The following is a 56,366-nucleotide window of genomic DNA, read 5'->3' on the forward strand; positions in this document are numbered from 1 at the left end:
CTTTAAGTAATCGGCCTTCTACATAGCTTCGGCGATCGGGTCGGGCGGCGGCGCCTCGGCGGGCTTGGCCGCCTGCGGCTCGACCTTCTTCTCGGGCTCGGCCTTGGCCTTGTCGGGCTTGGGATCGGGCTTCTTCGGCTCGGGGATCGGCATCGGCTCGGCCGAGGCCATCTGGACCTCGGGCTTCTTCTCGACCTTCGGGGTCAATTCCTCGACCGGCTTCGCCTCGCCGACCTTCTCGACCAGCGGCTTGGGCGTCTCGACCTTCTTGGCCGTCTTGATGCCGGCGGTGATCTGCGAGAACTCGCTGGCCGAGATGACGTCGACGGGCAGCGACTCGGCCGGGTTGGCCTCGAGCGGCTTCACCACGAACGTCACCACGCCCCACAGGAGCAGGGTGGCGTGGCCGATCGCCGATATGGTCAGCGCCTTGCGCAACCGCGTCACTGTCCCTGCTCGACCTCTGTGACCAGGGCGACCCGCTTGAAGCCGGCCGCCGAGAGGCGCCCCATCACCCGCATCACGGTGCCGTAGTCGACCTTGCGGTCGCCGCGCACATAGATGCGCTCGTCCATGCCGCCGCGCGCCGACGTCACCGCGGTCAGCTTGGCGACCAGCTCTTCGATCGGAATCTCGCTGTTCTGCAGGAAGACCTTGCCCTGGGTGTCGACCGAGATGGTCAGGGGCTCCTTGTCCTGGTCGAGGCTCTTGGCCTGGCTCTGCGGCAAGTCGATCGGCACGCCGACGGTCAGGAGCGGCGCCGAGACCATGAAGATGATCAACAGGACGAGCATCACGTCGACCATCGGGGTGACGTTGATGGCGCTCATCACTTCGTTGCGGCGGCCCCGGCGCCTGCTCGCGCCTCCGGCCTGCATCATCCCCATCCCGTACCCGTCCCCGTGCCAAGACGACCGCCCGGATCAACCATCCCCGTCCCGGGCGACGCCAGAAAACCACCGTTCTTTCAGCGCCTTGTCACACCGAACGGTCGCCCGCCCGGCGGCGGCGCCTCAGGCCCGCTCGTCGATCTGCCGCGACAGGATCGCGGAAAACTCGTCGGCGAAGCCCTCCAGCCGCGAGGCCTGCTTGTTCACCTCGGAGGAGAACTTATTGTAGAAAATGGTCGCCGGTATGGCAGCCACGAGCCCGATTGCGGTGGCGAACAAGGCCTCGGCGATGCCGGGCGCCACCACGGCCAATGACGTGTTCTTGGACGCGGCGATCGACTGGAACGAGTTCATGATGCCCCAGACGGTGCCGAACAGGCCGACGAAGGGGCTCGCCGAGCCGACCGTCGCCAGCACCAGGAGGCGGCGCTCCAGCCGCTCCACCTCGCGCGAGATGGTGACGTCCATCACCTTGTCGATGCGCATCTGCAGCCCCGCGAAGGAGCGGGTCGACCCCTCGAAGCTGCGTTTCCACTCCCGCATGGCGGCGACGAACAGAGCCGCCATGGAGTGGTTGGGCCGCTGGGCGAGCGAGCGATAGAGTTCCTCCAGCGACTGGCCGGACCAGAACGCCTGCTCGAAGCGGTTCATCGCCGTGCGGGTGCGGTGCAGCAGCAGGAACTTGTCGATGGCGATCGCCCAGACCCACACGGAGCAGGCGAGCAGCCCGGTCATCACCAGCTTGACGACCCAGTGGGCCTGCCAGAACAGCGTGAAGATCGACAGATCGGCAGACACGCCCGGTGCTTCAGGAATCATCGCTTTGTCCAACGCTCTCCAGCTCGGCGGCGGGGCGACGCCGGATGCCGGCCGCCGAACGGCGATGCCGGCCGGAGCGCGACCGTGCTCCTGCCGACCCTGTCCATACGGGCCTGGATGCGAGCCAACCCCATTCCCGGACGTCCGAATCCGGGTGAAACGTGACCAAAAGAGGGCACCGCACCGCCGTCCCGCCGGCCAGTACGACGCGCACGCGGTTAATGCTCGGTAAACGCAGCGAAGATTGGGCAGGTTCTAGAGAGGGACGCGGTCGGGTTACGGCCGAAGGCGCCGCCGATACGCTCGACATCCTTGTCGCCGATGCCGCGCGGCGGCGAAACGACTGGCCGGGTGGGCGTATCCGGGCCGCGACAACGACGAGGCCGCCGCCCCCTCGCGGGAGCGGCGGCCCGATGTCGTCGGCTGTCCGCAGCCGGCAGCGTCTCAGCCTGAACGCATCAGCCCTGCGGCTGGGCGACGTCGGCCGAGGAGTGGCCGCGGCGCTCGTTCATGAACTGGTCGAACTCGGCCTTGTCCTTGGCCATCCGCAGGCGCTGCAGGAAGTCCTTGAACTCGCGCTGCTCGTCCTCGAGCCGCCGCAGCGTCTCGGTGCGGTACTCGTCGAAGGCGCGGTTGCCGCTCGACGGGGCGCCGAACCAGTCGCCGCCCCGGCTCTCCATGCGGTCGCGCATGCGTTCCATCTTGCCCTGCCACCGCGACATGCCGCGGTTGTTCCAGCACATCATTCGTCCGCTCCAGAAGGTGAAGGCGAGCAGCGCCAGGCCGACCGGCCACCAGAACACGAATCCCAGGATGGTCAGTGCGATCCAGGCGCCTGAACCGAGATCGTCGAGTTTCGCTACGAAGGGCATCGGGGCCTCGCGGGTCCTCATGGTGAATGTTAATTACATTTACATAGATACGGCCGGGGCCTGGGCTTGTCAAGCGGCGGGCGGGATCGGAGGGCGCCGATTTGTTCACGAAGGCGCCAGCAGCACGCCGATCCAGGAGTCACAGGAAATGAGGTGGCCCCGCTAAAACGGCGCTGCAAGGGAGGGGGCCAGGACTCTTTGCGCGGCCGCCGTGCCGTGTCGCGTAGGGCGCAATGAGCGATAGCGAATTGCGCCGAAAAGGCACTGAATGCAGCCGCCGAATTGCCCAGCCAATTCCGCATCTCTCCTGTGCAATTCGCTGTCGCTCATTGCACCCTACAGGTTTCACCCCGGCCCGGCGGTACGCAGGCCGAGGCCCTGGAGGTAGACCAGCATGCCGGCCTCCAGCAGCTCCTCGGGGGTCATCGGCAGCGAGCGGCGGGCGTTGTCGCCCCGGCCGAACAGCGCCGCGATGCCGTGCGCCATCGACCAGATGTGCAGCGCCATCATCAAGGCGGGTGGGCGCGAGCCCGCCGGCAGCGTCGCCGTCAGCGCCTCGGCGGCATGACGCAGCACCGCGAACGCGCGGTCGCCGGCGGCGCGCAACTCCGGATTGGTGTCGGGCGGCACGCCGGCCTCGAACATCGCCGAGTAGTAGGCGGGCTCGCTGCGGGCAAACGCCAGATACGCCTTGCCGAGCCGGTCCATGGCGACGCCGGGATTGGGCCGGCCACTGTCCCAGGCGCGCGCCAGGGTCTGCTCGAAGACCTCGAAGCCGCGCCGCGCCACGTCGGCCATCAGCTCGTCGCGATCGCGAAAATGCCGGTAGGGCGCGGCCGGGCTGACGCCGGCCCAGCGCGCCGCCTCGGCGAACGTGAAGCCGGCCGGGCCCTTCTGGGCGATCAGCTCCAGTGCCGCGCGGATGAGCGCTTCCTTCAGGTTGCCATGGTGATAGCCGCGCGGGCCGTCGCGCCCGGCTCCTTCGCGATCGGTTCCGTCGCGATCGGATTTGGACCAGCTCATGCCTTCGACCCGCTCATGTGAAGGAGGCTTACATGAGGGGGCGGGCGGCGTCGATAGCGGCGCGGGCGGTGGGCGGGAGCGCGCGTGCGCGGCGCCGACGGATCGAACCCCGCGCCGTGCCGGACTCCCCAACCGACACGCCGGCGATCGATTCCGCATTCGACAGCCGTCGGCGGCGGCGCTTAGTCTGCAACGCCGACTTTGGGACCACGATTCTACAACCGAGACTCTGCGACGCAGAGACGCGACCGCAATCACCCGACTCGAATTGCCGAGATCGAACGAGGATTCCTCGATGAGAACGACCTTTTGGCAGGCCCTGGCCGTGGCGCTCGGCCTCGCCCTCGCGGGGACCGGCGCCGATGCGCAAGGTCTCGGCGACGCGGTTCGCGATGCCGGCTCGGCCGTGGCGCGGATGCGGGCCGGCAATATCGAGGTCAAGGATATCAGCCTCGGCGGCAAGGATGGCACGTCGATGGTCATCGGCCGCGCCGCCTTCGCCGGCTTCACCCGGGAGGGCGGCACCGTCGTCGCCAACCGCCTCGCCATCGAGAACGTCACGGCGACGGTCGCGTCGCAGACCTGGACGATCCCGCGCGTCACCCTCGACGAGGTCCGGATTCCCGAAGAGCTCTACCGCGCCCTCACCGAAGGCGCGGCGGCGACACGGCCGTGGGCCGACCTGTTCCGCGAGATCGCCGCCGACCAGGCGACAATCGAGACCATCACGGTCACGGACAAGGCGCTGAACAGCGAGCAGGTGCTGAGCGGCTTCGTGCTGACCCGGCTCGCCCGCGGCGTCATCGGCACGGCGCGCCTGACCTCCATCGCTCTGACCTCGGCGCCCGATCCGAAGCAGCCGGTGCGGATGAAGACCGGCGCGGTCCGCTATCAGGATCTCGATCTCGGCGAGGGGTTCCGGGTGCTCGCCGGCGGCGGCGACGGCACCGCGAAGCGCGTGATGACGTCCGCCTCGATCGAGGGCATGGAGATCACCGTCCCCACCGCGACGGTTCGTCTCGGCGCCTACGAGATCGGCGCCGTCACGCTGGCGGTGCCGGCCGAGCCGATGCCGGCCGACCTGAGCGTGCTGGCCGCACGCCTGCAGGCCGGCGAGCAGCCCGATCAGGCGGTCGTCGCCAAGCTCGTGCGGTGGTACCGCGGCCTGCTGCGCGGCCTGCGGGTGGAGACCGTCGCCTTCCGGGACATCGTCGCGACCGGACCCGATGTCGACCTGAAGGTCGCCGGCGTGAGCCTCGCCGGCATCGTGCCGAGCGGCTTCGACCTGTTCGAGATCAAGGGCATCGATTTCAAAACGCCGGACGGCCCGGTCCGGCTCGGCCGCCTGGCGATCGAGAAGGCGAGCTTCGGCGCTCTGCTGGATCTCGGCCTCGACACGGCGGAGTCGGGGAAAGACCCCGAGATCGACCCGAGCAAGATCCTCGACCTGCTGCCGCATATCGGCGCCCTCCGGCTCGCCGGCTTCGACGCCGTGCTGCCGGACGGCCCGGTGACGCTGGGCGGCTTCGACATCGAGCTCGACCGGCCCGGCCGGCTTCCGGAGCGGCTCGCGCTCGCTGTCTCGCGGCTGGCCGTCCCGGTCGTTCCGGGCGACACGCCGGACGGACGCGAGCAGCTCGCCAAGCTCGGCTACAAGGTGCTGCGCGGCGACCTCAATGCGCGGCTGCGCTGGCTGCCGGCCGACAAGGCGCTGGTGCTGGACAACACCTTCCTGGCCATCGACGAGGCCGGCCGCGTCGACACCGCGGTGCGGCTCGACGGCGTCGACCTCACGGCCGCGCTGGCCGACCCGGACCACGCCGACGAGATCCTGGAGGGCCAGGCGAAGCTCGGCGGGATCGAGATCACGATCGCCGATCTCGGCTTTGCGGAACGCTTCTTTGCCGATCTCGCCAAGTCCTCGGGCGCCACCCCGCAGGCGGTCCGCGACCGTCTGGCCACCGAGATCCGGGCCCAGGCGGCCGAGGCGTTCGGCACCGCCGTATCGCCCGCCGCGCTCGACAAGCTCGCGGCGTTCATCCGCCGGCCGGGCAAGATCGTCGTCAAGGCGTCGCCGCGTCCCGGCCAGGTCGTCAAGATGGCGGACTTCGACGCGCTCGGCCCGAAAATCCTCGAGCGCATGCGGATCGACATCGAGATCACGCCGCCGCGCTGAAGCCGGCCCGGCGGGGCCGGAATACCCGGTCGCGGGTTCTGGATCATGCGCGTTCCGGCTGATCAGTTCGGCTGCTTCCCCCCACCCCCGACCCCTCCCCGCCACTCGCTGCGCGAGCGGGGGGAGGGGAGCGAGGCGCTGCGGCTCCCCTCCCCCCGCGAAGCGGCGGGGAGGGGTCGGGGGTGGGGGGAGCCCCGGACGCCGACGTCGATTGTCCTGGACCGAGCTGAACACCCAGGCCCGTATCAAGCCCCCGCCCCGCCCTCCTGGTCGGCCCTCATGGCGAGCCGCAGGGCCTTGGGGATCGGCCGGGCGCGACCGCCGGAGACGAAGGCGACCTTGACGGTCGCCTCGACCAGCACGACGTTTTCGCGCGACACCGTCTGCTTCAGCATGATCGAGGCGCCCTTCACCTCCACGGGCACGGTGGTGATGACAATGACGTCGTCCATGCGGGCGGGCTTCAGGTAGTCGACCTGGAGCGAGCGCACCACGAAGGCGAAGCCGGGCGCCTCGCGGGCCGTCTCCTCAAACAGCGCGCGCTGATCGGCGCCGAGCAGGCGCAGATAGTTGGTCCGCCCGCGCTCCATGAAGCGCAGATAGTTGGCGTAGTAGACGACGCCGGAGAAATCCGTGTCCTCGTAATAGACCCGCACCACCATCACGTGGCGGCCGTCGCGGATCGCGCCGTCGAGGCCCGCCGTCAGGCTGTCGCTCATGCCCAAAAATCCGTCCCTGCAGCGCCACGCGGCGGCGCCGTCCGGTTCGGTTTAGACGCTCGGAATGAAGGCGACAATGTCGGGTCCGGCTCGGGCCCGCGCGGCGCGGCGCCCGTCGAGCGATCGGTGCGAACCTAGGCCCGCGCCTCCTTGACGATGGCGTCGAGGCGGGCCCGCAGCTCGTCGGACTCGTTGTGATACCAGACGCCGCCGAGCAGGCTGCGGAAGCGTTGGTCGGCGACGGCCTCGCGCTCGATGCGGACGATGGTGTCGGGCCCGATGGCGTTCTCCAGGAGGCCGGCGGCGAGCAGCGCCAGCAGGTTCGCGTCGGTCTCGATCTCGAGCACGGCGAGCACCAGGTCGATGGCGCGGTCCGGATTCTGGTCCAGAAGCTGGCGCTCGAACTCGGCGAGCGCATGCCAGTTGGCGTCGCGGTCCTTCTCGGGCTTGCCGTGCTGCTCGACGAAGGCGCGGGCGAGGTCGGGCAGCGGCAGCGCCGAAAAGTCGATCCGCATGCCGGGCGTGTCGCGCGCCGCCTCGTCGGCCCGCCAGGCCCCCTCGTCGGCGATACGGGCGAGCCGGGCCTTCAGGTCGCGGCTCGGGGCCCACCAGTGGATGGCGCCGAGCAGCCAGCGCAGCCGGGCATTGCCGGCCGCCTCCGCCTCGATGCGGTCGATCAGCCGGCCGGCGTGGTTGTAGACCAGCGCGCTCATGAACTTTTCGCCGAGCTGCATCTTGACGCGCTTGTCGGCGTCGGAGGCCAGCACGTGCAGCGCCATGTCGAGGGCTCGGTCGGGCGCGTCATGCGGCAGATGGTCGAAATACAGCGTGGCGCCCCAAAACTCCTCGGTCTGGTCCTTGAGCCCGAGGGTCTGCAGGCGGCACCACAGCGCCGCGAGATCGGCAACCGACATGGCCTCGTAGAGGTCGTCCTGCGCCGCCGTGCGACCCGGTCCCGGCACCGGCATGGTGGCCCAGTGCTTGGCGTCGTCGATGAAGCTCATGACACCACCCCTGTCCGTCGGCGCACTGGTGGCGCCTTCCCGTCAGGGGTTAGTCGCAGCCCGCCGGAAAGGGGTTCGACAGGGTTCGATTTGAATCAAATTTTCCCGGGCGATCAGGGCCTTGGGGCCAACCCGGCGGCCCGGCCTCACTCCTCCGCGCCGGGAAACAGGCCGAACTGGCCGGGGTCGCGGCTGGGCTCGGCGAGGCCGAGATGGCGGAAGGCATGGCCGGTGAGCAGTCTTCCGCGCGGAGTCCGTTGAATGAACCCGCACTGGATCAGGAACGGCTCGATGATCTCCTCCAGCGCGTCGCGCGGCTCGGAGAGCGCCGCCGCCATGGTCTCGATCCCCACCGGGCCGCCGCCGTAGTTGAGCGCGATCACCGACAGATAGCGCCGATCCATGGCGTCGAGCCCGCTGGCGTCGACCTCCAGCGCCAGCAGGGCGCGGTCGGCGACGGCGCGGTCGACCGTGCTCGCCTCCTCGGCATGGGCGAAGTCGCGCACGCGGCGCAGCAGCCGGTTGGCAATGCGGGGCGTGCCACGGGCGCGCTGCGCGATCTCGTTGGCGCCGTCCTGGGTCATCGGCACGCCGAGCACCCGGGCGCCGCGGCTGACGATCAGCTCGAGCTCGGCCTCGGTGTAGAAGTTGAGCCGCACCGGGATGCCGAAGCGGTCGCGCAGCGGATTGGTCAACAGGCCGGCCCGCGTCGTCGCGCCGACCAGCGTGAACTTCGACAGGTCGATCTTCACCGAGCGTGCCGCCGGCCCCTCGCCGATGATCAGGTCGAGCTGGAAGTCCTCCATGGCCGGATAGAGGATCTCTTCCACGGCCGGGTTGAGCCGGTGGATCTCGTCGATGAACAGCACGTCGCGCTCTTCGAGATTGGTCAGCAAGGCGGCGAGGTCGCCCGCCTTGGCGATCACCGGCCCCGAGGTGGAGCGGAAGCCGACGCCGAGCTCGCGGGCGACGATCTGGGCCAGCGTCGTCTTGCCCAGGCCTGGCGGGCCGACGAACAGCACATGGTCGAGCGCCTCCTTGCGGGCACTCGCCGCCGCGATGAAGATCGCCAGGTTCTTGCGCGCCTGCTCCTGGCCGACGAACTCGGCGAGCTTCTGCGGCCGCAGCGTCGTCTCCGCGAGGTCTTCCTCGCGGCGCTCGGGCTGCACCAGGCGGCGGGGCGGGGTGGTCATGCCCGATTCCCCCCGCTTTGGGTCGTACCGCGCCGGCGCCTCTTGCGGTCCCTCCCCCCTTGTGGGGGAGGGACAGGGAGGGGGGTACGCCACGAATGCCGGAGCAAGCTCATAACCCCCCTCCCTGTCCCTCCCCCACAAGGGGGGAGGGAGCAGGCTGCATTCCATGGTCCCCGCATCATGCTTTCGCCAGTCCGCGCGAGCCGTGAGAGTAAGGCCGTCCTCACGTCTCCGTCCCACGATTGTATTTGTTGGGCAGGAGCGCGCCGATCGGCACCACGACGGGGCCGGTCTCGCCCATGATGATGACATGAGCGTCGGGATCGTAGTCGCAGATCAGCTCGCGGCAGCTCCCGCAGGGCGACACCACCCGGATCGTCTGGTCGGCCTCGTGTGGCCTGGGGTGGCGCACCGCCACGATGGTGTCGATGCCGGTCTCGCCCAGATCGGTGACCAGCTTGCCCAGCGCCACCGCCTCGGCGCACACGGCCATGCGGCCCAGATAGGCGTCGAGATTGACCCCGGTGACGATCTGGCCCGAGCGGCTGCGCAGCGCCGCCCCGACCTCCTGCCAGTCGTTGCGGTAGCGCCGCTTGATCGCCTCGGCGGCGGCCGCGATCAGGGCGCGGTCGGCCACCGTCAGCTCCGTCGCTCTCGCATCCATCACTTGGACAGCTCCTTCAGCCCGATCCGGATCAGCTTGGCCGTGTCGGCGCCCTCGCCGGCGCTGCGGACCGCGGCCGCGATGGCGGCGGCGGCCTGCGGCTGGCCGTAGCCGAGATTGACCAGCGCCGACACCGCGTCGGCGACCGGCTGCGGCGCCCGCTTGTCCTCCAGCGCGCCGGAGAGCGTCGCCACCGCCGGATCGATCGAGGCATAGGCCGGCGCCTTGTCCTTCAGCTCGGTGACGATTCGCTCGGCGACTTTTGGGCCGACGCCGGGCGTGCGTGCCACCATGGCCTTGTCGCGCATCGCCACCGCCGTGGCGAGGTCGGCCGGCGCCAGCGTCGAGAGCACCGCCAGTGCCACCTTGGTGCCGACCCCCTGGACGGTCTGCAAGAGGCGGAACCATTCGCGCTCGACGTCGGAGAGGAAGCCGAACAGGCGGATCTGGTCCTCCCGCACATGGGTCTCGATCGACAGGGTGGCAAGCTCGCCCGCCGCCGGCAGCGCCTGCAGGGTGCGGGCCGAGCAGTGCACCAGATAGCCGACCCCGTGCACGTCGAGGATCACCGAGTCCTCGCCGTAGGAGTCGATGACGCCCTTGAGCTTGCCGATCATGCCGAAGGTTCCGGCCGCCCGATGGCGGATACGCCCGCTCTCGGGGTTCCCTCCCCCCTTGTGGGGGAGGGACAGGGAGGGGGGTAAGCCCCACACGTCCGAGCAAGCGGCCACCCCCCTCCCCACCCCTCCCCCACAAGGGGGGAGGGAGCGGAGTGCGGCCGCCGCTCGTCCAAGCACGAACCGATGGTGTGACAGGAAAGCTGGCCCGGCATATGCCTCATGTCCGAATCATGCGCCGGCCGCCTTCAGCAGGGCCGCGCGGGCCACCGCGCTCTGGCGGTGGTGGGCGTGGCAGATGGCGATGGCGAGGGCATCGGCGGCGTCGTGGGTGTCGGGACTCGCCTTGGGCAGCAGCACGGCGATCATCATGCGGATCTGAGCCTTCTCGCCGTGCCCGGCCCCGACAATGGTCTTCTTGATCTGGTTGGGGGCGTATTCGGCGACCGGCAGACCGGCCTGGGCCGGCACCAGGAGGGCGACGCCGCGCGCCTGGCCGAGCTTCAGGGAAGCCGAGGCGTCCTTGTTGATGAAGGTGGCCTCGACGGCGGCCTCGGCCGGGGCAAAATCCTCGATCACCCGGCTGAGCCCGGCATGGATGGTCACCAGCCGCTCCCCCATGGACCCGCGATCGTCGGTCGCGACCGAGCCACAGCCGACGAAGACGAGGCGGTTGCCTTCCACGTCGATGACGCCCCAGCCGGTGCGGCGGAGCCCGGGGTCGATCCCCAGAATTCGAATCGCGGCGCGCATGCGGCAGTCTTACCCGCCGCGGCCCGGCGCGACCAGGGCGTAAACCCCGCGTAAACCGAACCAACAGCCTTTACGGAACTGTCACATGGGAGATTACCACCGCGGCTAGTCTTCCATCCGGAGCCGCCGGAGGATGACCGGGCCGGGCCGGCTCGCGTGAGGAGTTCCATGTCCGTGTCCGTTCAAGCCGCTGCGGCGGTGGCCGCTCCGGCCCTTCCGCGTATTGCGCGTGACCATATCGTTTCGCTCGCCAAGCTGGTTGTCGACTACGCGCTGCAGCCCATCGTCGAGATCAACACCGGATACGTGTACGGCTACGAGGCGCTGATGCGCGGCTTCGACCGCCTCGGCCTCGAGTCGCCGATCGCGCTCCTCGACCACGCCGCCGAGGCGGACGTTCTGGTTGCGCTCGAGCAGATGCTGCACGCCCGCGCCATCGCCAAGTTCGCCAGCCTGCCCGACGCCGCCGGCAAGAAGCTGTTCATCAATGTCGACGGCCGCACCCTGAGCTCCGGCCATCTGATCCTCGGCGCCGTCGCCAAGGTGCTGGAGAGCAAGCAGATCCCCGCCTCGACCCTGTGCTTCGAGCTGTCCGAGCGCTACGACAACGATGCCGAGCCGACCTTCGGGGCGGTGGTCGGCACGCTGCGCACCATGGGCGGCCGGCTCGCCATCGACGATTTCGGGCTCGGGGTCTCCGAGCTCAAGCTGCTCTGCGACTACGGCATCGACTACATCAAGATCGACGGCCACTTCATCCGCGGCATGGCGCAGAGCCAGCGCAAGCGGCTGCTCGTCACCACCATCTCCAACCTCGCCCATGTGCTCGGCATCAGGGTGATCGCCGAGGGGGTGGAGACCGAGGCCGAGTACCTGGCCTGCCGGGAGGCCGGCTGCGACCTCGTGCAGGGCTATTTCGTCGCCCGCCCGACCTGCGAGATGTCGGAAATTCTCGGCACCTATCCGCATGTCGTCACGGCGCGGGCCAAGCACCGGCGCGACCGCAAGACCGACGAGCTGTTGATCCGCAACCAGATGGCGGCCCTGCCGACGGTGGCGATCGACGCCGAGCTGCCGACCGTGTTCGACCTGTTCCGCCGCGCCCCGCAGGAGAGCTTCTTCCCCGTCGTCGACGACGCCGGCGAGCCGCGCGGCATCCTCCACGAGCGCGACCTCAAGCAATACATCTACATGCCGTTCGGGCGCGACCTCCTCAACAACCGCGCCTATCAGCGCCGCGTCTCCTCCTTCGTCACCGCCTGCCCGATCGTCGACATCGCCACCGATGCCGAGCACATCCTCGAGGTGTTCGCCAATGCGCGCAGCAGCGACGGCGTGATCGTCACCGAGAACCTCAAATACATCGGCGTGCTGTCGACGGCGGCGCTCCTGTCGGTGATCAACGACAAGAAGATCCAGCAGGCGCAGGACCAGAATCCGCTCACCGAGCTGCCCGGCAATCTCTCGATCACCGATTTCGTCGCCGTCAACGCCCTCGACGGCGATGCGCTGCGCCATTTCTGCTACTTCGATTTCGACGACTTCAAGCCGTTCAACGACCGCTACGGCTTTCCGCACGGAGACCGTGCCATCTCGCTGTTCGCAACCCTGATGCGGCGCTCGCTCGGCGGCCCCGGCACGCTGCTCGGCCATGTCGGCGGCGACGACTTCTTCGCCGGCTTCCGCAACCGCGCACCCGAGGAGCTGCGCCCCATCCTGACCCAGCTTCTCGACGAGTTCCGCCGCGAGGCGCGAAAGCTCTACGGCGCCGAGGACCAGCGGCTCGGCTTCACCACCGGGCGCGACCGTGACGGCCGCAGCCGGCGCTTCGACCTGCTCCGCTGCAGCGTCGCCGTGCTGGAGCTGCCGCCCGGCACCGTGACCAGCGATCTCGACAAGATCCACGCCGCCATGGCGCAGGCGAAGTCGCAGGCCAAGCACGAGCCGACCGGGGTCGCCTGGCGCGCTTTCACGGCCTGAGCACGATCGCCCCTGCCGTCGCGCCGGCGAATCGGTTACTCCCCGGGAAACCAATCGCGGGGGTATCGACCATGGCGCTGATCAGGACGGAACGTGACGGCTGGATCGGCACCATCGTGCTCGACCACGCGGCCAAGCGCAACGCGCTGTCGAGCGTGCTGATCGACGAGCTCTGCGCGGCGCTCGCGGGATTCCGGGACGACCACGTGCGGGCCGTGGTGCTCCGGGCCGAGCCCGGCGTGAAAGTGTGGTCGGCGGGCTTCAACATCGACGAGCTGCCCGAGGGCCATCGCGACCCGCTCGGCTGGGACGACCCGGTGCGCCATCTGGTACGCGAGATCGCCCGGTTTCCGATCCCGGTGATCGCCATGGTGGAGGGCGGCGTGTGGGGCGGCGCCTGCGAGGTGGTGCTCGCCTGCGACATCATCGTGATCGCCCCGACCGCCAGCTTCGCCATCACGCCGGCCAAGCTGAGCGTGCCCTACAACATTTCCGGCATGCTCACCTTCCTCAACGCGGCGCCCGCCTGCACGGTCCGCGAGATGGCGTTCACGGCGAAGCCGGTCGACGCGGCCCGCGCCTTCGATCTCGGCATGGTCAACCACATCGTGCCGATCGAGGAGCTGGAGACCGTCACGTACGGCATCGCCCGCGACATCGCCGCCAACGCGCCGCTCGCCGTGTCGGTGATGAAGGAGCAGCTCCGCATTCTGGAAGGTGCCCATCCGGTCAGCCCGGAAGGCTTCGAGCGCCTGCAGGGCCTGCGCCGCGTCGTCTACGACAGCAGCGACTACTCGGAGGGGCTGCGTGCCTTCAAGGAGAAGCGCAAGCCGGTATTCGAAGGGAAGTGAGCTTTGCAGGCTGTCGGGTGCGCAAAGGCGCAGAACGCGCCGTACCCACCGATCGGAACCACGTCATGCATTGAATGGTGGGTTACGCGCTGGCGCGCTGACCCACCCTACAGCGTCGGGATTTACGGCGCCTGCAGCACCGTGCGGCAGGCCGGCGGCAGGTCGGCCATGGTCGGGCCGGCGCGCGGCTTCGGCGGCTCCTTGGGCGGCGGCGGGTGCAGCACCGAGGCCTGGAACCACCAGTCGAGCTCCTTGCCGCAACCGTCGCCGGGCGGCACCGGCGGCTGCGGCGTGCAGCCGGCCTCGCCGGCCGGGCAGACGATGCGGACGTGGAAATGGTAGTCGTGCCCCCAATAGGGGCGGACCTTCTCGAGCCAGCCGCGGTCGCTGCCGGCCTCGCGGCACAGCGCCTTCTTGATCGCGGCATTGACGAAGATGCGCTCGACCTCCGGCCGTTTCGCCGCCGTGCGGATCACGCCGAGATGGCCAGGCGTCCACACCGCCGGATCGACGTCCTTGCGGTCGGGCGCGACCACCATGGTGGCCGACGTCTCCTCGCGCTCGCGGCGGGTCAGCTCTCGGTCCGGCATCGGGGTGAGCCAGATGTCGGCGTCGAGCCCGACCTGGTGGCTGGCATGGCCGGTCAGCATCGGGCCGCCACGCGGCTGCGACATGTCGCCGACCAGCAGGCCCGGCCAGCCGACCTTCCTGGCGTCGACCGCCAGCTTCTCCAGCATCGCGACCAGCTCCGGGTGGCCCCAGTTGCGGTTGCGGGAGAGCCGCATCACCTGCCAAGCCGACCCGTTGACGGGGAGCGCGATGCCGCCGGCGAGGCAGCCCTTGGAATAGAAGCCGATCGCGCGCGCCTCCATGGTGGCCGGCGTCGGCTTGCGGCCGAAGAGCTGCTTGGCCGGCGTTTTGGGATCGTCCGGATTGGCCAGCGGCGGCAGCGGCTTCGGATCGACGGTGCCGCGGTCCTGCGCCGTCGCCGAAGCGGCGAGCCCGAGCAGGAGAGCGAGCGTGAGGGCGAGGCGATTCGGCGTCATGCCGGCGAATCTAGCCGATCGCCGCCGCCGGCGGAACGTGCGACCGCGCCGCGAAGGCGGCTTGCAGCCCCTCCCGATAGGTCGGGTAGCGCAAGGTCACGCCGAGCTCGCCCTTGAGCTTGTCGTTCCTGGCGCGCTTGCATTCGGTATAAAAGCTCGCCGCCATCGGGGGCAGCGACTTCACGGCCTCCTCGAACGGCCATTCGGGCGGCGGCTCGCGGCCCAAAAGCGCGGCGGCGAAGACGATCGGGTCGCCCGGCGCGGTCGGCTCGTCGTCGGCGAGGTTGAAGGCGCCGCCGGCGCGCTTGGCAAAAGCCGCCTCGATCGCCTGGGCGATATCGGCGACATGGATGCGGTTGAACACCTGGCCCGGCTTGACGATGCGCCAGGCGCGCCCGCGCTCCAGATTGACGATGGCGTTCTGGCCCGGCCCGTAGATGCCGGCGAGCCGCAGCACCGCCACCGGCACGCCGGTGCGGGCGCCGAGCGCGGTCCAGGCGGCCTCGGCCTCGACCCGTTCGCGACTGCGCGGATTGATCGGTTTCAATTCGGCGGTCTCGTCGATCCAGGCGCCGCCATGGTCGCCATAGACGCCGAGCGTCGACAGCAGCACCACGCTCTTCAGGGCGACCGCCTTTCCGATCTCGTCGCCGAGCGCGAGGAGCACGGGGTCGCCCTGCTCGGACGGCGGCGTCGAGATCAGCAACGCCTCGGCCTCGCGCACCGCGTCGATCAGGTCCGCCGACGGCGCGCTGCCGTCGAACACCAGCATCTCGACCTCGCGGCCGCCATAGTGGCGCGCGGCGTGGTCGGCGGCGCTCTCCGCCGTGCGGGTCGTTCCGACGATACGGTCGAAGCGGGCGCCGAACTCCACCACGTAATCCTGCGCGCAATATCCGAAGCCGAAGCAGATCAGCGTGCTCATGTCGTTCTCACGTTGCAGTCGTCCATTCGTCCCGCACCTGCGGGTCGGTCTCGTCGTCGCGATGCCGGGCAGCGAGCGCGGCGAATTTTTGGGGCGGCAGTAGCCGCGCCAGAGCCCACACGGCGGCGCCGCGCACCAGCGGCGAGGCATCGGCGAGCCGCGCTCGCGCCGCTTCGGCCAGCGAGGCATCGCGGCTGTTGCCGATCGCGACCATGACGTTGCGGACGAACCGGTCGCGCCCGGTGCGCTTGATCGCGGTCTTGCGGAACAGATTTCGGAACGCCGCGTCGTCGAGTTCCGCCAGATCGCGGAGCGCGGTTGCCCTCAGCTCCTCGCGTGCAAAAAGCTTCGCCTCGCGGCCGGCCTGCGCAAACTTGTTCCACGGGCAGGCGGCGAGGCAGTCGTCGCAGCCATAGATGCGGTTGCCGATCAGGGGCCGCAGCTCGCGCGGGATCGGACCCCTGTGCTCGATGGTGAGATAAGAGATACACCGCCGCGCATCGAGCCGGTACGGAGCGACGAACGCTGCCGTGGGGCAGGCGTCGAGGCAGGCCCGGCAGGAGCCGCAGCGATCGGCGGCAGGCTGGTCCGGCGGCAGCGGCAGCGTGGTGAACAGCGCGCCGAGGAACAGCCAGGAGCCGAAGTCGCGCGAGACGAGATTGGTGTGCCGGCCCTGCCAGCCGAGGCCGGCCGCGGCCGCGAGTGGCTTCTCCATCACGGCGGCGGTGTCGACGAACACCTTGGCGTCGCCACTGGCGGCACCGATCAGCCAGCGCGCCAGCGCCTTCAGGCGCGGCTTGATCACCTCGTGGTAGTCGTCGCCCTGCGCATAGACTGAAATCGCACCGCGATCGGGCCGAGCCTGCAGGGTGCGCGGGTCGTGGTCGGGGCCGTAATTGACGCCGAGCATCACCACGGCGCGAACCTCCGGCCACAAGCTGCGCGGGCTTTTCCGCCGCTCCGGCCGGTCGGCGAGCCAGTCCATGTCGCCGTGAAAGCCATCGGCCAGGAATTGCTCGAAGCGCGCGCCGGCCTCGCCGATCCCGTCCGGCGCCGCGATCGCGACGGCATCGAAGCCGAGCTTTCGGGCCTCGGCGCGCAGGGCTGTCAGGAGAGCCGACGAGTCGGTCAAAAATCGAGGTCGGCGTAGGTCTTGGACGGCGCGATCCCGGCATGCATCTCGACCAGCAATGGCCGGAATGACGGGCGCGACTTCACCCGTGCGTACCAGGTCTTGGCCGATTCGTCCTCGTTCCACGGCACGTCGCCCAGATAGTCGACCGACGAGAGATGCGCGGCCGCCGCGATGTCCGCATAGGTCATGCGCGGGCCGGCCAGCCAATCGCGGGTGCGCACCAGCCAGCCGATATAGGCCAGATGATAGCGGATGTTGGAGAGCGCCGCACGAATGGCGTCGATGTCGGGCGAGCCGCCGCCCTGCTTCACGGTCATGTGACGCTTGAACACCCGCTCGGTGACCAGCGGGCCGCTCACCTCGGCGTGGAACTTTTCGAGGAACCACATGGTGAGGCGCCGCACCTCGATGCGGGCCGTCATCTCCTGCGGCAGCAGCCGGTGCTCGCCGAGATCGCCGCCGCGGGTCTCGTCGAGATATTCGGCGATCATGGCCGGATGGGTGATCGGCGGGCGCCCCTCCTCGACCAGCACCGGGGTTGTGGCGGCCGGGTTGAGCACCAGAAACTCCTGGCGGCGCTCCCACGGCTTTTCGTCGGCCAGATGCGGGATCACGCCGTATTCGCCGAGCGCGACGCGGACGAACCGGGACTGCGGGCAAAGCGGCTGGTGGAACAGCGTCGACATCATGGGTTGCGATAGCCACACAAGAAAACGGCGGCGGGCCCCCGGAGGACTTCCGGATCGCCCGGCCGCACCAGGGACGACCTTGCCGTCCGCACGGCGCGCCGGCAAGTCCCGAGGAACAAATCCAGAGTCGGGCGCCTGACGAAACCCATCACAAATGGTCCAGGCCGCCGGCCCGCGGGACGGCGACCGGACCGGTCCGACGCTGAGCCGAGTGTTCGCCCGCCAATGCGGTGAAATCCGGGCGGGGCCAAGTTCCCGCCGCCCCGGCCGTGCCCGAAAGCCGGCCCATGGTGACCGCGGCCCTTGCCGGCCAGCCCCCGTATCTGCGAAAAGCGCGCAGCCGTTCGCGGCGCTCGTCCGTCCCGCCCGTGTCCCGGAGCCGTGCATGCTGCTCGATCTGTTCAAGGCCGCCTTCCTCGGCTTCGTCGAGGGGCTGACCGAATACCTCCCGGTGTCCTCGACCGGACACCTCCTGCTGATCGAGCACTTCTTCGGCTTCGACGACGAGGATTTCGGCAAGACCTTCGCGGTGCTGATCCAGCTCGGCGCCATCGCGGCGCTGCTGTCGATCTATTTCCGCAAGCTGCTGCTGCTCGCCACCCACATGTTCACCGACGAGTATGCCCGGCGCTTCGTCATCTGCGTGCTGGTCGCCTTCCTGCCGGCCGCGATCGTCGGGGCGATCGCCCACGGCTTCATCAAGTCGGTGCTGTTCAATCCGTGGATCATCTGCTTCTCGCTGATCGCCGGCGGCGCCGTGCTGTATGTCGTCGACCAGCTCGACCTCAAGCCGCGCTACGACGAGGCGACCGAGTTTCCGGTGGGAATGTGCCTCGGCATCGGCCTGATCCAGTGCATATCGATGATCCCGGGCGTGTCGCGCGCCGGCGCCACCATCGTGGGCGCCATGCTGCTCGGCGCCGATCGCCGCTCGGCCGCCGAGTTTTCGTTCTGGCTGGCGATGCCGACCATGGTCGGCGCCTTCGCCTACGACCTCTACAAGAACGGCGGCCAGATGAGCACCAACAACATGATCCTGGTCGCGGTCGGCTTCGTCGCCTCGTTCGTGTTCGGCTGGATCGTGGTGAAGACGTTTCTCGGCTTCGTCGCCCGCCACGGCTTCGGCCTGTTCGTGTGGTGGCGCGTCGCCGTCGGCACGCTCGGCCTGATCGGGCTGGCGCTGCTCGGGTAGCGCGACTTTCTGTGATGATGAATTAATCGGACCCGATTTCCGTTCGTCCCCGCGACAGCGGGGACCCAGGGGCGGCTCGACGTGTGACTCCTGGATCCCCGCGTTCGCGGGAATGAGCGGAGAATGGGTCGAGGTCAGCGGAAAGGGCTCTAGGATCGCGCTTCCGTCCGCTTCCGGCAGCGGCGGGTGACGGAAAAAAAGCCGGCCGAGGAAACCCCATGGACGACACGACGGCAACGGCCGCCATCGCACAACGGTACCGGGTCGAGGACGCGCCGCTGTTGCGTGGCGAAGGCCGCTTCGTCGCCGACGCGGCCGCCGCCGACCAGGCCCATGGCGTGTTCGTGCGCTCGCCGCACGCCCATGCCCGGGTGACGGCGATCGACGCCGCGGCGGCGCTCGCCGTGCCGGGCGTGCTCGCCGTGCTCACGGCCGCCGACATGGCGAAGGCCGGGCTCGCCAGCGTCGCCTGGCATCCGCCGACCAACGGCCGCGACGGCACGCCGCTCGTGGTGCCGCACCGGCCTGTGTTGGCCGAGACCGTCATGCATGCCGGCGAGCCGGTGGCGCTGGTGGTGGCGGCGACGGCGCTCGCGGCTCAGGACGCGGCGGATCTGGTCGAGGTCTCCTATGCGGAGCGCACGCCGGTCGTCGACGTGCAGCGCGCCGTGCTGCCCGACGCGCCGTTGCTGTGGCCGGAGGCGCCCGGCAATCTGGCGCTCGACTGGCAGGTCCCGACGCCCGCCGAGGGCGGCGACCCGGCCGCCGTCGACGCGGCCATCGCCGCGGCCGCCCATGTGGCGCGGGTGTGCCACGTCAACCAGCGCATCATGGTCGCCAGCATGGAGCCGCGCGGCGCCACCGGGTCGTATGATCCGGCCACCGACAGCTACACGCTGCGCGCCTGCTCGCAGAGCGCCATCGCGCTGCGCGACCATGTCGCCCGCATCATGAGCGTCGACAAGAGCCGCGTGCGGGTGATCACCGAGGACGTCGGCGGCGCCTTCGGCATGAAGAGCTCGCCCTATCCGGAGTATCCGGCGCTGCTGGTCGCGGCGCGGCTGGTGGGGCGTCCCGTGCACTGGATGTCGACCCGCTCGGAGGCATTCCTCACCGACGCGCATGCCCGCGACTCGATCCTCGAGGGCGAGCTCGCGGTCGACCGGAAGGGCCGCTTCACGGCGCTGCGGCTGCGCACGCTGGTCAATCTCGGCGCCTATGTGGGCCAGTTCGGCGCCCGCCTCGCCACCATCAATTTCAGCCGCTGCGTCCCCGGCATGTATGCGATCCCGAGGATCGACATCGTCGTGCGCTGCGCCTTCACCCACACGACCCCGACGGCGCCCTATCGCGGCGCCGGCCGGCCGGAGGCGAACTACCTGATCGAGCGGCTGGTCGACGAGGCGGCACGCCTCACCGGCCTCGCGCCGGACGAGATCCGCCGGCGCAACCTGATCCCGGCGGCGGCGATCCCGCATCGCACCGCGGTCGGCGCCGTCTACGACAGCGGCAACTTCCCGGCCGTGCTGGAGAAGGCGCTGGCGCTCGCCGACTTTTCGGGCGCCAAAGCGCGAAAACGCGAGGCGCAGAAACGCGGCAAGCGGCGCGGCATCGGCCTGTCCTGCATGCTGGAGCATGCCGGCGGCGCGCCGACCGAAGGCGCCGGGCTGTCTTTCCCGGGCGACGGGACGATCGTGCTGGCGCTCGGCGCCCAGGCGACCGGCCAGGGCCACGCCACGGTGTTCCCGCGCGTCCTCGCCGAGCGGCTGGCGATTCCGCGTGAAAAAATCCGGTTCGTGCAGGGCGACAGTGCGACCGGGGTGGTGAGCAATGCGAGCGTCGCCTCGCGCACCACCACGACCGCGGGCGCCGCACTGGTGCGGGCCGTCGAGGTGCTGCTGGAGAAGGGCAAGAGGCTCGCCGCCGATGCGCTGGAGACGGCCGAGGCCGACATCGTCTACGCCGACGGCACTTTTTCGATTGCCGGCACGGACCGGCGCGTCACCCTGTTCGGGCTTGCCGAGACCGCCAAGGCGCGCAAGGCCAAGGGCGAGATCGAGGACGACCTCGACACCAAGGTCGTCACCGACACGCCGCAAAACTTTCCGAACGGCTGCCACATCGCCGAGGTGGAGATCGATCCTTCGACCGGCGCGGTCGAGATCGTGCGCTACACGGCGGTCGACGACTGCGGCAATGTGCTCGACCACACGCTGGTCGAGGGCCAGCTCCACGGCGCGCTGGCGCAGGGGCTCGGCCAGGCCCTGATGGAGCACGCCGTCTACGACATCGACTCGGGGCAGCTCGTCACCGGCTCGTTCCAGGACTATGCGATGCCGCGCGCCCACGACATGCCGCCGGTGGCCGCATCGGAAGAGAACACGCCCGCGACGACGAATCCGCTCGGCGTCAAGGGCGTCGGCGAGGCCGGCACCACCGGCTCGCTCGCCGCCGTGATGAACGCCATCGCCGACGCGATCCCGGGTCCGGCGGGTTACACGATGGACATGCCGGCCAGCCCCGAGAAGGTGTGGGCGGCGTGCAAGGGCTTGGCGATGACGGCTGGATAGTAAAGAATGCAATCGTGATGCCACTCAAACACAACACAACCTTAGGACCGCCATGTATGGCTGCCCTTGCGAGACTTGACCATGAGAAGGCCAAGACCTACTCCGAAGAAGGTGACACCCGCCACAGAACGGATGACCGCGACTGAACTTGAAAATTTAGCGGCCCGCGCGAAATATGTTGGAAGCAGCCACCATAAAGACGTCCCCGCGTTCGGTGTCGTGCCAAAACCACGACAGGGATCTGTTCGAATCGAAATCGCCCATGGCGAACAGATCGACAATCCAGACTGCACTCTTTGTCCAAGAAAATGGGCGCGAATGCAGATAGAATCTGCGACGGAGCTTTTACGTAAAGGGATCCACCTCGGTCAGGTAAGTCCAGACGCGGATCCAGCATCTCTTCCGGCCCGCGTCTGGGTGCGAGATCCAGATGACAAAAGTATTGTGTACGAGGCCAAGCGACTATCGAGTCCTGTAAATGGATACAAGGCATATCCTCTGACTAACAGACAAGCACGCCATCTCCCCCTCCTGGTTAAATAGATTCTATGACATTACATTGGAAATGGCTAAACGGCGACTTCGACGAAGAGATTGACGCGAAGTTGTTCGGCGCACTCAAGATCGACTTAAATGGTCGAGTCATTACGCGATCTTACGATCGCGTTACTGAAATGGTGCGCGACTCTGTAAACGTTGTGATCTTTCCACTAGCCTTAGCAATTATTAAGAACTGGTGGACATTACTATACGAACCTCGAAAATCCGATGATTATGAGGACAGTTCCGGACTTCGGCATTCACTTGATTGCTACATGAACGGCTTTTGTTTCCCGGCTGTGGCACTTTGGTCTGGGGGAGCCGATACAGTGACTATTGAGCATCCAAACGTTAGTCTTCAGCACTCAAGGTTAGAATTTCTGCCCACCGGATCCTCCTTCACCCATCTGCAGAGGCGCGAAGTCGAGGAAAACTTGTTCGAGTTGATCCAGGCGGTGATCGAACGTGCGCCGAGTGGACCTGCAAGCTGTGAATTATCCGAATTGTGGAATCGTGTACTGAAATCATTTGGAGATGACGAAGAGCGGCAGTATTGCGAGGCCGCTGGGCGACTGGGGGTGGACCCGTACGACCCAGATGCGGAGGACATTTCCGCATTAGCAAACGGACTCTCTGGTCGACTCTTTTCGGATATTTGCGAGGCCGCAACATTACCAGAACTACAAGCGGCGACAGACTGGGCTCGAGAGGGGACGCGTCACTTCGATATTGTCCCAAGTTTAGACGTCTCGCATTTCGGTGCTTTTCCCGAAAAAAACCCGCAGATGAGGATTTGGGAACAGGGCTATGAAGCCGCAAGAACGGCGCGCAAGAAATTAAACCTTGAAGGCGACAAACCTCGGCGCGTAGTCGACAGCATATTTGGCACGGCGGTGCGCGCGGATAGCGCGACGGTTGGTGGCAATCACACGAACGCATTAGAGGGAATAGTTGACCGAAATAATGGGAAAATGAGAATCGCCCTTCCAATGACTTCCGCTAGATTGCGTCGTTCCAGACTATGCCGGGCCTCTTATTTGGCTTGGAAAGCCGCGGAAGGCGATACAGCAGCGGTTACCACCGCAACAACCATAGATCAGCAAGCGAGCCGAGCATTTGCGGCAGAGTTGCTAGCCCCAAAGGACCTCCTTTGGGATCTTGCAGGTCAAGACGGTCTGACCCCCGAGTTGATCGAAACGTTTGCAGAAGAAAACGTGTGTCCAGAGCAAACAATTATTTGGCAGGCATATAATCACCAAATACCTCTTCGTGGTGTCTCTTTGCCCGCAAAAGGGTGAGACGCGGTTTTTCGCGCGCGCCCACGACATGCCGCCGGTCGCGGCCGCGGAAGAGAACACGCCGGCGACGACGAATCCGCTCGGCGTCAAGGGCGTCGGCGAGGCCGGCACCACCGGCTCGCTCGCCGCCGTGATGAACGCCATCGCCGACGCGATCCCGGGTCCGGCGGGTTACACGATGAACATGCCGGCCAGCCCCGAGAAGGTGTGGGCGGCGTGCCGGGGGGTGGCCAAATAGCCAACTGCGAGACGTTTCCTTTACCTCTCCCCGCTGCGCGGGGAGAGGTAAGCCATGCCCTCACGACGCTGCTCACGCCGCTTGCAGCAGCGCCTTCGTGTAGCCGAGGCAGAACGAGAAGAAGCGCTCGCGGCCGGGATCGATGTCGGACAGCGGCACGTGGTCGGGGCAGAGAATTCCGTCGTAGCCGACCTCGCGATAGGCGCGGATGCAGGCCGGCATGTCGACCGAGCCCTCGTCCGGCATCGCCTCGCGGAAATCGAGATAGCCGCCAAAAATGTTGCGGAAGTGGACCATGAAGATGCGCTTCTGGGCCCCGAACTCGCGGATCGCTTCCAGCACGGTCTCGGTCGGCCGCGTCGACATCTCGGCGATGGTGCCCTGGCAGAAGTTGAAGCCGTGATACGGACTCGCCGGCGCCAGCGCGGCGAAGCGGCGAAGGCCGTCCAGCGAGCCGAGCACATGGTGGACGCCGTTGAGGCCGCCGGGCGGATAGGCCGGGTCGTGCGGATGGCAGGCGAGCTTTACGCCCGCCTTCTCCGCGGTCGGCAGCAGCTCGGAGACCAGATACGCGATAGCCCGCCAGCCGTCGGCCTCGCTGATCGCGCCGGCCTCGCTCGCCATCACCTGGCCGCAGGTCTCGGGCGCGCCCTTGGCCTCGACCGGCGAGGCGCCGCCCTGCCCGTCCTCGGGCAGCACCGTGCCCCAGTAGGAGAACCGCGCGTCGGCCTCGGGCCGGTAGTCGGCGGCCCGGAAGGTGCTGCACTGCATGCCGCCGCGACCCTCGACCACGCCGGTGCGGGTGATGCCGACCATGGCGACCGTGTATTTGAGCATCGGCACGCCGCCTTCGGCAGCGGCCAGGATGTTTTGGCGCAACCGTTTCGCGGTTGCCGCGGCCCGCTCGGGCGCCCGCAAGCTGTCGAGCAGGATCGAGCCGACGTCGAGCGCCATGCCGTCGAGCCGCATGCCGAAGCTTTCGATGCGCCGCCGCAGCACCGCGACCTTGGTCGGGCTCCAGCGTCCATCGTCGTCCGCCACCTCGCGGGCGGGCCGCGAGTCGATGACGATGCCGCGACAGCCGAGCTGGGCCGAGAGGCGCAGCCGCGCGTCGGTCGGTTCGATCAGTTGCTCGCCGATATACATCGCCTGCCTCGTGTGGCTCGTGCCGGTCTCAGTCGCGGAAGAAATCGGGATGGGCGGCCCGCAGCGTCTGCACATAGGCGAGCGAGCGCGAGAGATGGTCGCGCAGCCGCGCCTGCGCCTTGCCGGCATTGCCGGCCGCGATCGCCTTGACGATGCGGGCATGGTCGCGGACCACCTCGCCCATCTTGCCGGCGACCGGCAGATGCAGATGGCGGATGCGATCGATATGGCCGCAGCGCGCCCGCACCAGCGCGAACAGGTCGGGGGCGCCGGCGAGCTCCAGCAAGCGGCGATGAAAGGCGCGGTCGAGCACGTCGAAACCGTCGATGTCGCCCGCCGCGGCCCGCACCGCCTGGGCGTCGAGGATCTCGCGCAGCTCCGGCAGAAACTCCTGGTCGGGCGACGCCGCCAGCAGGCGGACCGCCTCCTGCTCGACGGCGCGGCGCAGGAACTGGGTCTGGTGGGCCGCGGCGAGGTCGATCAGGCTGACCCTCGTGGCGCTCTGGGGGACAATGTCGACCAGGCCCTCCTGGGCGAGCCGGATCAGCGCGTCGCGCACCGGCGTCGAGCTCAGCCCGAAGGTGGCCTGCAGCGCCTGCCGGTTGATGGCCGCGCCGGGTTCGAGCTCGAGCGTGACGATCATGCGCCGCAACCGCTCGTAGACCGGCTCGCCCGCGGTCGCGCGGGGCGCGTCGGACTCCCGGATCCTCGAGAGGGGGACGATCGCCAATTCGGTCCTGCCTGCGTGTCCTGCCTGCGTGTTTTTTCTCGCGCGTCGCCGGACGAGCCGGTCGGCCTCCTATAGGCACTGATGCATCAGTTAGTCAATCTGATGCATTACTGATTGACCCGGCCCGGCCCTCGACCTACGAGGGTGGACCATGCCGCCCACCCGCCGGCGAGCCGCCGCCGGAGGGATGGACGGCCCTCGATCACGACGCCTCGACCACAAGCCACTCGACGAAAGACCCCGCCGGGAACAGGCTGCCCCGACAAATGCGCTGCCGACAAGAACCCGCTCCCTCGAAGACCGCTGCTCGAAGAAAACGCCCCCAGACGAACCATCCGGAACGTCCATGGAGATGACGCATGCGTAAGCTTCTCGCCGCCGTCGCCCTGGCCCTGCTGGCCGGGCTCGCGACCGCCGCCGCCCAGACGGGCGCCCAGCCCGTCGCTTGGCCGACCCGCCAGGTCACCATCGTGGTGCCGTTCACGGCCGGCGGCACCACCGACATGTTCGCCCGCATCTTCGCCAACGCCATGCAGCAGAAGACCGGCATGCCCTTCGTGGTGGAGAACCGCGCCGGCGCCGGCGGCAATATCGGCTCGACCGTGGTCGCCCGCGCCGCGAAGGACGGCTACACGCTCTTGGTCGGCACGGTGTCGAGCCATTCGATCAACCAGTTCGTCTACAAAAATATGCCGCACGACGTGGAGAAGGATTTTCAGCCGGTGTCGTTGTTCGCGACCCTGCCGAACCTCCTCGTCGTCAACCCCAAGCTGCCGGTCACCACGGTCGCCGAGCTCGCCGACTACCTGAAGAAGAACCCCGACAAGCTGGTGTTCGGCTCCTCGGGCGTCGGCGCCTCCAACCACCTCGCCGGCGAGCTGTTCAAGATCCGCACCGGCACGACGATGACCCACGTGCCCTATCGCAGCTCCAACGAGATCATGAACAACCTGATCGGCGGCCACATCGATCTCGCCTTCGACAACATGACGCTGGCCTGGCCGCAGGCGAAGTCCGGCTCGCTGCGCGCCATCGCGGTGACCAGCCTCGCGCGCAGCCCGATCGCGCCCGACGTGCCGACCATCGCCGAGACGCTGCCGGGCTTCGACGCCACCTCCTGGCACGGGCTGTTCGTCCCGACCGGCACGCCGCGTCCGATCGTCGACAAGCTCGCCGCCGACGTGAAGGCGATCTTCTCGACCCCGGAGGTGCAGAAGATGCTGGCCGAGGTCGGCGCCATCGCGGCGCCCAACACGCCCGAGGAGTTTTCCGCCTTCATCGCGGCCGAGCGCAAGAAGTGGCAGGAGGTCGTCAAGGCCGCCGGCGTCCAGCAGCCGTGAGGGACGCTCGGTTCACCACCGCTTCGTCACCTCTCCCCGCACGCGGGGAGAGATAAACAGCCTGCCCCTACTTCATCTCCGACACCTGGGCGCCGCGCAGGCCCGCCCGCTCGACGGCGCCGGCGACCAAGCCGCTCGCCTTCACCTCGGCCGTGAAGGTCCGGACGAAATGCAGGCCGGCGTCGCGGTTCTTGGGGATGGCGATGGCGTGGCGCTCCATGCCCCAGCGGCCGTCGAGCACCTTCGAGCCCGGCACCTTCTCGGCCATCTCGAACAAGGTCGCCTTGTTGGTGGCGAAGGCGTCGAGCTTTCCGGCCGCCATCATCTCGGCGGCGAGCAGCACGGTCTCGACCCGCACCACCTCGGCGTTCTTCAGCTCGCGCGACAGCACGCTGTCGGACGAGCTGCCCGTCGTCACGCCGACCCGCACGCCCTGGGCGTCGACCGTGTCGACGGCCGTCACGGGCGAACCCTTCGGCACCAGATAGCCGAGCTCGATGTCGAGATAGGCCGGGCCGAAATCCATCACCTTGGCGCGCGCCACCGAGGCGTTGGTAAAGGCGACGTCGACGGCGCCCGAGGTCACTGCCTCCAACACCTCGGCGTTCTTGGAGAACACCACCGGCTCGTAGGGCACGCCGAGCTTTTCGGCCATCGCCTTGCCGAGCTCGTAGCCGACGCCGCGCGGCGCACCGCCGTCCTTGCCGGCCAGATAGGAGGTCGGGGTACCGGGGTAGAGGCCGGCGCGCAGCTTGCCGGACGGCGCCAGGATAAGCTTCGCCTCGGGATCGGCGGCTGCGAGGCCGCCGGTCGCTGCGAGCATCGCGACGGCGACGAAGGATGCGAAGAGTCTGCGGCTGACGAGGGCCATGCTGCTCACCTGAGATCGGCTGCGAAAATCGGCACGCGGGGGGAATTCCGGCGCAGAGCTTCCGCGATCCTGAGCCGTTCCGCAAGCACCTGCGCCGACCATGCCGCGTCGCGCCGAGGAACCTGCCATGCGGCACGAAGCTGCAATTGGTGATCGCCATCACGGCGGGAAACTACATGCAAGCGGGTCAGTGGATGCCGCCGACCGGCGTGCTGCGCGAGTTCGCCCTGGCCAGCATCGCGGAGCGTTGAAACCGTCTCAATTCGAGCCGGTCAACTCCTGCGCGATCGCCTGTTGCACCTGGGCGCGCGCGGCCATCCGGGCGCGATGCGCGATCACGCCGGGGATGCGGGCCGGATCGACGCCGTCGTCCTCGAGCCATTGCGCCAGCGTGAACAGATACGGGTCGGCGATGCTGTAGCGCTCGCCCATCACCCACGGGCCTCGCAGCATGCGGGTCTCGATCAGCTCATAGCAGGCGCCGACCGAGTCCGGCACCTTGCGCTGCATGTCGGCGAAGGACGACTCTTCATAGGCCCAGCGATGGCCGCGCATCCGGTGCGCGTGGGCGACGTGCAGCGTCGAACACAGATAGCAGTTGAATGCCTGCAACTCGGCGAAGGCGAACGGGTCGTCGAGCGGCGCCAGTTGCGCCTGCGGAAAACTCTGCGCGATGAAGGCCAGCATCGCCGGGGTTTCGGTCAGCACGCCGCGCGGCGTCGCCAGCGCCGGCACCCGTGCTTTCGGGTTGATGGCGAGATAGTCGGCCGACTGCTGCTGGGTGGTGGCCAACGCGATGCGGTGCAGGTCGTAATCCGCCCCGGCATCTTCCAGCGCGATGTGCGAAGCCAGGGAACAGGTGTGCGCCGCGTAGTAGAGCGTGAACATCGGATGCATCTGGGGTTCGGTCGAGGGGCGTCGTCCGCCACCCTATCAGCGGTTTGCGCGACGACAAGCACTGGCTGGATCGCATGGTCGGGCTGGCGCGGGTCTATTCCGCGACCGCCACGGCAGGACTACGGCAGCGCCCGCCGCCGCCTGCAGCAGGGCAAACAGACCGATACGACGGGGCGCCGCACCTCCGTTGCCGGACCCGTGAATTGCGAGGCGGGGCCGAAGCGGTAACTTGGTACGCTGCCCCGGCCGACGGATCGGCGGCCGCACAGGGCCGGCACGGAGACGACGCATGCTGACGAAACGCGATCTTCTGTGAACCGCCGCGCTCGGCGCGCTCGCCGGGTCCACGCTGGCGGCCGGATCCGTGCAGGCGCGGCCGCCGGGCCGCTCGGGCTTCTTCAAGGCCAGGGACATCGCCGAGGCCGGCCTCATCTACGGCCTGCCGATCGTGATGAATTACGGCGTCATGCACGAGTTCGCGGTCGACACGGCGTCGCCGCAGTTCAAGGCGCCGTTCAACCAGCTCCACAACGAGGCGCGTCTTCACCTGGCAACACACGACCGTCGTCACGCCAAACAGCGACACGCCCAATTCCAGTGTCTGGATGGATCTGCGCGCCGAGCCGATGGTGCTGTCGGTGCCGGCCGTCGATCCCAGGCGCTGCTACGCGGTCCAGCTCTGCGACGGCAACACCTACAATTTCGGGTATGCCGGCACGCGGCCCGACGCCGATGCGGGCGAGCTGCTCGCGGACGCAGATCTCGTCCGGGCTCGCCGGCGCGAACTGCAAGGCGAAGTCGAGGAATTCGAAGAAATTCCGCTTCACCGGTCGCGCCCGCGCATGACGGTTCCTATGCATGGCAAGCGATGTGTGCATGCCGTAGCCCGCGCGCGGGGAGAGGCTTTTGGGACGGCGCCCCGAGCAAACCCGTCACGCCCCCGAAAAATCCGGCTTGCGCTTCTCCATGAAGGCGCGGCGGCCTTCGACATAGTCCTGGCTCTCGAAGCAGGCGTGCACCAGGGCGGCGCAGCGCCCGAGGTCCCGGGCCGACTCGTCCTTCAAAGCCTCGCCGATCGCCACCTTGGCGGCCGCGATGGTGAGTGGCGCGTTGTCGGCGATCATGCCGGCATAGTCGCGCACATAGGTGTCGAGATCGTCCTGCGGCACCGACCGGTTGACCAGGCCCATCTGGTGCGCCTCGGCGGCCGAGAACTGCCGGGCCGTGAAGAGGATCTCCTTGGCGAAGGCGGGGCCGACCAGGTCGACCAGCTTCTTCAGCCCCGCATAGGCGTAGCCGAGCCCGAGCTTGGCGGCCGGCACGGCGAAGCGGGAGTTGTCGGAGCAGATGCGCAGGTCGCAGCACACCGCCAGCGCGACGCCACCGCCCAGGCAGTAGCCGCGGATCATCGCCAGCGTCGGCTTGGGGAACTCGTAGAGCAGCGTCGAGGCGCGATCGACGGCGGCGTTGTAGCGTTCGTAGGCGTCGGTATTGGCGCGCTCGTCCTCGAACCTGGAGATGTCGGCGCCCGACACGAAGGCTTTTCCGCCGGCGCCGGTGAGCACCACGACCCGCACGGCGGGGTTGTGGGCGAAGCCCTCCAGGATGGTCCCGGCCGCCTCCCACATGTCGAGCGAGACGGCGTTGTGCCGCTCCGGATTGTTGAAGGTCAGCGTGCCGATGCCGTCCTCGATCGTGGCCAGCATCTTGTCGGTCTGCGTCATCGTCTCCCCCGTTCCGGCACCGGCCGGACTCCTGCAAAGCATTCATTCACCCTCCCCTGGAGGGGGAGGGTCGGGGCGCGCCACCGGCGCGCTCCGGGGTGGGGTGAAGCCGCAAGCTCGGCTTCGCCGATCACCCCCTCCCGACCGGCCTGCGGCCGGCCGACCTCCCCCCTCCAGGGGGAGGTGAAGAAGCGGATCGCCGGCGCCGTCCCTCTCAGATCGCCCGCGCGACGCGCAGGGCCGAAATCTCCTCGGCGCTGAAGCCGAACTCGTGAAGAATCTCGTCGTTGTGCTCGCCGCGCGCCGGCGGCGGGCTCGCCAGCCGGTTCGGCGTGCGCGACAGGGCGAAGGGCTGGTCGACCAGCGCGAGCGGCGACTCGGCGCCCTCGACCGGCCGGGCGATGCCGAGATGGCGCACCTGGGGGTCGCCGAACACCTTGTCGATGGTCAGGATCGGCCCGCACGGCACGCCGGCCTGGTTGAGCTTGTCCACCCAGTCGGCACTGGTCGCCTGCCGGGTGCGGGCCGTGATCGCGGCGTTGAGGGCGACCCGGTTCCTCGAGCGCGCCGCACCGCCGGCATAGTCCGGGTTGTCGAGGAGCTCCGGCGCACCCAGCGCGTGGCACAGCCGCTCCCAGGTGGCGTGCCCGGCGGTGGCGATGTTGATGTAGCCGTCGGCGGTCTGAAACACCCCGGTCGGGATCGAGGTCGGGTGGTCGTTGCCGGCCTGCCGGGCCACCTCGCCCTTGACCAGCCAGCGCGCCGCCTGGAAGTCGAGCATGAAGATCTGGGCCTGCAGCAGCGAGGTCTCGACGCCCTGGCCCTCGCCCGACACCTCGCGCTCCAGGAGCGCCACCAGGATGCCCATGGCGCAGAACAGCCCCGCCGTGAGGTCGGCGATCGGGATGCCGACCCGCACCGGCCCCTGCCCGGGCAGCCCGGTGATCGACATCAGGCCGCCCAGCCCCTGGGCGATCTGGTCGAAGCCCGGTCGCCCCGCATAGGGCCCGGTCTGGCCGAAGCCCGAGATGCTGGCATAGACCAACCGCCGGTTGACGGTTCGCAACGTCGGATAGTCGATCCCCAGCCGCTCCTTCACGTCGGGACGGAAGTTTTCCACCACCACGTCGGCCTTGGCGGCGAGGCGGCGGAACGCCGCGAGCCCCGCCTCCGATTTGAGGTCGAGGGTCAGTGCACGCTTGTTGCGGTGCAGGTTCTTGAAGTCCGGCCCGTCGCGCGGACCACCCATGTCCTCGCCGATGGCGAGATGGGCCGGGGTCTCGATCTTGACGACGTTGGCGCCCCAGTCGGCGAGCTGGCGCACCGCCGTCGGTCCCGCCCGCACCCGGGTCAGATCCAGCACCGTGAACCGGGACAGGGCCGTCGAGGCCTGCTGGTGCGGCATTCGCGAGCTCTCCGTCACGTGTCGCGGCGACCTGGAGCGTTCTCGAACGAAGAACGCGCCCTGGCCGCCGCGGCGCAGACCATCCCCGATGCCGCGGCCCTTGTCCACCGTCGCGCCGCGCCGGCGGGCGGCACGGCCGGGCGATACGGCCGCAGGCCGGGCGCTCGCCTTCGCGCCGGCGTTCTGTTAGAGGCGTGCGGTCGCGTCCGGGGCGCGGCGGCCCGTCCTCATCCTGCAGGAGTGCCAGGACCCAGCATGTACGATCGGCTGCGCGTGGCCTCGGAGGCCTTCGACCGAAAAATCGGCTGGCACCGTGTCGGCTTCCTGGTGAGCCTCGCCGTCATCGTCGCGGCCGCCGTGGTGCTCTGGCGGATGCTGCACGGCATCGACCTGCACGAGGTGATCGAGGCGCTGCGGGCCATCTCCTGGCGCGACATCCTGCTGGCAGCCGGCTTCGTCGCCGCCGGTTATTTCACCCTGACCTTCTACGACGTCTTCGCGCTGCACGCGATCGGCCGCGGCGACATCTCCTACCGGGTCGCCGCGCTCGCCGGGTTCACCAGCTACGCGGTCGGCCACAATGTCGGGGCGAGCGCCTTCACGGGCGGCGCGGTGCGCTACCGCATCTACTCGCTGCACGGGCTGTCGGCCATCGAGGTGGCCAAGGTGTGCTTCGTCGCCGGCTTCACCTTCTGGCTCGGCAACGCCACCGTGCTGGGGCTGGGCATCGCCCACGCTCCGGAGGCCGCCTCCGCCATCAACCAGGCGCCGACCTGGATCAACCGCGGCCTGGCGATCCTGACCCTGCTGGCGCTCGCCACCTATGTGGGCTGGGTGTGGCGGACCCCGCGGGTGATCGGGCGGAGCAACTGGGAGGTGACGCTGCCGGGCGGGCCGCTGACGCTCCTGCAGATCGGCATCGGAATCGTCGATCTCGCCTGCTGCGCCGCCGCCATGTACATGCTGGTGCCGCACGAGCCGTATATCGGATTCGTCACCGTGGCCGTGATCTTCGTCGCGGCCACCCTGCTCGGCTTCGCCAGCCATTCGCCGGGCGGGCTCGGGGTGTTCGACGCAGCCATGCTGGTGGCGCTCTGGCAGTACGACAAGGAGCAGCTCCTGGCCGGGCTGCTGCTGTTCCGGCTGCTGTACTATCTGGTCCCGTTCGCGCTGGCGCTCGGGATCCTCGGCGGCCGCGAGATCTGGCTCGGGGTCCAGCGCTCGCGCGCGGCGGCGGCTCACGCCCGGCCGGCCGGCGAGCGCAAGAAGCACCGCCCCGGCTGACCGCGACGACGGCCAGTCGCGGCAGACCGGCACGACGGCTTTCAGGAACGGCGGCGGCATGACGTTCGCGCAGGACGATCAGGGAGCTTGGGGGCAGGCACGCCGGCAGGTCGCAACGATCGCGGCCGGTCTCCGGCGCGTGCGGCTCGTGCTCCCGGCGGCGGCCATCGCACTCGCGACGGCCGTGCTGGCCGGCGAGATCCGCGTCGTCCCGGCCGTGATCGTCTTCGCAGCGATCACGCTCGGCGTGCTGCTCGACATTCGCCGCGCGGCGGCCGCCCGCGGGGCCGGGGCCGAGGTGCTCGGCCGACGCGGCGATGCCGACGACCTGGTGGTCGACGCCGCCATCGCGGGCGTGCCCGACCCGGTGATCGTGCTGGAGCGCGGCGGCCTGGTGCGGGCCTTCAACCGGCGCGCCGTCGAGGTGGCGCCGGCCCTCGCCACCGCCCGCCCGCTGTCCTTCGCGCTGCGCCATCCGGGCGTGCTGGAGGCGGTGCGCCGCGCCGCCGAGGAGGGCGGCACGGTGCGGACCGAGATGTTCCAGCGGGTGCCGGCGGAACGCTGGTGGGAAGCCGTGATCGCCCCGGTGCGGTTGCCGGCCGGGCCCGACCCGCGCAACGGCGAGCGCCTGCTGCTGGTCGCCTTCCACGACCTGACGCCGCTGCGCCGCTCCGAGCAGATGCGGGCCGATTTCATCGCCAATGCCAGTCACGAGCTGCGCACCCCGCTCGCCTCGCTGTCCGGCTTCATCGACACGCTGCAGGGCCCGGCCCGCGCCGACACGGCGGCGCGCGAAAAATTCCTCGGCATCATGCGGGCACAGGCGAGCCGCATGGCGCGGCTGATCGACGACCTCCTGTCGCTGTCGCGCATCGAGCTCAAGGCCCATGTCCGGCCGGAAAGCCCGGTCGACCTCGTGCTGCTGCTGCGCCAGGTGGCCGACGGGCTGCAGCCGATCGCCGGCGAGCGCGGCGTCGCCATCGCGTTCGACCCGCCGCCCGAGCCCGTCACCGTGGCGGGGGACCGGGACGAGCTTCTCCGCGCCTTCGAGAACCTGGTCGAGAACGCCCTGAAATACGGCGCCAGCGGCGGCCGGGTGGAGCTCGCCATCCTGCGCGAGCCGGGCCTGCAAGGCACCGAGGTCGCCGTCTCGGTGCGAGACTACGGTCCGGGCATCGCGCCGGAGCATCTGCCGCGCCTGACCGAGCGCTTCTACCGGGCCGACGTCGCCGAAAGCCGCGCCCAGGGTGGCACCGGGCTCGGCCTCGCGCTGGTCAAGCACATCCTGCAGCGCCATCGCGGCCGCCTCGGGATCGACAGCACGCCCGGCGCCGGGGCGACCTTCACGGTCCGCCTGCCGATTGTGACAGGATCGCCGTCTGCGACTAGAATTGACGGTATTTCAGCGTCTTAGACTGTCATCCAACTGTCATTAATTGCTCATAGAACAGTGACCGGCCCGGCGTAAGACAAGCCGTGCTGTCGACCGGTGGTCGTGCCCCCGCGTATGGCCGGCCGACAGTCGAGACCGTGTGGGCGGGACTGAGCCCGCCACCGACGATCCAGCGAACGGGCGGACCGGCGACGCAGGCGAGGCCTGCCCCGGACGGTTCGTTTTCGACAGGAGAGACCCCTTGAAGTTGTACCAAGCCCTCATCGCGGCCGGCGCGCTCGTCGCCGCGTCCGTCGCCCCCGCCGCGGCCGCCGACATCTCGGGCGCCGGCGCCACCTTCCCGTATCCGATCTACGCCAAGTGGGCGGATACGTATAAGAAGGAAACCAATATCGGCCTGAACTATCAGTCGATCGGCTCGGGCGGCGGCATCAAGCAGATCCAGGCAAAGACCGTCACGTTCGGCGCCACCGACGCGCCGCTCACGGGCGACCAGCTCGCCAAGGACGGCCTCGTCCAGTTCCCGATGGTGATGGGCGGCATCGTGCCGGTCATCAATCTCGACGGTGTCAGCCCCGGCGATCTGGTCATCGACGGCCCGACGCTCGCCAAGATCTTCCTCGGCCAGATCAAGACCTGGGACGACCCGGCGATCAAGAAGCTGAACCCGACCGCCAAGCTGACGAGCCAGGCGATCGCCGTCGTCCACCGCTCGGACGGCTCCGGCACCACCTTCAACTTCACCGACTATCTCGCCAAGGTCAGCCCGGACTGGAAGTCCAAGGTCGGCTCCGCGACCTCGGTCGAGTGGCCGGTCGGCATCGGCGCCAAGGGCAACGAGGGCGTCGCCAACAACGTCGCCCAGACCAAGGGCTCGATCGGCTATGTCGAGTACGCCTACGCCAAGCAGAACAAGCTGACCCACACCAAGATGATCAACAAGGACGGCAAGACGGTCGAGCCGGAGATGAAGTCGTTCCAGGCGGCCGCCGCCAGCGCCGACTGGAACTCGGTCCCGGGCTATGGCGTGATCATCACCGAGCAGGCCGGTGCCGGCACGTGGCCGATCACCACGGCGACCTGGATCCTGATGCACAAGCAGCCCACCGATCCGGTTGCCGCCGCCGCCGCCCTGAAGTTCTTCGCCTGGGCCTACGAGAAGGGCGACAAGATGGCGGAAGACCTCGACTACATCCCGATGCCGCATACCGTCGTGCAGAGCGTCGAGAAGACCTGGGCGGCCGAGATGAAGGACGCCGGCGGCAAGCCGTTGTTCGGCGCCTCGCACTGATCGCTCCAAGGCACCTCGGGAGGAGGCCTCCGGGCCTTCTCCCTCGCGCCCGACGGACCTCCACCTTAATATGACCGGCCGATCGCCGCATTGCGGTCGAGCTGCCGTGACGGGCTCCTCGGTGCCCGCCAGTCGTCGGGAGGCCCGCATCATGTCTCAGCGGAGATTGCCAGTGGTCGATATCGCAATGGGTGACGCACCGGCCGCCACGTCAGCCCCGCCCGACCGATCCGGAGTCCTGGTCCGACTCAGACTGACCAACGCGACGTTCCGGGGCCTGACCTTCGGCGCCTCCATCACGGTGCTGATCATTCTCAGCGGCGTCATCATCGCGCTGGTCGAAGGGTCCCTCCCGGCGCTTCGCCATTTCGGATTCGGCTTTCTGGTCAGCGAACGCTGGAACCCGGTCACCGAGAATTTCGGTGCGCTGGCGCCGATCTACGGGACGCTGGTGACCTCGATCATCGCGATGGTGATCGCGGTTCCGTTCGGGCTGCTGATCGCCGTGTTCCTGACCGAGCTGTGCCCGCCGTGGCTGCGGCGGCCGATCGGCATCGCGATCGAGCTGCTCGCCGGCATTCCGAGCATCATCTACGGCATCTGGGGCCTGTTCATCTTCGCGCCGTTCCTGCAGCGGACCCTGCAGCCGGCGCTGATCGATCTGTTCGGCCCGATCCCGGTGCTGTCGAACCTGTTCGCCGGGCCGCCCTACGGCATCGGCATCCTCACCGCCGGCCTGATCCTCGCCATCATGGTGCTGCCGTTCATCACCTCGATCTCGCGCGACGTGTTCGACGCGGTGCCGCCGGTGCTCAAGGAGGCCGCCTACGGGCTCGGCTGCACCACCTGGGAGGTGGTGCGCCACGTGGTGATCCCGTTCGCCCGCGTCGGCGTGACGGGCGGCGTGATGCTCGGCCTCGGCCGGGCGCTCGGCGAGACCATGGCGGTGACCTTCGTGATCGGTAACGCCCACCGCATCTCGGCGTCCGTGCTGGCGCCCGGAACCACCATCTCGGCCTCCATCGCCAACGAGTTCACTGAGGCGCTCGGCGACCTCTACACCTCGTCGCTGGTTTTGCTAGGCCTCATCCTGTTCGTGATCACCTTCATCGTGCTGGCGATCGCGCGCTACCTCCTGATGCGCATCGAGCGCCGGATCGGGTGACACCATGACCCTCTACGCACGACGACGCGCCGCCAACGGCATCGTCATGAGCCTGTCGCTCGGCGCCACGGTGGTCGGCCTCGGCTGGCTGGTGCTGGTGCTCGGGGCCCTGCTGTGGAACGGCTTCGGAAGCCTGTCGCTCGCGGTGTTCACCGAGATGACTCCGCCGCCGGGCGCCCAGGGCGGCCTGCTCAACCCGATCATCGGCAGCCTGATGATGTCGGCGGTGGCGGTCGCGATCGGCACGCCGATCGGGATTCTCGCCGGCACCTACATGGCAGAGTACGGGCGCTACTCGTACCTCACCAGCGTGGTGCGCTTCATCAACGACATCCTGCTGAGCGCCCCCTCGATCGTCATCGGCCTTTTCATCTACGAGGTGGTGGTCCGGCCGCTCGGGCACTTCTCCGGCATCGCCGGATCGCTCGCGCTCGCCGTGCTGGTGATCCCAGTCGTCGTCAGAACCACCGAGGACATGCTGCTGACCGTGCCGCGCGAGCTGCGCGAGGCGGCCACCGCGCTCGGCCTGCCGCGCTCGCACGTGATCGCCAACGTGTCGTACCGGGCGGCCCGCGCCGGGATCATCACCGGCATCCTGCTGGCGATCGCCCGCATCAGCGGCGAGACCGCGCCGCTGCTGTTCACGGCCCTCAACAACCAGTTCTTCTCGACGGACATGACCGCGCCGCTGTCGAGCCTTCCGGTGGTCATCTTCCAGTTCGCCATGAGCCCCTATCCCGACTGGCAGAAGCTCGCCTGGGCCGGAGCACTGATCATCACGTTCGCGGTGCTCGCTCTCAGCATTTCGGCGCGCGCCCTGGCGGCAACGAGGAACACGCAATGACGTCCATCGATGTCTCGAGCAGCATGAGGTCGACCACCCCGATCGTCGGAAGCCAAGCCGGCACGGCGGGAAACCTCGACGAGAAGGTCTCGGTGCGCGGGGTCGACTTCTACTACGGCGACAACCGGGCCCTCAAAAGCATCTCGGTGCCGCTCTACGACCGGCGGGTCACCGCCTTCATCGGCCCGTCCGGCTGCGGCAAGTCGACCCTGCTGCGCATTCTCAACCGCATCTACGATCTCTATCCGAACCAGCGCGCCGAGGGCGAGGTGCTGCTCGACGGCGAGAACATCCTCAATCCGGGGCAGGACCTCAACCTGCTGCGGGCGCGGGTCGGCATGGTGTTCCAGAAGCCGACGCCGTTCCCGATGTCGATCTACGAGAACATCGCGTTCGGCATCCGGCTCTACGAGTCGCTGTCCAAGGCCGATCTCGACGGCCGCGTCGAATCCGCCCTCAAGCGGGCGGCGCTGTGGAACGAGGTGAAGGACAAGCTCAGCCAGAACGGGCTCAGCCTGTCGGGCGGCCAGCAGCAGCGCCTCTGCATCGCCCGCACGGTCGCGGTGCGCCCCGAGGTGATCCTGCTCGACGAGCCGTGCTCGGCCCTCGACCCGATCTCGACCGCCAAGATCGAGGAGCTGATCGACGAGCTCAAGAGCGACTACACGATCGCCATCGTGACCCACAACATGCAGCAGGCCGCGCGGGTGTCCGACCGCACGGCGTTCATGTATCTCGGCGAGCTGGTGGAGTTCGACACGACCAGCAAGATGTTCACCTCGCCGGTCGACCAGCGGACGCAGGATTACATCACGGGACGGTTCGGCTGATCGCAGCCGCGACCGCCACCGTCCGGAGCCGGCGGCCCGCCGGGCTCTCCCACGAGAACAATCAAGGGTGACGTCCATGGTGGACCACACGCACAAGGCCTTCGACACCGACCTGCAGGATCTCGGCCGCATGGTCGCCGAGATGGGCGGTCTCGCCGAGCAACAGATCAGCGACGCGGCCGACGCGCTCGACCGGCGCGACCTCGCGGCCGCCCAGCGGGTGATCGCCGGCGACGCCCGGATCGACGCGCTGCAGCGCGAGGTCGAGGACAATGCGATCCTGACGATCGCGCGGCGCCAGCCGATGGCCGTCGATCTCCGCGAGGTGGTGGGGGCGCTGCGCATCTCCAACGACCTCGAGCGGATCGGCGACCTCGCCAAGAACATCGCCAAGCGGGTCGTCGTGCTCGACAGCGAGTTCCGCTCCCAGCAGGTGATGCGCGGCGTCCAGCACATGACCGAGCTGGTGCTGTCGCAGATCAAGGACGTGCTCGACGCCTATGCGCGGCGGGACCTGCAGAAGGCCGTGGCGGTGTGGCGGGCCGACGAGGAGGTCGACTCGGTCAACAACTCGCTGTTTCGCGAGCTCCTCACCTACATGATGGAGGACCCGCGCAACATCGGCATCTGCATCCATCTGCTGTTCTGCGCCAAGAACATCGAGCGGATGGGCGACCACGCCACCAACATCGCCGAGACCGTCTATTACATGATCGAGGGAAAGGCCCTCACCGACGAGCGCCCGAAGGGCGACACCACCTCGAGCACCATGGTTCCGTTCGACGCCTGACGACGGCGATGCGCGGTCGCCCTCGCGGCCGCGCCGGCTCCCTAATGGAAGAGACACCGGATGGCCGCGCGCATTCTGATCGTCGAGGACGAAGAGCCTTTGACGCTCCTCCTGCGCTACAATCTCGAAGCCGAAGGCTACGCGGTCGACGCGGCCGGCCGCGGCGACGACGCCGATCTGCGGCTCAAGGAGAGTCCGCCCGACCTCGCCATCGTCGACTGGATGCTGCCCGGCCTGTCCGGCATCGAGCTGATCCGGCGGCTGCGCGCCCGCACCGAGACACAAGCGCTTCCCGTCATCATGCTGACGGCGCGCGGCGAGGAGGGCGAGCGGGTGCGCGGCCTCGCCACCGGCGCCGACGACTACATCGTCAAGCCGTTCTCGGTGCCGGAGCTCTTGGCGCGCATCCGCGCCCTGCTCCGCCGCACCAAGCCCGAGCGGGTCGCCTCGGTCCTGACGGCCGGCGACATCGAGCTCAACCGCGAGAAGAAGCGGGTCGCCCGCAGCGGCCGCGACGTGCCGCTCGGCCCGACCGAGTTCCGCCTGCTCGAGTTCCTGATGGAAAATCCCGGCCGCGTTTTTTCACGCGAGCAGCTTCTGGATCGGGTGTGGGGCAGGGACGTCTACATCGACGAGCGCACTGTCGACGTGCATGTCGGCCGATTGCGCAAGGCGCTCAACCGCGGCCAGCGATCCGATCCGATCCGCACCGTGCGCGGCGCCGGCTACGCCCTCAACGACCGCTACGGCGCCGAGGCGTAGCGCCGCCTCGGCGGACGAGCCGGCCCGGCCCGGTGTGCGCGGACCCGCTCGGCTTTCAGCGGAACTCGTCGCCGGCCCACGCGGTGCGGCGGATCGCCCGCGGCGTATCGCCGTAGGCGTGGCGGAAATTCCGGTTGAAGGTCGTCAAATCGGCGAATCCCACCGCGAAGGCGATGTCGCCGACGCGCAGATGCGCGCAGCCCGGATCGCGCAGCATCGCCATCGCGCGTTCGAGCCGCGCCGCCGTGACGAAGCGGCTGAAGCTGGTTCCACTCTGCTCGAACAGAAGCTGCACGTAACGCTCCGACACGCCGTGGCGCCGCGCGACCTCTCGGGCCGACAGGGTCATCCGCGACAGGTTGGCGGCGACGTCGTCCCGCATCGCGGCGAGCCGCGCAGCCGGGATCGCACGCGCGGCCGCGCGGTCGCGGGTGTCGTCGTTCGGTCGCGCCGTGAACGCGATCAGGTCGATCAGATGCGCTTCGACAAGCCGCCCGAGCTCGGGATCGGCCGGCGGCCCCACTGTCCTCAATCTGTCGATATACGCGATCAACAGCCGCACGGCGTCGTTGGAACGCCGCAAATGGCAGAAGCGCTCGTCGAGCCCCGGCGCCGCCCGCCGCAACGTGTCGCCGTCGACGCGGAGCCCGATGATCCGTGCGCGGTCTTCGAAGTCGTAGCGCCCGGAGGCACCGTGGAACCCGATCGCGCCGCCGCCGCGTTCCTCGAGATCGATGAAGTCGCCGCCGGTTTCGTGCGGTGCGATACGCATCCTTCCACGCTCGGCGTAGAAGAACGTGAAATCGCCGTTGCCGTCGTTGGCGAGCGCGCGGGTCCGGCAATAGAGGCCCGGGGGCGAGCTGGTGCTCCCGATCTCCGCCCGGCCCAGCCGGACCACGTTGATCGCCGCCGCGACGGTGCACCGGTCGCGCAACTCGACGTTCAGCCGCATGAACTGACGGCCGATCACCTCGACCCAGACCGGCAGCCGGTCCTCGACGGACAGCTCGTCGGTGGAGAAGCTGAAAACCGCGGCTTCCGGCATGGGGCCTCGTCGCGTCTGATCTTTGATTACTAGTCATACTGTATCATCGCCCACGTGATTTGATAGCTCGGCATCCGCCGATGCGCATTGCGGTCTTTGCCCGATCCGACTGCGCAATTTGCCTGGTCGGCGCTGCGCGGCGCTTGTCGTTGTGACACCCGCGCAACAACGGTGATCGAAACGGTCGAGACTGCGGCACGCGCCCGAAACCCTTCGGCCCGCGCCGAGACGGCGCGGGGCCGGATCATCAGGATGCCTGCGAACAGGTCGCTCGGGCGGCCGGTCGCCGGATACGGAGCCGGCACGTTCACCGCAGGAGCCAGTTCCGATGAACCGACCCATGCCGAGCAGAGACCTTCGCACACTGACGACTGCGCTCCTGACCGCGTCGGCGCTGGTGCCGCTGGCGGGCGTGCCCGGCGGTCCGGCATTCGCGGTCTGCACGATCGTCGGTGGAGGATCGATCGGCAATCTCGCGTCGAACGCCACCGCGACCTGCACCGGCGCCGGCGACCCCAACGCCATCGCCACCGCGGCGGGGAGCAGCAACGTCACGATCAACATCGGCGACGGCACGGCGGCGACGACCTTCGCACCGGGGGCCGGACCTGCCGCCGCGATCTACCTGAACGGTTCGCCGAACGCGATCGTCACTGTGACGAACAATGCGGAGCTGATCGCGGGCGGCAGGGTGGCGATTTGGGGTCTGAACGACACCAACGACGCGACCGTGACGATCGCGGCCGGCGGCCTCGTCTCCTCGACCAACATCCCGGCGATCCGGTTCGATGGTACGGCCGGCACGCCGCTCTCCGGACTTGATCTCAGGATCGACGGAACGGTCAGCTCGAACTTTCCGGCCGTGGTTCTCACATACGCCGTCGACGCACTGATAACGGTCGGCGCCACCGGCTCGGTCGGCGCCACCGGCGTCGGCGGCACCGGCATCATTCTCGGCGTCGGGGCAAACAACAACACGGTCTCGATCTCGGCCGGCGGCCTCATCGAGGTATCGGGCGGGCTCAACACCGGAGTGAGCGTCAGCGGCGACGGAAATCTCATCGTGGTCGGCGGCACGATCAAGGCGATCGCCTCCGACAGCACCGGCGTGAGCGTCACCGCCGGGGCCGCCGGGAACACGATCTGGGTGCTGCCGACGGGTTCCATCCAGAGCGCGTATAACGCGGTGAGCCTCGGCAATGGCGGCAACGCGGTCGTAAACGGCGGCACGCTCACCAGCACCAACCCGGGCCAACCGACCATTCAGGGATCGAGCGGCAGCGACATCGTGATCAACAGCGGCCTGATCAGCAATCTCGGCGGGGGCGTTGCCATCGATCTCGGCGGCGGTGCCGATACGTTGGAATTGCGCGCCGGCTACCAGATCGTCGGTGCCGTGCTGGGCGGCGGTGGCGAGAACCTGCTGCGGTTCGGCGGCGACGCGAACGCCACGTTCGACATGACCAAATATGGGCCGGGCAAGCAGTACCAGGGTTTCTCCATTCTCGAGAAGCAAGGAGCCTCGACCTGGGTCCTGACCGGCGACTCGAACACGACCTCCGAGCTTCGGATTCAGCAGGGCGCGCTGCTCGTGAACGGAAACCTGGGCAACCTGTCGAACGTCGAGGTCACCGGCGGCATTCTGGGCGGCAGCGGCACGGTCGGCAGCACGACGATCCATGCCGGCGGCACGCTCGCGCCGGGAAGCTCGATCGGCACCCTGACGGTGAACGGGACGCTCACCTTCCAGCCCGGCAGCGTCTATCAGGTCGAGGTCTCGCCCGCGGCCGCCGACCGCACCAACGTGACCGGCGCAGCCACGCTGGCCGGCACCGTCGCGGCGAGTTTCGCACCCGGCAACTACATCACCAGGCATTACACCATCCTGAGCGCGGGCGGCGGCCTTTCGAGCACGAAGTTCGACGCGCTCGCGACCACCAATCTGCCCGTCGGCTTCACCGCGGCGCTGAGCTACGGCGCCAACGACGTGTTCCTCGATCTGACCGGCGCGCTCGGCGCGCAGTCCGGAGCGTTGCCGATCAACCAGACCAACGTCGCCAATGCGATCAACGCCTATTTCAACAACGGCGGCGCGCTGCCGCCCGGTTTCGTCGGCCTGTTCGGGCTCGGCGGCGGCAATCTCGCCAATGCACTCGCCACCCTCGACGGCGAGGCTTCGACCGGCGCGCAGCAGGCCGGCATCCGGCTCACCAACCAGTTCCTCGCGCTGATGCTCGATCCCCTCGCCTACGACCGGAATGCCGCTGCGTCAGGACGCGTCGCGTTCGCGCCGGCCGCCGAGGCTTCGGCGTACGCCCCGCAGCCGCGCACCATCCGCGAGGCCGACAGCACCTTCGCCGCGGCGCTGAAGGCGCCGCCGGCGACTCCACTCGCACCCGCGCCGGCCTTCACGATGTGGGCGGGGGCGTTCGGCGGCACCAGCCGCACCGACGGTGACCGCTCGACCGTCGGCTCGAACGATCTCTCCGCCCGGACCGCCGGCTACGCCGCCGGCATCGACCATCGGCTGTGGCCCGACACGGTGGTCGGCTTCGCGCTCGCCGGTGGCTCCACCGATTGGGGACTGGCGCAGGGTCTCGGCGGCGGCAGGGGCGACGCGTTCCAGGCCGGGCTGTACGGGTCGACGCGCGTCGGCGACGCGTATCTGGCGGCTGCGGCAAGCTACGCCCGCCACTGGATGGAGACCAACCGCACCGCCTGGGCGGCCGACCGCCTCACGGCCCGGTTCGATGCGCAAGGCATCGGCGGCCGTCTCGAGGCGGGCTGGCGGATCGCGACGGCGATCGGCGGCATGATGCCGTATGGCGCGGTGCAGATCCAAAGTTTCCACACGCCGGCCTACACCGAGGCGGACCCGACCGGAGGCGGCTTCGGTCTGAGCTTTCGGGCACACGACGCGACCGCCGCACGCTCCGAGGTCGGCGCGCGGTTCGAGCATCGCGTGGCGCTTTCGGAGTCCGTGTTGGTGGCGATGCAGTCGCGGGTCGCCTGGGCGCACGATTGGGTGAGCGATCCGACCGCCACGGCGGTGTTCCAGACGCTTCCGGGCGCCGCTTTCGTCGTCAACGGCGCCGTGCCGGCCGCGGATCTGGCGCTGGTCTCGGCCGGGATGCAGGTGCATTTCGCCGGCGGTTGGTCGGTGGTGGGCCGCTTCGACGGCGAGTTCGCTGACGGCGCGCGGACCTTCGCGGGCACCGGCTCGCTTCGGTACGCATGGTGACGCCCGCGAAGCGGGCGAAAGCGCCCGACCGAGGCTGTTGCTCCGGGGCGCGCCGACGGCGAACTCGGAATCCAAAGCCTTCGAGTATCTACGTGAACTCCGCGGCTCGCGGACCTGCGGTTCGCGAGCCGGAACGACTGCTCAGGTAGCGCAGTTCAGGTCCGCGCCAGGCGCTTGTCGCGGCGCCGATCGACCGGCTGGTAGGCGATCCGCGAATGGTAGCCGCAATAGGGCCCTTCCGAGGTGCGCCCGCCGCAAAAGAAGAAGTCTTGCGTGCCGGGGTCGCCGACCGGCCAGCGGCACTTGCCTTCGCCGAGCTCGAGCAGCGTGCAGCGCTGGCCCATCGGGACCACGTTGCCGACCGCGTCGACCTCCTGCTCGTAGTCCACATCGTAGGAAGGGGCGCGCGCCAGCGCCGTGTTGCCCCGCATCGCCGGCCGCGCCACGCGCAGCATCGGGGCCGCCGCCCGAGGCTTACGCTGCCGCGGCACCGCCGCCGCCGGGCTCTTGGCCCGTCCGGACAGGCCCAGCCGATGAACCTTCCCGATCACAGCATTACGTGTGATCCCACCGAGCTCGACGGCGATCTGGCTTGCGGAAAGACCGTCGTTCCAAAGCTTCTTGAGAAGTTCCACGCGCTCGTCGGTCCACATATGTTCCTCTTCGCCTCGCCGCGAACGGAACCGCCTCGCAGAATCCACCAACGCCGCCGGGGGTGCCTCTCCACCAGCGGGTACGCAGAACAGTAGTGAAATCTAGAGGGCAGTCCGCCGCACGAGATATCGTATGTCAGCGATTAAAACGCTACTATATCGCGCGAGTCCCGCGCAAGAGTCCCCAGTATTGCATCCACAATTCATGGCCCTTTCGAGTCCGATTTCGCTTGCCTGCGTGTCTTGACGGATACGGTGGATGCGGTTGACACCGCGACGCACACACATAAAATGTCTCCAGAGTGCCGCCCTTGGAGGCGGCACATTTCATTTCTGGAGGCGGCACATCTCATTTCGTGTGCCGCGAGAAGACGATACGGCCATGTCGCATCTCCTGCCGACCTATGCGCGCGCCGACCTCGCGTTCGACCGAGGTGAGGGTGCGTGGCTCGTCTCGACCGACGGCGAGCGATACCTCGACTGCCACTGCGGCGTTGCCGTCAACGCACTGGGCCACGCGCATCCTGCCTTGGTCGCGGCCCTGCAGGCACAGGCCGCCAAGGTGTGGCACGTCTCCAACCTGTTCCGCGTTCCGGATGCCGAGCGCCTGGCGGCGCGGCTGTGCGAGGCGACCTTCGCGGACCTGGTGTTCTTCTGCAATTCGGGCGCCGAAGCGATGGAAGGTGCCATCAAGGTGGCACGCAAGTACCACGCGGCGAGCGGCCATCCGGAGCGCGTGCGCATCATCACGTTCGAGGGCGCCTTTCACGGCCGCACGCTGGCCACGCTCGCGGCCGGCGGCCAGAAGAAATACCTGGAAGGCTTCGGCCCGGTCGCCGGGGGCTTCGATCAGGTGGCCTATGGCGACCTCGATGCGGTCAAGGCCGCGATCGGGCCTGAGACCGCCGCCATTCTGGTCGAGGCCGTGCAGGGCGAGGGCGGCGTGCGGGTCGGAACGCCGCAGTTCCTCCGCGGCCTGCGCGAGCTGTGCGACGCCAACGGGCTCTTGCTGGTGTTCGACGAGGTGCAGACCGGCATGGGCCGCACCGGCCCGCTGTTCGCGCATCAGCGCGTCGGCGTCGCGCCCGACGTGATGGGCATCGCCAAGGCGCTCGGCGGCGGCTTTCCGGTCGGTGCCGTGCTCACCACCGCCGAGGCCGGCAAGGGCATGACGCCCGGCACCCACGGCTCGACCTTCGGCGGCAATCCGCTCGCCATGGCGGTCGGCAATGCCGTGCTGGACGTGATGCTGGCACCCGGCTTTCTCGAGGCGGCGCAGCGCAAGGCGCTGCTGCTCAAGCAGCGGCTCGCCGAGGTCAAGGACCGGCACCCGAGCGTGATCCGCGAGGTGCGTGGCGAAGGCCTGCTGCTCGGCCTCGCCTGCGTGGTGCCGAACGACAGGATGATCACGGCGCTGCGCGACGAGAAGCTTCTCGCGGTCGGGGCCGGCGACAATGTGGTCCGCATCGTGCCGCCGCTGATCATCGACGAGGGCGAGATCGCCGAGGCGGTCGATCGCATCGACCGGGCCGCGAGCCGGCTGGAGAAGGCCGCCGCGGACGAGCACCAAGCCGTGCCGACGAAGAGGACGCCCGACGACACCCCCAGCTTGGAAGGGATCAAAGGGTGAGCGAGGTCCGTCATTTTCTCGATCTGATCGACATCCCGGTGGCGGAGCTGCGCGGCATGCTCGACGCCAGCCGGGCCATGAAGAAAGCCCTGAAGACCGCGCCGAACGGCCAGCCGGCGCCGCTCGCCGGCAAGATGCTGGCGATGATCTTCGACCGGCCGTCGACCCGCACCCGGGTGTCGTTCGACGTCGCCATGCGCCAGCTCGGCGGGCAGACCATCGTCCTGAACGGCAGCGAGCTGCAGCTCGGCCGCGGCGAGACGATCGCCGACACCGCCAAGGTGATGTCGCGCTATGTCGACGCCATCATGATCCGCACCCTCGACCACGCGCGCGTCGAGGAGCTGGCGCGCGAGGCGACCGTGCCGGTGATCAACGGCCTCACCAAGCTGTCGCATCCCTGCCAGGTGATGGCCGACGTGATGACGTTCGAGGAGCATCGCGGCCCGATCCGCGGCCGCCGGATCGCCTGGACGGGCGACGCCTCCAACGTGCTGACCTCGTGGATGCACGCGGCCGAGCGCTTCGAGTTCGAGCTCGCCGTCGCCACCCCGCCCGAGCTGGCACCGAAGCCTGCGCTGGTCGAGTGGGTGAAGGCCTCGGGGGCCGCGATCCGGATCGGCAACGATCCCGAGGCGGCGGTCGCCGGCGCCGACTGCATCCTCACCGACATGTGGGTGTCGATGGGCGACGAGGACGGGGCGCGCCGCCACAACCTGTTGAAGCCTTATCAGGTCAACGAGCGGCTGATGGCCAAGGCCGCGCCCGGCGCCGTGTTCATGCACTGCCTGCCCGCCCATCGCGGCGAGGAGGTCACGGCCGGCGTCATGGACGGACCGCAATCGGTGGTGTTCGACGAGGCCGAGAACCGCCTGCATGCCCAGAAGGGCATCTTGGCCTGGTGCTTCCAAGCCGTCGCGCAGTGACTATCTAGGGCGGACGGCACCGCCCCAGGCGGATGCGGTCGCGTTCCCGGCCGGCGGTCTCCGCCGGTCGATGTCGCGTGTCCGGTCGCGATGCCGCGTGTCCTGTCGCAAGGAGTCCGATGAGCCAGATCAGCATCCCGTCCCGCGAGCCCGGCGAGGTTCCGGTCGACGACACCGTGGTTCCGTTCGAGGTGGCGGCGCTCGACGTGCGCGGCCGCACCGTGCGGCTCGGCGCCATGGTCGACGAGATCCTCACCCGCCACGCCTATCCGACCGTGGTGTCGCGCCTGCTCGGCGAGGCGATCGTGCTGACCGTGCTGCTCGGCTCATCGCTGAAATTCGACGGCCGCTTCATCCTGCAGACCCAGACGGACGGGCCGGTGCGCATGCTGGTGGTCGACTGGCGCAGCCCCGGCCTGGTGCGCGCCTATGCCCAGTTCGACGCCGACGCCGTCGCGGCCCTGAAGAGCCCCTCCGACACCGACCTGCTCGGCCACGGCCATCTCGCCATGACGATCGACCAGGGCGCCGACATGAACCGCTACCAGGGCCTGGTGGCGCTCGGCGGCGGCACCCTGGAGGAGGCGGCGCACGAGTATTTCCTGCGCTCAGAGCAGATCCCGACCCGGGTCCGGCTCGCGGTCGCCGAGGAGTACTCGGCCGCCCAGGGCGGCCCCCGCCGTCGCTGGCGGGCCGGCGGCCTGCTGCTGCAGTTCCTGCCAAAGTCGACCGAGCGCATGCGGACCGCGGATCTGCATCCGGGCGACGCCCCCGAAGGCTCGGCACCCCATGCCGTGCCGGAGGACGACGCCTGGGTGGAGGGGCAGGCGCTGGTCGAGACCATCGACGACCTCGAGCTGCTCGACCCGGCGCTGTCGACCGAGCGGCTGTTGTTCCGGCTGTTCCACGAGCACGGCGTGCGGGTGTTCCGCGCCGTCGAGGTGGCGGCCAAGTGCTCGTGCTCGCGCGAGCGGGTGAAGGGTATCCTCGAGAGCTTCTCGACCGAGGAGCGCGCCGCCATGGTCGAGGACGGCCGCATCGCGGTGACCTGCGAGTTCTGCAACGCCCGCTACGCCTTCGCGCCCGAGAGCGTGATCGGGGCGGAGGGCGAGGCGGAGGGGTAGGCGCCGCGGCGGACCCGGGTCACCTCTCCCCGCGCGCGGGGAGAGGTCGGATCGCGCAGCGATCCGGGTGAGGGTGCGCCTCCGTATCCACGAGACGCCCCCTCACCCCGACCCTCTCCCCGCAAGCGGGCTACGGGATGCACAGATCTCGTTTTGTCGAGACCATCTGGTGGTACGGCAAAAAGAGCGCCTTCCCCACCGTCGTCATCGCCGGGCTTGACCCGGCGATCCATCATCCTGCGAACAAAGCATTTTTGCGAAAATCGATGGATGCGCGGGTCGAGCCCGCGCATGACGCTCTCATGCATGGCAAGCGATGTGTGCATCCCGTAGCGCACGCGGGGAGAGGGAGAGCCGGCGCCGTGCAAAACCTCAATTCACCGTGCGGGGCTGCTGACGGGGGGCGTCGAGCGAGAAGGTCGGGATCGCGATCTCGAACCGCTCGCCGCTCTCCGACGCCATCTGGTAGGTTCCGGTCATGAAGCCGGAGTCGGTCGTGAGCGGCACCCCGCTGGTGTATTCGTAGCTGGCGCCCGACACCAGCACGGGCTGCTCGCCCACCACGCCGGGCCCGCGCACCTCCTGCAGCCGGCCGAGCGCGTCGGTGATGCGCCAATGGCGGCTCTCGAGCTGCACCGTCTCGGCGCCGTAATTGGTGATCTCGACGGTGTAGGACCAGAAGAAGTACCGCTTGTCGGCCGACGAGCGCTCCGGCAGGAAGCGCGGCGTCACCTTCACCTCGATGTCGCGGGTCCGTGCAACGAACATGGGCTCCTCGCCGAACGGGGCTCTTCGCCAGAGGCGGCGCCCCGATTCGGGGAGCCCGCCCCTTATACCCCGCGGACGGCTGCCGGACGAAGCGGCTGCAACCCGCCCCGCCGGCATCGCGGACCTTCGTCCTCGGATCGCCCCATTGCGTCGCAATATTCGCCGCCGGCATGGTAAGCAGGCGGCGCGGCGGCGCCGTACCGGGCCCGGACGCCCTCGGCGGCCACCCCGATGCCGTACCGCCGCCGGACGCTGTCGACCATGGACGAGCCCATGCCGCCTGCCCCGACCGAACGGGATCTGCGCCTCGACCTGTTCCGAGGCGTGGCGCTCTGGCTGATCTTCCTCGACCACATTCCCTCGAACGTGGTGAGCTGGATCACGCTGCGCAATTACGGCTTCAGCGACGCCACCGAGATCTTCGTCTTCATCTCCGGCTACACGGCCGCCTTCGTCTATGGCGCCACCATGCAGGAGCGCGGCTTCGTGGTGGCGAGCGCACGCATCCTGCGGCGCGCCTGGCAGGTCTATGTCGCCCACATCTTCCTGTTCACCATCTACATGGCCGAGATCGCCTATGTCTCGGCGAGCTTCGAAAACCCGCTCTATGCCGAAGAAATGGGCGTGTTCGAGTTCCTGCGGCAGCCCGACGTCACCCTGGTGCAGGCGCTGCTGTTGAAGTTCAAGCCGGCCAACATGGACGTGCTGCCGCTCTACATCGCGCTGCTCGCGGCCTTTCCGCCCTATGTCTGGCTGGTGCTCCGGGCGCCGACCGTCGCGCTCTTCGTCACCGTCGCGGTCTACGCGGCCGCCTGGCAGTTCGAGCTGAACCTGCCTGCTTATCCGAGCGGCCATTGGGTGTTCAACCCGCTCGCCTGGCAGCTCCTGTTCGCCTTCGGCGCCTGGTGCGCGCTCGGCGGCATGACGCGCATCGGCCCGTTCACGCGGTCGCCCTGGGTGGTCGGCCTCGCCGCCCTCTATCTCGCGATCTCCTTCGCCATCGTGCTGACCTGGTACGTGCCGCCCTGGACCCGTTACGTGCCGAAATGGCTCGCCGAGTGGATGTACCCGATCGACAAGACCAATCTCGATGTCCTCCGGGTCGCCCATTTCCTCGCCCTCGCCGTCCTGACGGTGCGGTTCGTGCCGCCCGACTGGCCGGCCCTGCGGTCGCGCTGGATGCGGCCGGCGGTCATTTGCGGCCAGCATTCGCTCGAGGTCTTCTGTCTCGGCGTATTCCTTGCTTTTGCAGCGCACTTCGTCATGGCGGAGATTTCCGACGGCATCGCCATGCAAGTGTTTGTCAGTCTTCTCGGCGTTATGCTTATGATCGCAGTGGCGGCCCTGATGAGCTGGTACAAGCAGATCGAAGGTCGCCATGCCGGATCGGGCGCGAAACGCAGCCCCGACCCGGCCGGGAGCTCGACATGACCCGCGTGGTCCTCACTCTCCTCGGCCTGATCCTCGCCGGTCCTGCGCTGGCCGGAACGGAGATGTTATGCCAAGTGCCCGAGGGGCTGGTTCAGGCGGATTTCGCCATGCCCCGGGTGGCCGCGGCCCTCGCCGCCAAGCGCCTCGAGGTGGCCGTGATCGGCAGCGCCTCCTCGGCCCTGGTGAGTCCCGGCGGAGCCGGCAAGTCCTATCCGAGCCGTCTGGAGACCGCGCTGGTCGCAGATCTGCCGGGCGTCGCCGTCCGGGTGAGCACCTACGCAAAACCCCGGCAGAGCGCCGCCGAGATGCAGCGCGAGATCGCCGGGATCCTGGCGACCCAGAAGCCGGCGCTGGTGGTCTGGCAGACCGGCACGGCCGACGCGATCCGCGGCGTCGACCCGGACGAATTCCGCACCGCACTCGAGGAAGGCGTCGATGCGTTGCAGGCGGGCGGTGCCGACATCATATTGATGAACATGCAATTCAGCCCGCGCACCGAGTCGATGATCGCACTCTCCTCCTACGCCGATGTGATGCGTTTCGTCGCGATGCAGCATTCCGTCAATCTGTTCGATCGCTTCGCCGTGATGAAGCACTGGAACGAAGCCGGCGTGTTCGACCTCAATGCCGCCACCAAGAAGCTCGACATGGCCGAGCAGGTGCATGACTGCTTCGGGCGACTACTTTCCCGACTTGTGGTAGAAGGGGCTGCCTTGACAAGGCAGGGCGAGAAGGCAAACGATTAAAACATGTCCCGTTCAGTTCTTCCCTGGCCGCGGGCCGCCGGGCTCGCGGCGTTCCTCGGGGCTTTCCTCCTCGGTCCTGCAATACCGGCATCCGCCACGGACGCGGGGCCGCCCTGCCGATCGCAGTCGGATCTGACGCGCTTCGCCGATCGGCTCGCGCGCACCGCCGACCGGATCGCCAAGCGGCAACCGCTCACCATCGTGGCGCTCGGCTCGTCCTCGACGGCCGGGGCCGGCGCAAGCTCTCCCGACGCCTCCTATCCGAGCCGGCTCGCGGCACGGTTGCACGAGACGCTGCCGGACCAGCCCATCACGGTGCTCAACCGCGGCGTCAACGGCGAGGACGTGCAGGAGATGCTGGCGCGGTTCGAGGCCAGCGTATTGGCTGAAAAGCCTGATCTGGTGCTGTGGCAGACCGGGACCAACGCGCTGCTGCGCGGCCATTCGCTCGACACGGTGCGCACGCTCGTCAGCGAGGGTGTGGCACGCTTGAAGGCGCTCGGCGTCGACGTGGTGCTGATCGACCCGCAATACGCGCCCGCCGTGCTGGCGAAACCGCAGGTTACCGCCATGGTGGCCCTGCTCGCCACCATGGCGCGCGACGGCCATGCCGACCTGTTTCCGCGCTTCGCCGTGATGAAGCGCTGGCACGAGATCGAGAACATCCCGGTCGAGACCTTCGTCGGGCCGGACGGGCTGCACATGAACGACTGGAGCTATGCCTGCTGCGCCCGACTGCTCGCCGATGCGATCACCGAGGCGGCGACGCGCCCCTCGACCATGGCCTCCGCGCCGAGCACGCGGCCGGCGCTCCGCCCGGCGCCCTGACCGGATCGGATTGATCCGCGACCGCGTCGGACTTGGCGCAGCGCATCCGCGGGCCTATCTGCAGAGACGGCTCCCGAAGGGGTGACTCCCGACGGGGTGACTCCCGACGCGGCATCCCGTGCACGGGCGCAAGAGGGTCTGCGATCGCGATGTCCGAGATCCGGCTGTCCGACGTCTCCGCCCGCGCCGCGTCGCGCAGCGTGCGCCGCGGCATCGCGGTTGTCGTCGCGGTGTCGACCGTGCTGATCGCGGCGACGCTCGCGCTGTGGGCCGTCTGGGGCCCGGCCGTGTTCTACGAGGTGATCCTGGCCGGGATCGCCGCCTGTTTCTGAGGAGCCCCCCGTGTCCTTCCGCGTTCCCCGCCTCGCTCTCCTGGCCGCCGCCTTCGGGCTCGGCCTCGTGCTCTGCCTCGGGCTGGTGCTGGTGGCGACCGGGCGCTTCAACGGCGGCCCGGCGGGAGCGGCCGTGATCGGCGGGCCGTTCCGCCTGACCGACCAGGACGACAGGCCCATCTCGGACACGGATCTGCGCGGCAAGCCGTTCCTGATGTTCTTCGGCTTCACCCATTGCCCGGACGTCTGCCCGACGGCGCTGTTCGAGGCGTCCGAGGTGCTGCGCGCGCTCGGCCCGGAGGCGGACCGCACCGCCGTGCTGTTCGTCTCGGTCGATCCGGAGCGCGACACCCCGGCCGTGCTGAAGGACTATCTGGGCAGCTTCGATCCGCATCTGCGCGGCGTCACCGGCACGCCCGACACCATCGCCGCCGTCGCGAAGGCGTACCGGGTCTACTACAAGAAGATCCCGCTCGAGGCCGGCGACTACACGATGGATCACACCGCCATCGTCTATCTGATGGACAAGCAGGGCCGCTTTGTCGCACCGTTCAACATGAAGCGCCCACCCGAGCAGGCGGCGGCGGATCTGAAGAAGTATTTTTAGGCTTCTTCCTCACCTCCCCCTGGAGGGGGGAGGTCGCCGAGCAAAGCTCGGCGGGAGGGGGTGATCGGCGAAGCCGAGCTTGCGGCTTCACCCCACCCCGGTCGCGAGCTTCGCCCGCGCCCGACCCTCCCCCTCCAGGGGAGGGTGAACGCCGCGGCTCTACGCCGCGTCCGACACCTTCTTCGGCACTGCCCGCTCGCTCGCCAAGGCCTCCCGGACCCCTTCGCGTGCCCCCTCGCGGCCGGCCTCGTGATACTCGGCGTCCTCGTTGACGTTCCACACGTCGTAGCGCTGCTCACCGGCCAGGATGTTCTCCGCCGTCAGCATCGCCGTCATCATGGCATGGTCCTGGTTGTTGTACTTGTGCATGCCGTTGCGGCCGATCACGTGCAGGTTCGGGCAGCCGAGATCGAGGTCGCGCCGGATCATCGCGACATTGTCGCGATACGACTCGTCATAGACCGGATAGGCCTTGGGCTGGCGCACGACGCAGCCGCCCGTCACGTCGGCCGCCGTGACCAGGCCGATCGTCTCGACCTCGCGGATCGCCAGCGTGATCAGCTCGTCGTCCGGCGCCGCCCACGTGCCGTCGCCCTCGAAGCAGAAATATTCGAGGCCGAGGCAGGTCTTGCCGGCCGGCACCATCTCGGGCGACCAGGAGCGGAAATTCTGCACCCGCCCCACCTTCACGGACGGGTCGTGGATGTAGATCCAGTTGTCCGGGAACAGGTCGGGCTTGTCGACCATCAGGGCGACGGTGAGGAAGTCGCGGTAGCGCAGCGCCCGTGCATGGAACAGCGAGATCGGCCGTGGCCGGATTTTCTCCACCAGCTCGGCGAGCGGCGCCGACGAGATCACGTGCCAGCTCGTGTAGCGCTCCGGCCCGGACGGTGTCGCCACCTCGATGTCCCAGAGCTGGCGCCTGGGATCGTAGGCGAGCGAGGCGAGCTCGCAGCCCATCAGCACCTGCGCGCCGCGCGCGACGATCTTGCGGGCGGCGGCCTCCCACATCATGCCGGGACCTTTTCGCGGGTAGCGGAAGGTCTCGATCAGGGTCTTGACCACCGGCTCGCCGGCGGCGGCGGGTTTTGGCGTGGTGCCGAGCGAGCGGCGCAGCGCGTTCAGCACCGCGACACTGAGGTCGAGCCCCTTGATGCGCTGGGCCGCCCAGTCGGCCGAGATCTCGTCGCACGACATGCCCCACACCTTCTCGGTGTAGGTCTTGAAGAAAATGGAGAACAGCCGCTCGCCGAACTGGTTGCGCACCCACTGGTGGAACGTCGCAGGCTGCTCGATCGGGGCGGCGCGCGCCTTGAGATACGACAGCACGCAGGCGGCGCTCTCGATCACGCCGAGATTGCGCAGCGCCTCCATGGCGTTCAGCGGGTAGGAGTAGAACTTGCCGCCGTAGAAGATGCGCGACAGGCGCGGCCGCTCGATGAAGTCGTCGGGCAGGATCTCGTTCCACAGATCGACCACCTCCTTCGACTTGGAGAAGAAGCGGTGGCCGCCGATGTCGAACAGGAAGCCGTCATGCGCGACCGTGCGGCTGATGCCGCCGACATGGACGGGGTCCTTCTCGATCACGATGACGGACGGCGTGTGCTTGCTCAGGCAATAGGCCGCGGTGAGGCCGGCAGGACCTGCGCCGATCACGAACACGTCGGTGTGGATGCTCATGGCTTCGAGACTCCGGAGCGCGGCGCGGCAATCGGCGCGAAGGCGTAGAGCCGATGCCCGTTGTAGGAGACGAGGGCCGCGATCGCCGCCCCGATGACGGTGGCGGCCTGCGGCAGGAACCCGAGGACGGTGAGGACGAGGGCGGCGAAGACGGCGTAGCTGGTGCCCTGCGCGACCGCGGTGACGACGGCGTAGCGCACCGCCTCGGCGTGCTGGCGCCGGCCACTGCGGTCGAACGTCAGGGCGCGGTTGAGCCGCCAGGTGACCAGCGTCGCCACGGCGAGCGAGACCAGCCGTACGACGAGCGGGTGGTCGAGATGCTGCGGGATCGCCGTGAAGACCGAGAGATCGGTGAGGAGCCCGACGGCGCCGACGCCGAGAAAGCGCATCGGCCGCGGCAGGCGGGCGACCAGGCGGCGGAACAGGTCGGTCCGGTCCGGTGATGCCATGTCCGCGGCGGCGGTCGCGCCGACCGCGCCCGCGTCGAGCTGGTTCCCTGCCGCCATCCCGTGCCCCGTCCCGAACCGCATCGATCCGGCGGACGCGGTGCGACCTTTCGCCGGGATCGAAGTCCACGACTTTCGCAGCCGATCCTTAATGGCCGGACACCGATGTCCCTCGGATTTCGGTCGATCGCCGGAAGCCTTAATGGAACGTCAACGGAGCTGCGGCTGTATTGGCGGCGGCCGATCCACACCCGACGAGGCGCCATGTCCGCCGGTCCGATGCGCCTGCAAAACGTCGCGCTGCTGCTCGGGCTCGCCTGGCTCGCGGTGGCGGCGCAGCTTCTCGTGCTGTACTGGGCCGGCACCGCCGACATCCTCTCCGACACCGACGACGCCATGCGGCTGGTCGAGCTGCGTGCCTATCTGGACGGCCGCGGCTGGTTCGACCTGCACGAGCCGCGCGTCAGCCCGCCGGCCGGCTACGACACCCATTGGTCGCGCCTGATCGACGCGGGCCTCGCCGGCCTTTTCCGCGTGCTCGAGCTGGTCGCCGATCCCGGGCTCGCCGAGCGGCTGATGCGGACGATCTGGCCGCTCGTCTGGCTGGTGCCGGCGATGGCCGGCGTGCTGCTGCTGGCGCTCCGCCTCGGCGGCGCCGCCGCGCTGCCGCCCGCCGCCGTGCTGCTGGTGCTCGGCCTGCCGGCCTTCCAGCAGTTCGTGCCAGGGCGGATCGACCACCACAATGTCCAGATCACGCTCGCCGTGCTGGTGCTGGCCGCGACCGCCTGGTCCGACCGGCGGCGATGGGCCGCCCCGGCGGCCGGCTTTCTAACGGCGCTCGCTCTGGCGATCGGCTTCGAGAGCCTCGCCTTCGTGGTGCTGTGCGGCACCGCCCTGGCGCTGCGCTTCGCCTGCGAGCGCCCGCCCGCCGACCAGGCGACCGGCCCGGCTGGGCAAGCCCTGGCGGGCTATGGCCTGGCGCTCGCCGCCGGCATCGCCGTGGTCTTCCTGACCGGTGTCGCCCCGGCCCGCTGGGCCGTCACGGCCTGCGACGCGCTCGCCATCAATACGGCCGTGCCGGTCGCCGTCGCCGGCGTGCTGCTCGCAGTCGCCGCCCGGCTCGCCGCGGCGAACCGGGTCGCGCGGCTGCTCGCCGTGGCGACCGTGGCGGCGACCGCCATCGCCCTGGCGCTGGCGCTCGAGCCGGCCTGCCGGCGCGGCCCCTTCGCCATGATGGACCCGG

General features: G+C 68.8%; 52 protein-coding genes and 1 pseudogene (1 of these 53 running past the window's edge). 27 read left to right on the forward strand and 26 right to left on the reverse strand.

The window, feature by feature from the left end; genetic code table 11:
* Positions 1 to 18: 18 nt before the first annotated feature.
* The 5 genes from HXX10_RS10720 to HXX10_RS10740 all read right to left on the reverse strand — a co-directional run bounded on the left by HXX10_RS10720 (position 19) and on the right by HXX10_RS10740 (position 3,604).
* Positions 19 to 447, reverse strand: a complete 429-nt coding sequence (locus HXX10_RS10720; RefSeq protein ID WP_296522178.1) for a hypothetical protein — start codon at positions 445 to 447, stop codon at positions 19 to 21.
* Positions 444 to 887, reverse strand: coding sequence for a protein TolR (gene tolR / locus HXX10_RS10725; protein ID WP_296522179.1), 444 nt, complete (start codon positions 885 to 887; stop codon positions 444 to 446). Before tolR ends, HXX10_RS10720 begins: the two co-directional genes overlap by 4 nt.
* Positions 888 to 1,013: 126 nt before the next feature.
* Positions 1,014 to 1,709, reverse strand: coding sequence for a protein TolQ (gene tolQ, locus HXX10_RS10730; RefSeq protein ID WP_296522180.1), 696 nt, complete (start codon positions 1,707 to 1,709; stop codon positions 1,014 to 1,016).
* Between the two features lie 458 nt (positions 1,710 to 2,167).
* Positions 2,168 to 2,581 carry a DUF2852 domain-containing protein gene (locus HXX10_RS10735; protein ID WP_296522181.1) on the reverse strand — a complete coding sequence of 138 codons (414 nt, stop codon included), beginning with the start codon at positions 2,579 to 2,581 and terminating at the stop codon, positions 2,168 to 2,170.
* 345 nt (positions 2,582 to 2,926) lie between these two features.
* A complete protein-coding gene (locus HXX10_RS10740; RefSeq protein ID WP_296522182.1) occupies positions 2,927 to 3,604 on the reverse strand; it encodes a TetR/AcrR family transcriptional regulator in 678 nt (225 codons plus the stop codon).
* 295 nt (positions 3,605 to 3,899) lie between these two features.
* On the opposite strand from HXX10_RS10740, the gene HXX10_RS10745 reads away from it, so the two are divergent.
* On the forward strand, positions 3,900 to 5,780 hold the full coding sequence (locus HXX10_RS10745; protein ID WP_296522183.1) for a hypothetical protein: 1,881 nt from the start codon (positions 3,900 to 3,902) through the stop codon (positions 5,778 to 5,780).
* 245 nt (positions 5,781 to 6,025) lie between these two features.
* On the opposite strand, the gene ybgC is transcribed toward HXX10_RS10745, so the two are convergent.
* The 6 genes from ybgC to ruvC form a co-directional block, all read right to left on the reverse strand.
* The gene (gene ybgC / locus HXX10_RS10750; protein ID WP_296522184.1) at positions 6,026 to 6,499 is read right to left on the reverse strand and encodes a tol-pal system-associated acyl-CoA thioesterase; all 474 of its coding nucleotides are present in this window, start codon (positions 6,497 to 6,499) and stop codon (positions 6,026 to 6,028) included.
* Between the two features lie 134 nt (positions 6,500 to 6,633).
* Positions 6,634 to 7,503, reverse strand: coding sequence for a DUF6869 domain-containing protein (locus HXX10_RS10755; protein ID WP_296522185.1), 870 nt, complete (start codon positions 7,501 to 7,503; stop codon positions 6,634 to 6,636).
* A gap of 146 nt (positions 7,504 to 7,649) precedes the next feature.
* On the reverse strand, positions 7,650 to 8,696 hold the full coding sequence (gene ruvB / locus HXX10_RS10760) for a Holliday junction branch migration DNA helicase RuvB (RefSeq protein ID WP_296522186.1): 1,047 nt from the start codon (positions 8,694 to 8,696) through the stop codon (positions 7,650 to 7,652).
* 223 nt (positions 8,697 to 8,919) lie between these two features.
* Positions 8,920 to 9,360: a cytidine deaminase gene (locus HXX10_RS10765; protein ID WP_296522315.1), complete on the reverse strand. Its 441-nt coding sequence runs from the start codon at positions 9,358 to 9,360 to the stop codon at positions 8,920 to 8,922.
* Positions 9,360 to 9,977, reverse strand: coding sequence for a Holliday junction branch migration protein RuvA (gene ruvA, locus HXX10_RS10770; RefSeq protein ID WP_296522187.1), 618 nt, complete (start codon positions 9,975 to 9,977; stop codon positions 9,360 to 9,362). The genes HXX10_RS10765 and ruvA overlap by 1 nt, the downstream gene beginning before the upstream one ends.
* Before the next feature lie 231 nt (positions 9,978 to 10,208).
* Positions 10,209 to 10,730 (reverse strand): crossover junction endodeoxyribonuclease RuvC, encoded by a 522-nt coding sequence (ruvC, locus tag HXX10_RS10775; RefSeq protein WP_296522188.1) that lies wholly within the window; start codon positions 10,728 to 10,730, stop codon positions 10,209 to 10,211.
* Between the two features lie 168 nt (positions 10,731 to 10,898).
* Between ruvC and HXX10_RS10780 the strand changes: the two genes are divergently transcribed.
* Both HXX10_RS10780 and scpB read left to right on the forward strand, forming a co-directional pair.
* On the forward strand, positions 10,899 to 12,710 hold the full coding sequence (locus HXX10_RS10780; RefSeq protein WP_296522189.1) for a GGDEF domain-containing protein: 1,812 nt from the start codon (positions 10,899 to 10,901) through the stop codon (positions 12,708 to 12,710).
* Positions 12,711 to 12,781: 71 nt separating this feature from the next.
* A complete protein-coding gene (gene scpB, locus HXX10_RS10785; RefSeq protein WP_296522190.1) occupies positions 12,782 to 13,561 on the forward strand; it encodes a methylmalonyl-CoA decarboxylase in 780 nt (259 codons plus the stop codon).
* 122 nt (positions 13,562 to 13,683) lie between these two features.
* Here scpB and mepA read toward each other — a convergent pair whose 3' ends face one another.
* From mepA to HXX10_RS10805, 4 genes are read right to left on the reverse strand one after another with little or no spacing between them, the layout of a single operon-like run.
* Complete coding sequence (gene mepA, locus HXX10_RS10790) at positions 13,684 to 14,607, reverse strand: penicillin-insensitive murein endopeptidase (protein ID WP_296522191.1); 924 nt, start codon at positions 14,605 to 14,607, stop codon at positions 13,684 to 13,686.
* A 10-nt stretch (positions 14,608 to 14,617) separates the two neighbouring features.
* The gene (locus tag HXX10_RS10795; protein ID WP_296522192.1) at positions 14,618 to 15,532 is read right to left on the reverse strand and encodes an NAD-dependent epimerase/dehydratase family protein; all 915 of its coding nucleotides are present in this window, start codon (positions 15,530 to 15,532) and stop codon (positions 14,618 to 14,620) included.
* A 7-nt stretch (positions 15,533 to 15,539) separates the two neighbouring features.
* Positions 15,540 to 16,664, reverse strand: a complete 1,125-nt coding sequence (gene queG, locus HXX10_RS10800) for a tRNA epoxyqueuosine(34) reductase QueG (RefSeq protein WP_296522195.1) — start codon at positions 16,662 to 16,664, stop codon at positions 15,540 to 15,542.
* Positions 16,661 to 17,353 (reverse strand): glutathione S-transferase family protein, encoded by a 693-nt coding sequence (locus HXX10_RS10805; protein ID WP_296522316.1) that lies wholly within the window; start codon positions 17,351 to 17,353, stop codon positions 16,661 to 16,663. Before HXX10_RS10805 ends, queG begins: the two co-directional genes overlap by 4 nt.
* Positions 17,354 to 17,741: 388 nt before the next feature.
* Here HXX10_RS10805 and HXX10_RS10810 point away from each other — a divergent pair, with 388 nt between their 5' ends.
* The 4 genes from HXX10_RS10810 (at position 17,742) to HXX10_RS10825 (ending at position 23,194) form a co-directional block, all read left to right on the forward strand.
* A complete protein-coding gene (locus HXX10_RS10810) occupies positions 17,742 to 18,548 on the forward strand; it encodes an undecaprenyl-diphosphate phosphatase (protein WP_296522197.1) in 807 nt (268 codons plus the stop codon).
* A gap of 218 nt (positions 18,549 to 18,766) precedes the next feature.
* Positions 18,767 to 21,118, forward strand: coding sequence for a xanthine dehydrogenase family protein molybdopterin-binding subunit (locus HXX10_RS10815; RefSeq protein WP_296522199.1), 2,352 nt, complete (start codon positions 18,767 to 18,769; stop codon positions 21,116 to 21,118).
* 548 nt (positions 21,119 to 21,666) lie between these two features.
* Positions 21,667 to 22,956: a hypothetical protein gene (locus tag HXX10_RS10820; RefSeq protein ID WP_296522201.1), complete on the forward strand. Its 1,290-nt coding sequence runs from the start codon at positions 21,667 to 21,669 to the stop codon at positions 22,954 to 22,956.
* A gap of 28 nt (positions 22,957 to 22,984) precedes the next feature.
* Positions 22,985 to 23,194 carry a hypothetical protein gene (locus HXX10_RS10825; protein ID WP_296522203.1) on the forward strand — a complete coding sequence of 70 codons (210 nt, stop codon included), beginning with the start codon at positions 22,985 to 22,987 and terminating at the stop codon, positions 23,192 to 23,194.
* 72 nt (positions 23,195 to 23,266) lie between these two features.
* On the opposite strand, the gene HXX10_RS10830 is transcribed toward HXX10_RS10825, so the two are convergent.
* Both HXX10_RS10830 and HXX10_RS10835 read right to left on the reverse strand, forming a co-directional pair.
* Positions 23,267 to 24,340 (reverse strand): mannonate dehydratase, encoded by a 1,074-nt coding sequence (locus tag HXX10_RS10830; protein ID WP_296522204.1) that lies wholly within the window; start codon positions 24,338 to 24,340, stop codon positions 23,267 to 23,269.
* A 28-nt stretch (positions 24,341 to 24,368) separates the two neighbouring features.
* The gene (locus HXX10_RS10835; protein ID WP_296522205.1) at positions 24,369 to 25,070 is read right to left on the reverse strand and encodes a GntR family transcriptional regulator; all 702 of its coding nucleotides are present in this window, start codon (positions 25,068 to 25,070) and stop codon (positions 24,369 to 24,371) included.
* 359 nt (positions 25,071 to 25,429) lie between these two features.
* Between HXX10_RS10835 and HXX10_RS10840 the strand changes: the two genes are divergently transcribed.
* Positions 25,430 to 26,410, forward strand: coding sequence for a tripartite tricarboxylate transporter substrate binding protein (locus HXX10_RS10840; RefSeq protein WP_296522207.1), 981 nt, complete (start codon positions 25,430 to 25,432; stop codon positions 26,408 to 26,410).
* 67 nt (positions 26,411 to 26,477) lie between these two features.
* Here the strand turns inward: HXX10_RS10840 and HXX10_RS10845 are convergent, their stop codons facing one another.
* On the reverse strand, positions 26,478 to 27,281 hold the full coding sequence (locus HXX10_RS10845) for a transporter substrate-binding domain-containing protein (protein WP_296522209.1): 804 nt from the start codon (positions 27,279 to 27,281) through the stop codon (positions 26,478 to 26,480).
* Positions 27,282 to 27,539: 258 nt separating this feature from the next.
* Complete coding sequence (locus HXX10_RS10850; RefSeq protein ID WP_296522211.1) at positions 27,540 to 28,169, reverse strand: glutathione S-transferase; 630 nt, start codon at positions 28,167 to 28,169, stop codon at positions 27,540 to 27,542.
* 358 nt (positions 28,170 to 28,527) lie between these two features.
* Here HXX10_RS10850 and HXX10_RS10855 point away from each other — a divergent pair.
* A pseudogene (locus tag HXX10_RS10855) lies at positions 28,528 to 28,900 on the forward strand (DUF1254 domain-containing protein); the annotation flags it as partial.
* Positions 28,901 to 29,110: 210 nt separating this feature from the next.
* Here HXX10_RS10855 and HXX10_RS10860 read toward each other — a convergent pair.
* Entirely contained in the window at positions 29,111 to 29,902 is a 792-nt protein-coding gene (locus tag HXX10_RS10860) for an enoyl-CoA hydratase (protein ID WP_296522213.1), read from the reverse strand.
* A 214-nt stretch (positions 29,903 to 30,116) separates the two neighbouring features.
* On the reverse strand, positions 30,117 to 31,307 hold the full coding sequence (locus tag HXX10_RS10865) for a CoA transferase (protein WP_296522214.1): 1,191 nt from the start codon (positions 31,305 to 31,307) through the stop codon (positions 30,117 to 30,119).
* 255 nt (positions 31,308 to 31,562) lie between these two features.
* Here HXX10_RS10865 and HXX10_RS10870 point away from each other — a divergent pair, with 255 nt between their 5' ends.
* The 8 genes from HXX10_RS10870 to phoB all read left to right on the forward strand — a co-directional run bounded on the left by HXX10_RS10870 (position 31,563) and on the right by phoB (position 39,666).
* Positions 31,563 to 32,591: a lysylphosphatidylglycerol synthase domain-containing protein gene (locus tag HXX10_RS10870; protein ID WP_296522215.1), complete on the forward strand. Its 1,029-nt coding sequence runs from the start codon at positions 31,563 to 31,565 to the stop codon at positions 32,589 to 32,591.
* A 139-nt stretch (positions 32,592 to 32,730) separates the two neighbouring features.
* Entirely contained in the window at positions 32,731 to 34,005 is a 1,275-nt protein-coding gene (locus HXX10_RS10875) for an ATP-binding protein (protein WP_296522216.1), read from the forward strand.
* A 220-nt stretch (positions 34,006 to 34,225) separates the two neighbouring features.
* Positions 34,226 to 35,275, forward strand: a complete 1,050-nt coding sequence (pstS, locus tag HXX10_RS10880) for a phosphate ABC transporter substrate-binding protein PstS (RefSeq protein WP_296522217.1) — start codon at positions 34,226 to 34,228, stop codon at positions 35,273 to 35,275.
* A gap of 187 nt (positions 35,276 to 35,462) precedes the next feature.
* Complete coding sequence (gene pstC / locus HXX10_RS10885; RefSeq protein WP_296522218.1) at positions 35,463 to 36,440, forward strand: phosphate ABC transporter permease subunit PstC; 978 nt, start codon at positions 35,463 to 35,465, stop codon at positions 36,438 to 36,440.
* A 4-nt stretch (positions 36,441 to 36,444) separates the two neighbouring features.
* Positions 36,445 to 37,284: a phosphate ABC transporter permease PstA gene (gene pstA, locus HXX10_RS10890; protein ID WP_296522219.1), complete on the forward strand. Its 840-nt coding sequence runs from the start codon at positions 36,445 to 36,447 to the stop codon at positions 37,282 to 37,284.
* A gap of 23 nt (positions 37,285 to 37,307) precedes the next feature.
* Positions 37,308 to 38,114 (forward strand): phosphate ABC transporter ATP-binding protein PstB, encoded by an 807-nt coding sequence (gene pstB / locus HXX10_RS10895; protein WP_296522317.1) that lies wholly within the window; start codon positions 37,308 to 37,310, stop codon positions 38,112 to 38,114.
* Between the two features lie 76 nt (positions 38,115 to 38,190).
* Complete coding sequence (gene phoU / locus HXX10_RS10900) at positions 38,191 to 38,904, forward strand: phosphate signaling complex protein PhoU (RefSeq protein WP_296522220.1); 714 nt, start codon at positions 38,191 to 38,193, stop codon at positions 38,902 to 38,904.
* Between the two features lie 60 nt (positions 38,905 to 38,964).
* Positions 38,965 to 39,666, forward strand: coding sequence for a phosphate regulon transcriptional regulator PhoB (gene phoB / locus HXX10_RS10905; protein ID WP_296522221.1), 702 nt, complete (start codon positions 38,965 to 38,967; stop codon positions 39,664 to 39,666).
* 55 nt (positions 39,667 to 39,721) lie between these two features.
* Here phoB and HXX10_RS10910 read toward each other — a convergent pair whose 3' ends face one another.
* A complete protein-coding gene (locus HXX10_RS10910; protein ID WP_296522222.1) occupies positions 39,722 to 40,711 on the reverse strand; it encodes an AraC family transcriptional regulator in 990 nt (329 codons plus the stop codon).
* Positions 40,712 to 41,039: 328 nt separating this feature from the next.
* On the opposite strand from HXX10_RS10910, the gene HXX10_RS10915 reads away from it, so the two are divergent.
* Complete coding sequence (locus HXX10_RS10915) at positions 41,040 to 43,952, forward strand: autotransporter domain-containing protein (RefSeq protein ID WP_296522224.1); 2,913 nt, start codon at positions 41,040 to 41,042, stop codon at positions 43,950 to 43,952.
* 155 nt (positions 43,953 to 44,107) lie between these two features.
* Here HXX10_RS10915 and HXX10_RS10920 read toward each other — a convergent pair whose 3' ends face one another.
* Positions 44,108 to 44,605, reverse strand: coding sequence for a GcrA family cell cycle regulator (locus HXX10_RS10920; protein WP_296522226.1), 498 nt, complete (start codon positions 44,603 to 44,605; stop codon positions 44,108 to 44,110).
* A 382-nt stretch (positions 44,606 to 44,987) separates the two neighbouring features.
* On the opposite strand from HXX10_RS10920, the gene HXX10_RS10925 reads away from it, so the two are divergent.
* From HXX10_RS10925 to HXX10_RS10935, 3 genes are all read left to right on the forward strand, one after another.
* Complete coding sequence (locus tag HXX10_RS10925; RefSeq protein ID WP_296522227.1) at positions 44,988 to 46,235, forward strand: aspartate aminotransferase family protein; 1,248 nt, start codon at positions 44,988 to 44,990, stop codon at positions 46,233 to 46,235.
* Positions 46,232 to 47,161, forward strand: a complete 930-nt coding sequence (gene argF / locus HXX10_RS10930; protein ID WP_296522228.1) for an ornithine carbamoyltransferase — start codon at positions 46,232 to 46,234, stop codon at positions 47,159 to 47,161. Before HXX10_RS10925 ends, argF begins: the two co-directional genes overlap by 4 nt.
* A 119-nt stretch (positions 47,162 to 47,280) precedes the next feature.
* The gene (locus HXX10_RS10935; protein WP_296522229.1) at positions 47,281 to 48,285 is read left to right on the forward strand and encodes an Hsp33 family molecular chaperone; all 1,005 of its coding nucleotides are present in this window, start codon (positions 47,281 to 47,283) and stop codon (positions 48,283 to 48,285) included.
* Positions 48,286 to 48,657: 372 nt separating this feature from the next.
* Here the strand turns inward: HXX10_RS10935 and apaG are convergent, their stop codons facing one another.
* Entirely contained in the window at positions 48,658 to 49,053 is a 396-nt protein-coding gene (gene apaG, locus HXX10_RS10940; protein ID WP_296522230.1) for a Co2+/Mg2+ efflux protein ApaG, read from the reverse strand.
* 273 nt (positions 49,054 to 49,326) lie between these two features.
* Here apaG and HXX10_RS10945 point away from each other — a divergent pair, with 273 nt between their 5' ends.
* The 5 genes from HXX10_RS10945 to HXX10_RS10965 all read left to right on the forward strand — a co-directional run bounded on the left by HXX10_RS10945 (position 49,327) and on the right by HXX10_RS10965 (position 52,997).
* Entirely contained in the window at positions 49,327 to 50,484 is a 1,158-nt protein-coding gene (locus HXX10_RS10945) for an OpgC domain-containing protein (RefSeq protein WP_367141958.1), read from the forward strand.
* Positions 50,481 to 51,230, forward strand: coding sequence for a GDSL-type esterase/lipase family protein (locus tag HXX10_RS10950; RefSeq protein WP_296522233.1), 750 nt, complete (start codon positions 50,481 to 50,483; stop codon positions 51,228 to 51,230). The genes HXX10_RS10945 and HXX10_RS10950 overlap by 4 nt, the downstream gene beginning before the upstream one ends.
* A 3-nt stretch (positions 51,231 to 51,233) precedes the next feature.
* Positions 51,234 to 52,058, forward strand: coding sequence for a GDSL-type esterase/lipase family protein (locus HXX10_RS10955; RefSeq protein ID WP_296522234.1), 825 nt, complete (start codon positions 51,234 to 51,236; stop codon positions 52,056 to 52,058).
* A 149-nt stretch (positions 52,059 to 52,207) separates the two neighbouring features.
* Complete coding sequence (locus HXX10_RS10960) at positions 52,208 to 52,390, forward strand: hypothetical protein (RefSeq protein ID WP_296522236.1); 183 nt, start codon at positions 52,208 to 52,210, stop codon at positions 52,388 to 52,390.
* Between the two features lie 82 nt (positions 52,391 to 52,472).
* A complete protein-coding gene (locus HXX10_RS10965; protein WP_296522318.1) occupies positions 52,473 to 52,997 on the forward strand; it encodes an SCO family protein in 525 nt (174 codons plus the stop codon).
* A gap of 159 nt (positions 52,998 to 53,156) precedes the next feature.
* Here HXX10_RS10965 and HXX10_RS10970 read toward each other — a convergent pair whose 3' ends face one another.
* A complete protein-coding gene (locus tag HXX10_RS10970; protein ID WP_296522238.1) occupies positions 53,157 to 54,677 on the reverse strand; it encodes an NAD(P)/FAD-dependent oxidoreductase in 1,521 nt (506 codons plus the stop codon).
* On the reverse strand, positions 54,674 to 55,183 hold the full coding sequence (locus tag HXX10_RS10975; protein ID WP_296522239.1) for a GtrA family protein: 510 nt from the start codon (positions 55,181 to 55,183) through the stop codon (positions 54,674 to 54,676). Before HXX10_RS10975 ends, HXX10_RS10970 begins: the two co-directional genes overlap by 4 nt.
* A gap of 204 nt (positions 55,184 to 55,387) precedes the next feature.
* Between HXX10_RS10975 and HXX10_RS10980 the strand changes: the two genes are divergently transcribed.
* On the forward strand, positions 55,388 to 56,366 hold the 5' portion of the coding sequence (locus tag HXX10_RS10980) for a hypothetical protein (RefSeq protein WP_296522240.1). The gene runs 863 nt beyond the window's last position; 979 of the gene's 1,842 nt are visible here — the first part of the coding sequence; its start codon is at positions 55,388 to 55,390; the stop codon falls past the right edge of the window.

Source organism: Rhodoplanes sp., assembly GCF_013377085.1.
Classification (GTDB): domain Bacteria; phylum Pseudomonadota; class Alphaproteobacteria; order Rhizobiales; family Xanthobacteraceae; genus Rhodoplanes.

Bases quoted from the DNA above. Each gene is read 5' to 3' on its own strand.
- phoU (WP_296522220.1), top strand. From the start codon at position 38,191: ATGGTGGACCACACGCACAAGGCCTTCGACACCGACCTGCAGGATCTC.
- ruvB (WP_296522186.1), bottom strand. From the start codon at position 8,696: ATGACCACCCCGCCCCGCCGCCTGGTGCAGCCCGAGCGCCGCGAGGAA.
- pstB (WP_296522317.1), top strand. From the start codon at position 37,308: ATGAGGTCGACCACCCCGATCGTCGGAAGCCAAGCCGGCACGGCGGGA.
- pstC (WP_296522218.1), top strand. From the start codon at position 35,463: ATGGGTGACGCACCGGCCGCCACGTCAGCCCCGCCCGACCGATCCGGA.
- pstA (WP_296522219.1), top strand. From the start codon at position 36,445: ATGACCCTCTACGCACGACGACGCGCCGCCAACGGCATCGTCATGAGC.
- HXX10_RS10815 (WP_296522199.1), top strand. From the start codon at position 18,767: ATGGACGACACGACGGCAACGGCCGCCATCGCACAACGGTACCGGGTC.
- tolQ (WP_296522180.1), bottom strand. From the start codon at position 1,709: ATGATTCCTGAAGCACCGGGCGTGTCTGCCGATCTGTCGATCTTCACG.
- HXX10_RS10960 (WP_296522236.1), top strand. From the start codon at position 52,208: ATGTCCGAGATCCGGCTGTCCGACGTCTCCGCCCGCGCCGCGTCGCGC.
- HXX10_RS10735 (WP_296522181.1), bottom strand. From the start codon at position 2,581: ATGCCCTTCGTAGCGAAACTCGACGATCTCGGTTCAGGCGCCTGGATC.
- HXX10_RS10745 (WP_296522183.1), top strand. From the start codon at position 3,900: ATGAGAACGACCTTTTGGCAGGCCCTGGCCGTGGCGCTCGGCCTCGCC.
- HXX10_RS10830 (WP_296522204.1), bottom strand. From the start codon at position 24,340: ATGTATATCGGCGAGCAACTGATCGAACCGACCGACGCGCGGCTGCGC.
- HXX10_RS10870 (WP_296522215.1), top strand. From the start codon at position 31,563: ATGTACGATCGGCTGCGCGTGGCCTCGGAGGCCTTCGACCGAAAAATC.
- scpB (WP_296522190.1), top strand. From the start codon at position 12,782: ATGGCGCTGATCAGGACGGAACGTGACGGCTGGATCGGCACCATCGTG.
- HXX10_RS10955 (WP_296522234.1), top strand. From the start codon at position 51,234: ATGTCCCGTTCAGTTCTTCCCTGGCCGCGGGCCGCCGGGCTCGCGGCG.
- HXX10_RS10950 (WP_296522233.1), top strand. From the start codon at position 50,481: ATGACCCGCGTGGTCCTCACTCTCCTCGGCCTGATCCTCGCCGGTCCT.
- ruvA (WP_296522187.1), bottom strand. From the start codon at position 9,977: ATGATCGGCAAGCTCAAGGGCGTCATCGACTCCTACGGCGAGGACTCG.
- HXX10_RS10755 (WP_296522185.1), bottom strand. From the start codon at position 7,503: ATGAGCTTCATCGACGACGCCAAGCACTGGGCCACCATGCCGGTGCCG.
- HXX10_RS10910 (WP_296522222.1), bottom strand. From the start codon at position 40,711: ATGCCGGAAGCCGCGGTTTTCAGCTTCTCCACCGACGAGCTGTCCGTC.
- HXX10_RS10840 (WP_296522207.1), top strand. From the start codon at position 25,430: ATGCGTAAGCTTCTCGCCGCCGTCGCCCTGGCCCTGCTGGCCGGGCTC.
- ybgC (WP_296522184.1), bottom strand. From the start codon at position 6,499: ATGAGCGACAGCCTGACGGCGGGCCTCGACGGCGCGATCCGCGACGGC.
- HXX10_RS10915 (WP_296522224.1), top strand. From the start codon at position 41,040: ATGAACCGACCCATGCCGAGCAGAGACCTTCGCACACTGACGACTGCG.
- tolR (WP_296522179.1), bottom strand. From the start codon at position 887: ATGGGGATGATGCAGGCCGGAGGCGCGAGCAGGCGCCGGGGCCGCCGC.
- HXX10_RS10975 (WP_296522239.1), bottom strand. From the start codon at position 55,183: ATGGCGGCAGGGAACCAGCTCGACGCGGGCGCGGTCGGCGCGACCGCC.
- HXX10_RS10740 (WP_296522182.1), bottom strand. From the start codon at position 3,604: ATGAGCTGGTCCAAATCCGATCGCGACGGAACCGATCGCGAAGGAGCC.
- HXX10_RS10970 (WP_296522238.1), bottom strand. From the start codon at position 54,677: ATGAGCATCCACACCGACGTGTTCGTGATCGGCGCAGGTCCTGCCGGC.
- phoB (WP_296522221.1), top strand. From the start codon at position 38,965: ATGGCCGCGCGCATTCTGATCGTCGAGGACGAAGAGCCTTTGACGCTC.
- HXX10_RS10865 (WP_296522214.1), bottom strand. From the start codon at position 31,307: ATGCCGCACCAGCAGGCCTCGACGGCCCTGTCCCGGTTCACGGTGCTG.
- HXX10_RS10945 (WP_367141958.1), top strand. From the start codon at position 49,327: ATGCCGCCTGCCCCGACCGAACGGGATCTGCGCCTCGACCTGTTCCGA.
- HXX10_RS10845 (WP_296522209.1), bottom strand. From the start codon at position 27,281: ATGGCCCTCGTCAGCCGCAGACTCTTCGCATCCTTCGTCGCCGTCGCG.
- apaG (WP_296522230.1), bottom strand. From the start codon at position 49,053: ATGTTCGTTGCACGGACCCGCGACATCGAGGTGAAGGTGACGCCGCGC.
- HXX10_RS10765 (WP_296522315.1), bottom strand. From the start codon at position 9,360: ATGGATGCGAGAGCGACGGAGCTGACGGTGGCCGACCGCGCCCTGATC.
- HXX10_RS10825 (WP_296522203.1), top strand. From the start codon at position 22,985: ATGCCGCCGGTCGCGGCCGCGGAAGAGAACACGCCGGCGACGACGAAT.
- HXX10_RS10850 (WP_296522211.1), bottom strand. From the start codon at position 28,169: ATGTTCACGCTCTACTACGCGGCGCACACCTGTTCCCTGGCTTCGCAC.
- ruvC (WP_296522188.1), bottom strand. From the start codon at position 10,730: ATGCGCGCCGCGATTCGAATTCTGGGGATCGACCCCGGGCTCCGCCGC.
- HXX10_RS10925 (WP_296522227.1), top strand. From the start codon at position 44,988: ATGTCGCATCTCCTGCCGACCTATGCGCGCGCCGACCTCGCGTTCGAC.
- HXX10_RS10810 (WP_296522197.1), top strand. From the start codon at position 17,742: ATGCTGCTCGATCTGTTCAAGGCCGCCTTCCTCGGCTTCGTCGAGGGG.
- HXX10_RS10935 (WP_296522229.1), top strand. From the start codon at position 47,281: ATGAGCCAGATCAGCATCCCGTCCCGCGAGCCCGGCGAGGTTCCGGTC.
- HXX10_RS10860 (WP_296522213.1), bottom strand. From the start codon at position 29,902: ATGACGCAGACCGACAAGATGCTGGCCACGATCGAGGACGGCATCGGC.
- HXX10_RS10780 (WP_296522189.1), top strand. From the start codon at position 10,899: ATGTCCGTGTCCGTTCAAGCCGCTGCGGCGGTGGCCGCTCCGGCCCTT.
- HXX10_RS10920 (WP_296522226.1), bottom strand. From the start codon at position 44,605: ATGTGGACCGACGAGCGCGTGGAACTTCTCAAGAAGCTTTGGAACGAC.
- HXX10_RS10805 (WP_296522316.1), bottom strand. From the start codon at position 17,353: ATGTCGACGCTGTTCCACCAGCCGCTTTGCCCGCAGTCCCGGTTCGTC.
- HXX10_RS10795 (WP_296522192.1), bottom strand. From the start codon at position 15,532: ATGAGCACGCTGATCTGCTTCGGCTTCGGATATTGCGCGCAGGATTAC.
- mepA (WP_296522191.1), bottom strand. From the start codon at position 14,607: ATGACGCCGAATCGCCTCGCCCTCACGCTCGCTCTCCTGCTCGGGCTC.
- HXX10_RS10820 (WP_296522201.1), top strand. From the start codon at position 21,667: ATGACATTACATTGGAAATGGCTAAACGGCGACTTCGACGAAGAGATT.